General features: G+C 56.3%; 52 protein-coding genes and 9 pseudogenes (2 of these 61 running past the window's edge). 20 read left to right on the top strand and 41 right to left on the bottom strand.

From position 1 onward, the window contains the following. The 16 genes from ACMTA2_RS13510 to ACMTA2_RS13435 form a co-directional block, all read right to left on the bottom strand. Window positions 1-74, bottom strand: the 5' portion of a protein-coding gene (locus ACMTA2_RS13510) for an enolase C-terminal domain-like protein (RefSeq protein ID WP_058545220.1). Its footprint begins 1051 nt before the window's first position; only the first 74 of its 1125 coding nucleotides appear in the window; the start codon lies at window positions 72-74; the stop codon falls past the left edge of the window. Beyond that, window positions 71-283: a hypothetical protein gene (locus ACMTA2_RS13505; RefSeq protein ID WP_058545219.1), complete on the bottom strand. Its 213-nt coding sequence runs from the start codon at window positions 281-283 to the stop codon at window positions 71-73. Before ACMTA2_RS13505 ends, ACMTA2_RS13510 begins: the two co-directional genes overlap by 4 nt. 568 nt (window positions 284-851) lie before the next feature. After that, window positions 852-1499, bottom strand: a complete 648-nt coding sequence (locus tag ACMTA2_RS13500) for a cytochrome c oxidase subunit 3 (RefSeq protein ID WP_058545217.1) — start codon at window positions 1497-1499, stop codon at window positions 852-854. Then, on the bottom strand, window positions 1486-3114 hold the full coding sequence (locus ACMTA2_RS13495; RefSeq protein ID WP_058545216.1) for a cytochrome c oxidase subunit I: 1629 nt from the start codon (window positions 3112-3114) through the stop codon (window positions 1486-1488). The genes ACMTA2_RS13500 and ACMTA2_RS13495 overlap by 14 nt, the downstream gene beginning before the upstream one ends. Then, window positions 3111-4079 carry a cytochrome c oxidase subunit II gene (gene coxB / locus ACMTA2_RS13490; RefSeq protein WP_058545215.1) on the bottom strand — a complete coding sequence of 323 codons (969 nt, stop codon included), beginning with the start codon at window positions 4077-4079 and terminating at the stop codon, window positions 3111-3113. Before coxB ends, ACMTA2_RS13495 begins: the two co-directional genes overlap by 4 nt. Beyond that, complete coding sequence (locus ACMTA2_RS13485) at window positions 4076-4903, bottom strand: SCO family protein (protein ID WP_231139221.1); 828 nt, start codon at window positions 4901-4903, stop codon at window positions 4076-4078. Before ACMTA2_RS13485 ends, coxB begins: the two co-directional genes overlap by 4 nt. Beyond that, a complete protein-coding gene (locus ACMTA2_RS13480) occupies window positions 4900-5340 on the bottom strand; it encodes a hypothetical protein (RefSeq protein ID WP_058545214.1) in 441 nt (146 codons plus the stop codon). The genes ACMTA2_RS13485 and ACMTA2_RS13480 overlap by 4 nt, the downstream gene beginning before the upstream one ends. Continuing rightward, window positions 5330-6184 carry a hypothetical protein gene (locus ACMTA2_RS13475; protein ID WP_413795205.1) on the bottom strand — a complete coding sequence of 285 codons (855 nt, stop codon included), beginning with the start codon at window positions 6182-6184 and terminating at the stop codon, window positions 5330-5332. The genes ACMTA2_RS13480 and ACMTA2_RS13475 overlap by 11 nt, the downstream gene beginning before the upstream one ends. A gap of 149 nt (window positions 6185-6333) precedes the next feature. After that, entirely contained in the window at window positions 6334-6807 is a 474-nt protein-coding gene (locus ACMTA2_RS13470; protein WP_058545212.1) for a c-type cytochrome, read from the bottom strand. Window positions 6808-6869: 62 nt separating this feature from the next. Continuing rightward, on the bottom strand, window positions 6870-7400 hold the full coding sequence (locus ACMTA2_RS13465; protein WP_058545211.1) for a DUF3341 domain-containing protein: 531 nt from the start codon (window positions 7398-7400) through the stop codon (window positions 6870-6872). Beyond that, window positions 7393-8748 carry an NrfD/PsrC family molybdoenzyme membrane anchor subunit gene (nrfD, locus tag ACMTA2_RS13460; protein ID WP_058545210.1) on the bottom strand — a complete coding sequence of 452 codons (1356 nt, stop codon included), beginning with the start codon at window positions 8746-8748 and terminating at the stop codon, window positions 7393-7395. The genes ACMTA2_RS13465 and nrfD overlap by 8 nt, the downstream gene beginning before the upstream one ends. A 52-nt stretch (window positions 8749-8800) precedes the next feature. Next, window positions 8801-11767, bottom strand: coding sequence for a TAT-variant-translocated molybdopterin oxidoreductase (locus ACMTA2_RS13455; RefSeq protein ID WP_413795204.1), 2967 nt, complete (start codon window positions 11765-11767; stop codon window positions 8801-8803). Beyond that, a complete protein-coding gene (locus ACMTA2_RS13450; RefSeq protein WP_058545208.1) occupies window positions 11724-12380 on the bottom strand; it encodes a cytochrome c3 family protein in 657 nt (218 codons plus the stop codon). Before ACMTA2_RS13450 ends, ACMTA2_RS13455 begins: the two co-directional genes overlap by 44 nt. Before the next feature lie 70 nt (window positions 12381-12450). Then, window positions 12451-12933 (bottom strand): helical membrane plugin domain-containing protein, encoded by a 483-nt coding sequence (locus ACMTA2_RS13445; protein ID WP_058545207.1) that lies wholly within the window; start codon window positions 12931-12933, stop codon window positions 12451-12453. Further along, window positions 12933-15965, bottom strand: a complete 3033-nt coding sequence (gene fdhF / locus ACMTA2_RS13440; RefSeq protein WP_231139220.1) for a formate dehydrogenase subunit alpha — start codon at window positions 15963-15965, stop codon at window positions 12933-12935. Before fdhF ends, ACMTA2_RS13445 begins: the two co-directional genes overlap by 1 nt. Before the next feature lie 459 nt (window positions 15966-16424). Next, the gene (locus ACMTA2_RS13435) at window positions 16425-17666 is read right to left on the bottom strand and encodes a cation:proton antiporter (RefSeq protein WP_413795203.1); all 1242 of its coding nucleotides are present in this window, start codon (window positions 17664-17666) and stop codon (window positions 16425-16427) included. 1016 nt (window positions 17667-18682) lie between these two features. Here ACMTA2_RS13435 and ACMTA2_RS13430 point away from each other — a divergent pair. After that, window positions 18683-22825, top strand: coding sequence for a CheR family methyltransferase (locus ACMTA2_RS13430; protein ID WP_058545205.1), 4143 nt, complete (start codon window positions 18683-18685; stop codon window positions 22823-22825). Window positions 22826-23510: 685 nt separating this feature from the next. Next, a complete protein-coding gene (locus ACMTA2_RS13425; RefSeq protein WP_064106790.1) occupies window positions 23511-23813 on the top strand; it encodes a hypothetical protein in 303 nt (100 codons plus the stop codon). A 1494-nt stretch (window positions 23814-25307) separates the two neighbouring features. Here ACMTA2_RS13425 and ACMTA2_RS13420 read toward each other — a convergent pair. The 3 genes from ACMTA2_RS13420 to ACMTA2_RS13410 all read right to left on the bottom strand — a co-directional run bounded on the left by ACMTA2_RS13420 (window position 25308) and on the right by ACMTA2_RS13410 (window position 27191). Continuing rightward, complete coding sequence (locus ACMTA2_RS13420) at window positions 25308-25817, bottom strand: ferritin-like domain-containing protein (protein WP_058545203.1); 510 nt, start codon at window positions 25815-25817, stop codon at window positions 25308-25310. A gap of 79 nt (window positions 25818-25896) precedes the next feature. Further along, window positions 25897-26781, bottom strand: coding sequence for a manganese catalase family protein (locus ACMTA2_RS13415; protein ID WP_413795202.1), 885 nt, complete (start codon window positions 26779-26781; stop codon window positions 25897-25899). 221 nt (window positions 26782-27002) lie between these two features. Continuing rightward, on the bottom strand, window positions 27003-27191 hold the full coding sequence (locus ACMTA2_RS13410) for a hypothetical protein (protein WP_155742060.1): 189 nt from the start codon (window positions 27189-27191) through the stop codon (window positions 27003-27005). Window positions 27192-27347: 156 nt separating this feature from the next. On the opposite strand from ACMTA2_RS13410, the gene ACMTA2_RS13405 reads away from it, so the two are divergent. Then, entirely contained in the window at window positions 27348-27602 is a 255-nt protein-coding gene (locus ACMTA2_RS13405) for a hypothetical protein (protein ID WP_058545201.1), read from the top strand. Between the two features lie 523 nt (window positions 27603-28125). Here ACMTA2_RS13405 and ACMTA2_RS13400 read toward each other — a convergent pair. Next, complete coding sequence (locus ACMTA2_RS13400; RefSeq protein ID WP_155742059.1) at window positions 28126-28296, bottom strand: general stress protein; 171 nt, start codon at window positions 28294-28296, stop codon at window positions 28126-28128. Window positions 28297-28651: 355 nt separating this feature from the next. On the opposite strand from ACMTA2_RS13400, the pseudogene ACMTA2_RS13395 reads away from it, so the two are divergent. The 8 genes and pseudogenes from ACMTA2_RS13395 to ACMTA2_RS13360 all read left to right on the top strand — a co-directional run. Further along, window positions 28652-28819, top strand: a pseudogene (locus tag ACMTA2_RS13395) (con-10 family general stress protein); the annotation flags it as partial. A gap of 261 nt (window positions 28820-29080) precedes the next feature. Beyond that, entirely contained in the window at window positions 29081-29434 is a 354-nt protein-coding gene (locus ACMTA2_RS13390; protein WP_058545200.1) for a con-10 family general stress protein, read from the top strand. Window positions 29435-29581: 147 nt separating this feature from the next. Further along, the gene (locus tag ACMTA2_RS13385) at window positions 29582-29842 is read left to right on the top strand and encodes a metallothionein (protein ID WP_081264393.1); all 261 of its coding nucleotides are present in this window, start codon (window positions 29582-29584) and stop codon (window positions 29840-29842) included. A gap of 97 nt (window positions 29843-29939) precedes the next feature. Beyond that, window positions 29940-31283 (top strand): SDR family oxidoreductase, encoded by a 1344-nt coding sequence (locus ACMTA2_RS13380; protein ID WP_058545235.1) that lies wholly within the window; start codon window positions 29940-29942, stop codon window positions 31281-31283. 32 nt (window positions 31284-31315) lie between these two features. Then, on the top strand, window positions 31316-32617 hold the full coding sequence (locus ACMTA2_RS13375) for an erythromycin esterase family protein (protein WP_058545199.1): 1302 nt from the start codon (window positions 31316-31318) through the stop codon (window positions 32615-32617). 225 nt (window positions 32618-32842) lie between these two features. Next, window positions 32843-33067, top strand: a complete 225-nt coding sequence (locus ACMTA2_RS13370; RefSeq protein ID WP_058545198.1) for a hypothetical protein — start codon at window positions 32843-32845, stop codon at window positions 33065-33067. Between the two features lie 471 nt (window positions 33068-33538). Further along, the gene (locus ACMTA2_RS13365; RefSeq protein WP_155742058.1) at window positions 33539-33802 is read left to right on the top strand and encodes a hypothetical protein; all 264 of its coding nucleotides are present in this window, start codon (window positions 33539-33541) and stop codon (window positions 33800-33802) included. A gap of 93 nt (window positions 33803-33895) precedes the next feature. Beyond that, complete coding sequence (locus tag ACMTA2_RS13360) at window positions 33896-34447, top strand: ATP-dependent Clp protease proteolytic subunit (RefSeq protein WP_413795201.1); 552 nt, start codon at window positions 33896-33898, stop codon at window positions 34445-34447. Window positions 34448-34785: 338 nt separating this feature from the next. Here the strand turns inward: ACMTA2_RS13360 and ACMTA2_RS13355 are convergent, their stop codons facing one another. Together ACMTA2_RS13355 and ACMTA2_RS13350 are read right to left on the bottom strand one after the other, a co-directional pair. After that, entirely contained in the window at window positions 34786-35217 is a 432-nt protein-coding gene (locus tag ACMTA2_RS13355) for an HhH-GDP family DNA glycosylase (protein WP_413795200.1), read from the bottom strand. A gap of 3 nt (window positions 35218-35220) precedes the next feature. After that, window positions 35221-36393, bottom strand: coding sequence for a zinc-dependent alcohol dehydrogenase (locus tag ACMTA2_RS13350; protein ID WP_413795199.1), 1173 nt, complete (start codon window positions 36391-36393; stop codon window positions 35221-35223). A gap of 534 nt (window positions 36394-36927) precedes the next feature. Here ACMTA2_RS13350 and ACMTA2_RS13345 point away from each other — a divergent pair. After that, window positions 36928-37173, top strand: a complete 246-nt coding sequence (locus tag ACMTA2_RS13345) for a hypothetical protein (protein ID WP_413795198.1) — start codon at window positions 36928-36930, stop codon at window positions 37171-37173. 550 nt (window positions 37174-37723) lie between these two features. After that, window positions 37724-37864 carry a hypothetical protein gene (locus ACMTA2_RS13340; protein WP_155742057.1) on the top strand — a complete coding sequence of 47 codons (141 nt, stop codon included), beginning with the start codon at window positions 37724-37726 and terminating at the stop codon, window positions 37862-37864. A 37-nt stretch (window positions 37865-37901) separates the two neighbouring features. Here the strand turns inward: ACMTA2_RS13340 and ACMTA2_RS13335 are convergent, their stop codons facing one another. Genes ACMTA2_RS13335 through ACMTA2_RS13325 form a run of 3 tightly spaced genes read right to left on the bottom strand, consistent with a single transcriptional unit; the run spans window position 37902 to window position 40776 of the window. Further along, window positions 37902-38048 carry a hypothetical protein gene (locus tag ACMTA2_RS13335; protein WP_196764440.1) on the bottom strand — a complete coding sequence of 49 codons (147 nt, stop codon included), beginning with the start codon at window positions 38046-38048 and terminating at the stop codon, window positions 37902-37904. Window positions 38049-38107: 59 nt separating this feature from the next. Continuing rightward, window positions 38108-39901 carry a thiamine pyrophosphate-requiring protein gene (locus tag ACMTA2_RS13330; protein WP_413795197.1) on the bottom strand — a complete coding sequence of 598 codons (1794 nt, stop codon included), beginning with the start codon at window positions 39899-39901 and terminating at the stop codon, window positions 38108-38110. Window positions 39902-39918: 17 nt separating this feature from the next. Further along, on the bottom strand, window positions 39919-40776 hold the full coding sequence (locus ACMTA2_RS13325; protein WP_058545192.1) for an SDR family oxidoreductase: 858 nt from the start codon (window positions 40774-40776) through the stop codon (window positions 39919-39921). 180 nt (window positions 40777-40956) lie between these two features. Here ACMTA2_RS13325 and ACMTA2_RS13320 point away from each other — a divergent pair. After that, window positions 40957-41511: pseudogene (locus ACMTA2_RS13320) on the top strand (CheR family methyltransferase); the annotation flags it as partial. A gap of 182 nt (window positions 41512-41693) precedes the next feature. Here the strand turns inward: ACMTA2_RS13320 and ACMTA2_RS13315 are convergent. From ACMTA2_RS13315 to ACMTA2_RS13305, 3 genes and pseudogenes are all read right to left on the bottom strand, one after another. Continuing rightward, window positions 41694-42138, bottom strand: a pseudogene (locus tag ACMTA2_RS13315) (DUF421 domain-containing protein). A gap of 8 nt (window positions 42139-42146) precedes the next feature. After that, window positions 42147-42656: a hypothetical protein gene (locus tag ACMTA2_RS13310; protein WP_058545191.1), complete on the bottom strand. Its 510-nt coding sequence runs from the start codon at window positions 42654-42656 to the stop codon at window positions 42147-42149. Window positions 42657-42670: 14 nt separating this feature from the next. Beyond that, window positions 42671-42871, bottom strand: a pseudogene (locus tag ACMTA2_RS13305) (PLDc N-terminal domain-containing protein). Window positions 42872-43173: 302 nt separating this feature from the next. Between ACMTA2_RS13305 and ACMTA2_RS13300 the strand changes: the two are divergent. Both ACMTA2_RS13300 and ACMTA2_RS13295 read left to right on the top strand, forming a co-directional pair. After that, window positions 43174-43349: pseudogene (locus ACMTA2_RS13300) on the top strand (con-10 family general stress protein). Window positions 43350-43430: 81 nt separating this feature from the next. Continuing rightward, window positions 43431-43643 (top strand): hypothetical protein, encoded by a 213-nt coding sequence (locus ACMTA2_RS13295; RefSeq protein ID WP_058545190.1) that lies wholly within the window; start codon window positions 43431-43433, stop codon window positions 43641-43643. Between the two features lie 134 nt (window positions 43644-43777). On the opposite strand, the gene ACMTA2_RS13290 is transcribed toward ACMTA2_RS13295, so the two are convergent. From ACMTA2_RS13290 to ACMTA2_RS13260, 7 genes and pseudogenes are all read right to left on the bottom strand, one after another. Further along, window positions 43778-44026, bottom strand: coding sequence for a hypothetical protein (locus tag ACMTA2_RS13290; protein ID WP_058545189.1), 249 nt, complete (start codon window positions 44024-44026; stop codon window positions 43778-43780). A gap of 247 nt (window positions 44027-44273) precedes the next feature. Next, window positions 44274-44981: an RES family NAD+ phosphorylase gene (locus ACMTA2_RS13285; RefSeq protein WP_413795196.1), complete on the bottom strand. Its 708-nt coding sequence runs from the start codon at window positions 44979-44981 to the stop codon at window positions 44274-44276. Further along, window positions 44974-45645, bottom strand: a complete 672-nt coding sequence (locus ACMTA2_RS13280) for a hypothetical protein (RefSeq protein ID WP_413795195.1) — start codon at window positions 45643-45645, stop codon at window positions 44974-44976. Before ACMTA2_RS13280 ends, ACMTA2_RS13285 begins: the two co-directional genes overlap by 8 nt. A gap of 379 nt (window positions 45646-46024) precedes the next feature. Beyond that, window positions 46025-46387: a response regulator gene (locus ACMTA2_RS13275; protein WP_413795194.1), complete on the bottom strand. Its 363-nt coding sequence runs from the start codon at window positions 46385-46387 to the stop codon at window positions 46025-46027. A 21-nt stretch (window positions 46388-46408) separates the two neighbouring features. Continuing rightward, window positions 46409-47851 (bottom strand): ATPase domain-containing protein, encoded by a 1443-nt coding sequence (locus ACMTA2_RS13270; RefSeq protein ID WP_413795646.1) that lies wholly within the window; start codon window positions 47849-47851, stop codon window positions 46409-46411. 901 nt (window positions 47852-48752) lie between these two features. Beyond that, a complete protein-coding gene (locus ACMTA2_RS13265; protein ID WP_413795193.1) occupies window positions 48753-49190 on the bottom strand; it encodes a hypothetical protein in 438 nt (145 codons plus the stop codon). Window positions 49191-49584: 394 nt separating this feature from the next. Further along, a pseudogene (locus ACMTA2_RS13260) lies at window positions 49585-49989 on the bottom strand (transposase); the annotation flags it as partial. A 239-nt stretch (window positions 49990-50228) separates the two neighbouring features. Between ACMTA2_RS13260 and ACMTA2_RS13255 the strand changes: the two are divergent. Next, window positions 50229-50417: pseudogene (locus tag ACMTA2_RS13255) on the top strand (transposase); the annotation flags it as partial. Between the two features lie 146 nt (window positions 50418-50563). Here ACMTA2_RS13255 and istB read toward each other — a convergent pair. From istB to tnpA, 5 genes and pseudogenes are all read right to left on the bottom strand, one after another. Then, complete coding sequence (gene istB, locus ACMTA2_RS13250) at window positions 50564-51319, bottom strand: IS21-like element ISPsy14 family helper ATPase IstB (RefSeq protein ID WP_413795192.1); 756 nt, start codon at window positions 51317-51319, stop codon at window positions 50564-50566. 19 nt (window positions 51320-51338) lie between these two features. Further along, window positions 51339-52853 (bottom strand): IS21 family transposase, encoded by a 1515-nt coding sequence (gene istA / locus ACMTA2_RS13245; protein ID WP_413795191.1) that lies wholly within the window; start codon window positions 52851-52853, stop codon window positions 51339-51341. 203 nt (window positions 52854-53056) lie between these two features. Further along, window positions 53057-53834: pseudogene (tnpC, locus tag ACMTA2_RS13240) on the bottom strand (IS66 family transposase); the annotation flags it as partial. A 60-nt stretch (window positions 53835-53894) separates the two neighbouring features. Continuing rightward, complete coding sequence (gene tnpB, locus ACMTA2_RS13235; RefSeq protein ID WP_413795645.1) at window positions 53895-54110, bottom strand: IS66 family insertion sequence element accessory protein TnpB; 216 nt, start codon at window positions 54108-54110, stop codon at window positions 53895-53897. Window positions 54111-54226: 116 nt separating this feature from the next. Further along, a complete protein-coding gene (tnpA, locus tag ACMTA2_RS13230) occupies window positions 54227-54556 on the bottom strand; it encodes an IS66-like element accessory protein TnpA (protein ID WP_413795190.1) in 330 nt (109 codons plus the stop codon). Between the two features lie 317 nt (window positions 54557-54873). On the opposite strand from tnpA, the gene ACMTA2_RS13225 reads away from it, so the two are divergent. The 3 genes and pseudogenes from ACMTA2_RS13225 to ACMTA2_RS13215 all read left to right on the top strand — a co-directional run bounded on the left by ACMTA2_RS13225 (window position 54874) and on the right by ACMTA2_RS13215 (window position 56319). Beyond that, complete coding sequence (locus ACMTA2_RS13225) at window positions 54874-55275, top strand: helix-turn-helix domain-containing protein (protein ID WP_413795189.1); 402 nt, start codon at window positions 54874-54876, stop codon at window positions 55273-55275. A 396-nt stretch (window positions 55276-55671) separates the two neighbouring features. Then, complete coding sequence (locus ACMTA2_RS13220) at window positions 55672-55962, top strand: type II toxin-antitoxin system ParD family antitoxin (protein WP_413795188.1); 291 nt, start codon at window positions 55672-55674, stop codon at window positions 55960-55962. 2 nt (window positions 55963-55964) lie between these two features. Next, a pseudogene (locus ACMTA2_RS13215) lies at window positions 55965-56319 on the top strand (type II toxin-antitoxin system RelE/ParE family toxin). A gap of 208 nt (window positions 56320-56527) precedes the next feature. On the opposite strand, the gene ACMTA2_RS13210 reads toward ACMTA2_RS13215, so the two are convergent. Next, window positions 56528-56606, bottom strand: partial view of an Arm DNA-binding domain-containing protein gene (locus tag ACMTA2_RS13210; RefSeq protein ID WP_413795187.1) — the 3' end only. It continues 221 nt past the right edge of the window; only the last 79 of its 300 coding nucleotides appear in the window; the start codon falls outside the window, past its right edge — the gene reads right to left on this strand; the stop codon is at window positions 56528-56530.

The following is a 56606-nucleotide window of genomic DNA, read 5'->3' as shown; positions in this document are numbered from 1 at the left end:
TCGTCAGTGGGGATTCTATAAGCCTTGGCAAGGACCGAAGTGATCGGTAGCGTTGGCGAAGCCTGAATACTCATGCGTCTTTCCCCAGGCCGGGCAGGAGTCTGCCGACGACCTGCCTGGCAGTCTGTTTGAGGATAGCTGCCTCGTCCGGATCGCCTTCGATCAGGATGCTGGCAAACTTTTTCGCCTGAACCCCGTTGATATCGTCCCAGGGGTAGCCAAAGATACGTGTCACGCTCCATTGACTGAGTCGCTCGATAAGAAAATCACTCACCGTCGCCATACGCTTTCTCCTTTGCGCCAAGCGTTTGAAAACGAAATTTCGCGAATGAAATTACGACTCGGCATCCGAAGAGGCGTTCAGAGAAATTCCATGAAACATTCAATGGAAAGCAACGAAGGGCTTGGCTCGGTCCCGGCCAGATAGCAGGTTTCGCTCAGGCATTTCGAGCACTGATCGCTGCGAAGCCATGCGCAAGAAAGGAGTGACTTACTGGGCGACTATTCGTCCCGCCATCACCTTTCATCGGGGTTCGAACCGGGTCCCGATCGACCGTAGGGTGGGAGCATCAAAGGGACCACCCTGCGTAAGCTGGCCTAACGAGTCATTATGTCAATGACGGGGCCGGCGAAAAGCAGCAATAGCCAGAACCCGCCCCCCAGCGCAAAAAGACGAACAAGAGCACTTTGGCTCTTGAGCTCGACGAAATACATCAGTATCAGGCACGCCTCGCCCAAGGCACATGTCAAGACGAGAGCGCCCCGATATGGAAAAGACGTCAGGGAACCGAGGATCGCAATGCCTAGCAAGACCAGTGCGCCCAGATAAACAGCGAACAATCGAGACGCAGTCATACGGGCCTCCCGATGAGATAGAGCGAAGGGTATAAAAAGATCCAGATGACATCCACGGTATGCCAGTAGAACGCAAACGTCTCGATTACAGTCACCCGCCCGGGCATCGGCAGGCGTCCCAGGCAAAGCCGCAGCCAAATGCCCAATCCCAGGACACTCGCGACCAGGATATGCAGCGCATGCAGCGCGGTGCTGATCAGATAAAGCCCCATGAACAAGCGTGCCGGCGGCTCTTCGAGGGGAGCCTGGGACGTGAGGACCGGCAATAGGCCTTCTGTGTATTCCCAGTGGTATTCGTAGCCCTTGAGCGCCAGGAAACCAATCGCCAATCCTACCGATACCAACAGCATCACTTTCAGGCGTGCCATTCTCGCCTCACGCGCCGCCAGGATGGCCAGGCTCATGGTAAAACTACTGGTCAGTAACAACGCGCTATTGACCCCACCCAACCCGTAATGCAAATGTTCGACCGCCTGACTGATCTGCGCCTCATAGGCGAAGCGGTAGTATCCGATGATGAACAGCAGGCCGCCGAACATCATGATCTCAGTACTCAGAAACAACCACATCCCCAGATACGCCCCCTCCCGCCGTTGCGCAGCGGTCTGGAACTGGTCGGTGATGGGGCTTCTAAGTCCGGCCATGGGTTGCCTCGGGGGGATAGTCATAGGCCTCGAAATCCACGACCGGAGTTTCCACGAAGTTATGCTTGGGCGGCGGTGAAGGCACGCTCCATTCGAGGCCTGCGGCAAGCCATGGATTGGCAACTGCCCGGGGGCCTTTGAACAGCGACCAGGTCAAATAGATGAACGGCAGCGTATACGCAACGCCGAGTACCGCCGCGCCGGCAGAAGACATGTCATTGAGAAATTGGTATTCGGGGCTGTAGCTATGATAACGGCGCGGCATACCCAGATAACCGAGAATGAACTGTGGAAAGAACGTCAGGTTAAAACCCGCGAACATCATGACCGCCGCCACGCGCGCCCAGAGTTCGGGATACAGCTTGCCAGTGATCTTGGGCCACCAGAAATGCAGCCCGCCGAAGTAGGCCGAGACCGCCGCCCCCACCATGATGTAATGAAAATGCGCCACGACGAAATAGGTGTCATGGACATGGACATCCGCAGCCAATAACGCGACGAACAATCCCGAAGTCCCGCCGAACAGGAACAGCGTCATGAATGTAAGGGTGTAGAGGAATATCGCGTTAATGGTCAGGCGGCTTTTGAAGTAAGTAGCCGTCCAGTTGTATGACTTGATCGCGGACGGGATGGCGATCAGAAAGCTCAACAGTGAGAACAGCATGCTGGCATACATCGACTGGCCCGCGACGAACATATGGTGCCCCCAGACCATGAAACCGAGGATCGCAATTGCCACGCTGGAAAATGCGACGAAGCTATAGCCGAAAATCCGCTTATGCGCCGAAGCGGTGACCAGTTCACTGATCACACCCATGCCCGGCAACAACATGATGTAAACCGCCGGATGGCTGTAGAACCAGAATAAGTGCTGAAACAGCAACGGATCCCCCCCCAGACGGGGGTCGAACACGCCGATGCCGAAAAAGCGCTCAGCAGCCAGCAGCACCAATGTGATTGCCAGCACCGGTGTAGCCAATACCAGGATCACCGAGGTGGCATAGAGAGACCACACGAACAATGGCAAGCGGAACCAGGTCATGCCGGGGGCCCGCAAGGTGTGGACCGTCACGATGATGTTGATGCCGGTGAATATCGACGAAAAACCGGTCACGAAGATGCCTATGATCACAGCAACCACATGACCGTGACTGAACATCGTCGACAATGGGGTATAGAAGGTCCAACCGGTGTCCACCCCGCCAGCAATCAGGGAACTCATGGTGAACAGACCTCCGCCGACCAGCAAATACCAGCTCGCGAGGTTCATGCGGGGCAAAGCCATGTCCTTGGCGCCAATCATCAAGGGGATCAGGAAGTTACCAAGCACCGACGGAATAGACGGAATCAGGAAAAACCAGACCATGATCACCCCGTGCAGCGTGAAGCTGCGGTTGTAGCCATCCGGCGTGAGGAAGTCGCCGGACGGCGTGATCAATTCGATGCGGATAGCGCCCGCCGCCAGGCTGCCCACGAAGAAGAAAAAGGTCACTGCGATCATGAAAAGAACCGCAATACGCTTGTGGTCGGTGGTCAAGAACCATGATTTCAGACCGTGTTCGATGTCCAGGTAACTTGGCTCGGTACTGGACACGTGGCGGATTCGAGAAATCATTGCGCGTCTCCGTTTTGCTGCGGCGTCGCCAGCGACTTGATATAGGCCACCAGGCGAAGCACAGCCTCTTCGTCCAGGACATTGGAAAAGGTCGGCATGATCGGCTCGTACCCGGCGGTGATCTGTTTTTGCGGCAACAGGATGGAGTCCCGAATGTAGCCGCTGTCCGCAATCACTTTGCCACCGTCGGCCAGCGCCACGGCGCGCCCATAAAGCCCCGACAGGGGGGGCGCGTGCACCAGGGCACCGTCGGGACGGTCAACGTGGCAACCGCTGCAACCAAACTGACGAAACAGCCCTTCCCCCTGTCGCGCCAGGCTTTTCGAAGTACCGGACTCCTCCAGCCAGCGCTCGTACTCCTCAGGTTTGAGCACCACCAGTTTGACCCGCATTGTCGAATGATCGGTGCCGCAATATTCCGCACATTTGCCCTCGAAGGTGCCGGGCTTATTGGCCTCGAACCACATGTGCGTATAAGTGCCTGGCAATGCGTCCTGTTTGTTGCGCATGACCGGGAAATAGAGGCTGTGGATCGCATCTTGAGAAATCAGGTTGAGTTTCACCGGCCGCCCCACAGGCACGTGCAGCGCATTGATTTCACGCTGGCCACCCGGGTGTTGGAACTTCCACATCCATTGCTTGGCCACCACATGGATTTCCATCGCGTCCGCCGGTGGTGTACGAGAGACGTAGTAAAGCCGGGAAGACAGAACGAAAAGCACCATGGCCCCCAGGAACGGCAGAGCTATCCAAGTGATCTCGATCTTATGGTTGCCGATGGAGCGATGGTCCCGGGGAACTTTTGTACCCTGGCGGTAGCGAAAGGAAAAGACCAGCAAACAGACAAATACAGGCAACACGAATAACAACATCATCCCGGTAAACGTTGCCACCAGCCAATCCACTTGCCCGGCGTAATGGGAGGCCTGTTCGGGCCAGAACTTGATGAACGTATTCTCGTTCATGGCGTTCTCCCCTTGCGTAGCCAATCGCGACGCAGCGCCCAGCCAATAAAACCGATCAGTAGCAATACCGTCATGACGCCTGCGATTTTCAGCGCGAGCATCACCACGCTGTCATATCCTCCGACTCGGGGGTTGTAGTGGTAGCAAAGCAAAAGCAATTGATCGCCCAACGACCCGACATTGCCCTGGCCCGCCTCGGTGATCGCCAGTCGCATGTCATTGGGTTGATAACCGAGGCCATAGAGCCAGCGAGCCAAGCGCCCTTGCGCCGTCAGCACGGCGATGGCCGACACATGAGCATACTGTTGCACCTTGGGATCGTAGCGATACCGGAAGCCGACCGCGTCGGACAGCGCTTTGGTCGCGACATCATCACCCACCAGGAAATACACACCCTTGGCATCAACCTGTTGTGGCCAACGCTGGCGCAGTTTGTTCATCTCTTTTTGCGCGTCAGCCACTGTTTCAGTTGGGTTGAAGCTATAGGCAATCAGATCGAAATCCTGGCCGACACGGTAATCCAGCGCCTCAAGAACGTTGAACAGACTCGCCAGTTGCGCTCCGCAGACATTCGCACAGGTGTAATACACCGGGGCCAGCACGACCGGCCGCTTGCCCAGCAGATCGCCCAACCGAACGGAACGTCCTCGTTGATCCGTCAATCGCGTCGCCAAAGGAACCGAGGCGCCTGGCTTTTGATCGATGCCGGCCGATCCAAAGGGGTCGAACAGCTCTGCCGCCTGGACATTCAGGCACCCGATGAACAGCACCGCACAGCCAAGCCACCATCGCGCCAGCCGTTTTGTAACGTTTGAGTCGATCACGGTGCACGCTCCTGCTGGCCCTGGCGCAACAGCGGGTAGCGCCGCTCCCCTGGCCGCCATTGCGCCCGGGTCGTCCAGCCTGTTCGCACCAACTCAGCCTTGGCCTGGGCAATCGGAATATGCGCGATGCCACGACGCGGATCGACCCAACCGCTGCCGGCCAGGCGCTCCCGGGCTTGCTGGATAATCCGCGCGCCGTGACTGGATGGATCGGATTCCAAATGGGGTTCAGGCACTGGCTCGCGCTGTGTTTCCAGAGGGGTCAGGGGCGGTTGACGGACCGACGCCCCATAAACGAAAAGGGTCAGCTTGACCACCGTCACACAGAGTGCCAATGCCACCACTAAGCCAATGCCTGTATAAACAATGGCTGCTACGTGAACGTCCCGTTGCTCGAAGCCCTTTTCTTTCGACAATTGTTCGGTATCAATGTCCATCGACCCTCCTTGGAGCCAGAATCGTCCCCACCAGGCCGCCAAACCCCAACCAAGCGGCCAACGCGAACACAAGCGCAATGACCGGGACCAAGCCTTCCAGCGCAGGCAACACCAGCCAAGCGCTTTCAAGCAGGCCCAAGGCCAGCGTGATAAGGCTCAGCGTGGCCAAGACGCCAGGCCGCTCACTCCACGGAAACAACAACGCTAGCGCGACTAACGCACCTTGCCCGAGGGCTATCACCCAAAGCATGTATGCCCAAACGCCAACCGCACGGACCTCATACCAATTGATTTCACGGGGCAAGTCGGCCGACCAGATCAACAGATATTGCATGAAGTGCAGGTACAACCAGGCGTGAACGGCGGCTGCCAACAAACCGCGCAGCACGCCAGGACGTGGTGCGTGCCGTGACAAGGCAAACAGAATCGCCAGCGCAATGCCCGAGAGCATGGACCGTCCAAGGTACAAGAGGCCAAAGATCGAAGAATGGAAATGCCGATCAAGTGTCATGATCCAGTCAATTCCGGCAGCCGAAACGGTCAGGACCATCAGGATGGCACCCACTGCTGCCAGTTCCGGCCGCAGGCGGACAAGAGGCAAGATCCACCGGGCCAGGGCAATCCAGGCCGATGCATACAGGACAGCCCTGAAAATGAAGGACCCAGGGGATAGCCAGGCACCTCGGAACCCTTCGAATTGCTCATGGCTCCAGGCAAAAAGTTGATCGAGCCCCACGAGCATCGGCAGCAACATCACAACGATCATCGGCACGGTTCGCGCGATCGCGGCGGCTCCCGGCCAGAGCATGTCTCGCCAACTGCCCGAGACGAGGGCCAGGAGCATGGCCAACGTCAGGCCGCCTAGGGGTAAGGCCGCCACGCCGACCAATCCCACCAGGCAGCCGGCCAGGACTTCGCGATCAGCGAAAAAACTCCCCACAAGCAGGAGGAGTCCGCCCAATAGCACGGCTGAAACAGCCCAACGGCGGACTGTCATGGATGAGCCTGCGTGGCATGCCGCTGGTGAACCGTCAAACGATCCGCCTCGGCATGTCGGCTCAATTGAAGCGCACGAATATAGGCGACGATTGCCCAACGATCAGCCGGCTCCACCCGTGCCGCATAGCTGTACATCTGTCCGTAACCGTAGGTCATTACGTCGACCAAATGCCGGTCTGGCGCCTCGCGCAGCCGCTGCTCGGTAAAGTCCGGCGGTTTGGGAAACCCTCGGGCCACCACGGTCCCATTGCCATCACCCGCCAATCCGTGGCAAGGCGAACAGTAGATATCGAAGCGCTCCTGGCCTCGATCCAGCAACGCCTGGCTCATCGGTGGCCGTTTTTGCAGCACAGCCGCCCGTTCAAGGGCTCCACGGGCAATGGTTCCGGCCGGTGGGCTCTGGTTGACTTTACCGTCGGAAAAAAATTCGCTGCCCCCCTGGTCTTTGGCCTTGCGTTGGCGAGACATATCATCGCAGCCCCCCAGTGCCAGAAGCGCTGCGGCGAGCACCAAGCAACGCCACCTCGGGATCACATCGCCACCCGCGTCACGGAGACTGCGCGGTCGGCAAGCCAAAGTGCCGTCTCGACCCCATCGAAGCGGGGGTCATCGCTGCGTATGCAGAGGAGGAATCGATCATCCATCGCCCGTCTGAACACGTCGGCTTCAAACAGTGGATGGTGCAACCGTGGTAGTCGGCACAGCCAGTACAAACCGAACACCGAAAAAATCGCCCCGAACAGCACCGCCATCAGGAAGGTCACGATCATGAACGCCGGCAGGGCAATCAAGGGGCGCCCGCCGATGTCGATCGGGTAATCCAGACTGGCGTAGACCTGCAGGCCGAAGCCACACAGAGCCCCCAGCAAGGCGCCACCGATGCCGAACCACAGCACGCGACGGTCCTCGAGCCGAAACGGTTTTTCCAGCGCTGCGATGGGGAATGGGCTGTACGCCTCGAGCCGGGAATACCCCGCCGAACGCGCCGCCCTGGAGGCATCGACCAATGCCTGGGGTGTGGCAAAATCGGCCAGCAAGCCGTAGAGGCGTGTCTCATTCATGCTTGTCTCCTCGCGCGTGGAACAACGCTTCCTTTACTTCGAAACAAGACACCATTGGCACGAACCGGATGAACAGCGCGAACGGCATGAGAAACAAGCCAAAGGTCCCGATGAACAACGCCCATTCCCAAAAAGTCGGCCCGTAGGCATTGCTCCACATCGACGGCATGAAATCCCGCGTGACCGGGGTAATGACCAGCATGAATCGTTCAGCCCACATGCCGACCAGCACCGCCATGCTGGTAATGACCAGCAATGACGGACTGCAGCGCACCCGACGCCACCACAGAGCTTGCAGCATGACGACGTTGCAGAAGATCGCCAGCCAAAAGCTCCAGGCGTTCGGCCCGCAGAGTCGGGTCATGGTCACGTGCAGCTCCTGTGGCTCGCCGCTATAGAACGCCGTGAACAGATCGGCTATGTAACCGTACGAAGTGAGCCAGCCGGTTGCCAGAATCAGCCGGCCCAACTGGTCCAGATGCCGCAGGGTGATCAGACGCTCATACCCCAGGAACCTACGCAAGCCACAGGCAATCACTGCCACCAGGGCGAAACCGGAGAACACCGCCCCGGCCACGAAATACGGTGGAAAAACCGTCGAGTGCCAGCCCGGTTCAAGCGCCAGATCCAGCAAAAAGGAGTAACCGCTGGAAACCGAAAACACCAGGGGCACCGCGAGCAACGCGATGAGCCGATAAGCCCGGCGCCAATGCGCCCAATGCGACGCAGCTCCGCGCCAACCAAGCGCCAGGACGCCATAGAACAACTGCTGGCGGCGTGTCCTGGCCCGATCCCGGGCCGTGGCGAAATCCGGTACCGCACCGATATAGACGAACAACAAGGACACCACCAGGTAGGTGACTACTGCAAAAAAGTCCCAGGCGGTAGGGCTTTTGAACTGCGGCCACAGGCCCAGTGTGCTTGGGTACGGCGCGGTGTAGAAAAACAACCAGGGACGCCCCAGGTGCAAGATGGGATAGATGCCGGCACAGACAACTGCCATGACGGTCATCAGTTCCGCCAGCCGGTTCAACGAATTGCGCCAGGGACGGTCCAGCAACAACAGCAGCGCGGAGATGAACGTGCCGGCGTGGCCGATCCCCAGCCACCACATATAGTTGAGGATCGCGAAGGCCCAACTCACCGGAATATTGTTGCCCCATACCCCAACACCTTTGTAGAACAGAACGATGACCGAGACGCCGAACAACAAGAGCAAAGCCATACCGGCACCGAACAAAACCCACCATTGCTGCCGGTGACCAAACACCAGCGGCGTATCGATTATCTGCTCGGACACCCTGCCATAGGCCAGGTTCTTGGGCAGAAAATGCGGAGTGGCGGCCATCAGTGGCGCTCCATGGCCAAACGGCCAGCACGCTCGGTTCCAGGCAAAGATGTCATGTCTGCTCCTCGATATCGCTGTCCCGGATCGCGGCGAGGTAAGTGGTTTTGGGGCCGGTGTTGAGTTCTTGCAGCAACGCGTAGTGGCGAATGCTGTCTCGCGCCTTGTTGACGGCACTGTTCTGTTGGCTCAGGTCACCGAACAGGATGGCTTGCGTCGGACAGGTTTGCTGGCAGGCCGTGAGTACTTCTCCGTCGGCGATTTCACGGTGTTGTTTCTTGGCCTCGATACGTGCCTCGCTGATACGCTGTACGCAGTACGTGCATTTTTCCATGACCCCGCGCGCGCGCACCGTCACGTTGGGGTTGCGTTGGGCCTGGATGGAAGGTTCGTCCTCGGCTGTCCAGTCGTACCAATTGAAACGCCGTACCTTATAAGGGCAGTACGAGGCGCAGGTACGCGTTCCAATGCAGCGGTTGTAGATCATTTCGTTGAGTCCGTCGGGGCCATGGACAGTGGCATTGACCGGACAGCCGACCTCGCAGGGCGCCCGTTCACAATGCATGCAAGGCACCGGTAAGAAGGTCGATTTGGGCGACAGTGGCGAGCCTTCGTAATAATGGTCGACCCTGAGCCAATGCATGATGCGCCCTTTGGCTACCTGTTCCTTGCCAACGACCGCCACATTGTTTTCCGCTTGGCAGGCCACGACACAGGCGTTACAACCAATGCATTGATCGGTGTCTATCAACATGCCCCAGGAAGGATTATGGGTGGCATGTGGCGGATAAAGCGTAGGCTGCGCCTCCTGAAAAACCGCAGGGCCGATAGCCTCCGCGCGCGGCAGGTGCCGGATCAACTCGTGCCCGATCTGGTTGTGCTGCATTTGTGTAAAGGCCAGGTTGGCTTTTTCACCGGTCGGAGCCAGGCTTGCTCCGGTCAGCAGCCACGGTGAATCCCCCCGGCGCAGGGCAGCGTAGTCATAACCCAGGCCGGTGCCGACCCGCCCGTCGCGCTCACGCCCGTAGCCGGCAAACAACGTGATTACCGTCTGCGCCTGGCCCGGCATGACATAGGCCGGTCCTTCCACCCAGCGGTCATTGGCGGTCACCCGGACGATGTCGCCATTGCTCAGCCCTTGCTGCTCGGCGACAAATAATGGCACACCTATGACATTGTCCCAGGTCAGCTTAGTGATCGGCTTGGGCAGTTCCTGCAGCCAACCCAGATTGGAAAAACGTCCGTCCCAGACACAGGGATCCGGTCGAAACTGAACCTCCAGTCCCGTCTGGCCAGAAACCTGCCGGCTCGGTTCGTCAAACCAAACCGGACCGGCCTTTACCTGGACGCAAGGCAGCGCGCTGCCGTCGATGAAGCCCAGGGAAACCGCCTCGCGCCATTGCTGCGTTGATATCATTGACCAGGTTTCCCGGACTTGGCCTTGCGCATCAAGCACAGGATGGGCGGTGAGCATCGCCACAATCTCGCCAGACGAGCGAGTGCTGTAGAACGGCTGTACCAGAGGTTGTGCAATACAGACACTGCCGTCAGCAGCCCGGGCATCACTCCAATTGTCGAGGCGGTGGCTTAAAGGCAAATGCCAATGACTTCGAGCGCCGGTTTCGTCATAGTACAAACCGGCATGAATGCGCAGCGGAACACCTTCCATGGCCTCGCGAAAAGAGAGATCGCCTGGCGCGCTATAGGCTGGGTTGGCATCCAGCACAAGCAATGTCCTGACCTCGCCGGACTGCATCGCCCGGGTCAATGTACGAACGTCCCCCAGCGATTGCTCGCCAACGTCTGTCAGTAAAATTGGATCGGTGTACATCACGGTTCGTCCGACATTACCCAACCGTTCGTTCAGGCGATGCACCGCCGCCTGCAAATCCATGGGCAACTGCGCGCCGGCCATGATCAGGCAATCGCCTCGACGCGCTTGCAGGGCCTGAGCGAGCGAATCGATCCAGCGCTGCTCTTGCTCTGGCAAAGGCAGGGCACTGCCCTCACCCAGCGCGGCGGCCAGCGCTCGGACATATCCACGTAACTGCGAGGGCGCGATGGGGCGGGTTTGCGTGGCTTTGGCGCCGGTCAACGTGGGAGACGCCTGCACCATGACCAGACGAGACTCACCCTCACCCTTGGCTGCGGCCGATCGGCGCCCGGCCCAAGATAGGGCGTGAGCCGTCTGCTTGGGACCGGCCCCGAGGAAATCGTCTTCAAAGCTGAGGATCAACTGCGCCTTATCGAGCACATAGTGGGTCTCCACCGCGCGACCAAACGCACGTTGAGCGGCGCCGTAGCGCTGCCCTTCGAATGGCTCGAATTGATAAAACGCCGTATCGGGCCAGCGCCGTTGCATGAGCTTTAATTGCCGATGCAGCGTGGGCGAGCTGTTGGCACCCATCAGCACATGCATGCCCTTGCCCTTGGAGCGGTCAAGCTGCGGCTGCAGCTCGCTGACCATCCGCTCCACGGCGCTCCAGGTGCTGTTGCTCCCTTTGAAGCGAGGTCCTTTTGAGCGGTCCGGATCGCAGAGTTGCAAAATGGCAGCCTGGGTAAAAGCATCGCAACGCCCGCCGCTGGCCGGGTGTTGAGGGTTGCCCTCCAGCTTGGTCGGTCGTCCCACGTGGGTACGCCCCAGCACGGGTTGAGCGTACCCGGCGAACTCGACGGCCGTGGCGTAGTACAGCGACTTGCCAGGCACGATGATCTCCGGTTGCGCAACGTACGGCACAGCCGTTCCCGGTGTCGGCCCGCAAGCCGCTAATCCGCCCAGTGCCAACGAGGCGCCCATCAGTTGCAGAAAGCGACGCCGGTCCATCGGCTCCGCGCCGGCGGGAAATTCCGCGTCAAGCAAGGCCTGGAAGGTTGGGTCATTAGTCAGTTCTTCCAGGCTGTGCCAGTAATGCGCTCCCCGTTGTTCCTTGAGGTGACGGCGAATGGCGACATAATCGAGCGTTGGACGATCCATTGGCTCACCTATGGCAAATGTAGCAAGAGGTGAGGTCTGAAACGCCAATGTGCTGCTCTCGCATCAGGCGCTCCCCCAACTCTCGACGATTCAACGTTGTGGTCCAGGTCATGTCGGTGACGAACTGTCGGGGCCGCAATCGAGGCGCCGGATCGCGGTGACACTCCAGGCACCATCTCATCTGGAAAGGCTTGTCGCGGCGCATCAAAGCCATGGTTTGCACGGGGCCGTGGCACTCAACGCATCCGACTCCCGCCTGGACGTGGATGTCATGATGGAAATAAACGTAGTCCGGCAAACTGGCAACACGGTTCCACCGGATCGGCGAACGGTTGAGCAGACTCTGGCGGATAGGCTCCAGCACTTGGGCATCGGTCCATATCTGCGAATGGCACGTCATGCAGGTATGGGTAGGCGGAATCGATGCCAGGGCGCTGGTTTCGACTGAGTCGTGACAATAACGGCAATCGATCTTCAATCCGCCCACATGATGTTCGTGAGAGAAGGGGACGGGCTGATTGACTGTCCAGTTAACGCCCGTGACGTAATCGGAGCGCGCCAGCGCAAAGCATACGGCTACCAGCATTGTCGAGCCGCCAAAGATCGCCAGCAACGCCAGGCGAAACCAGGTATCAGCTGATCGCGGGAATATCTGGGGCATCGTAGGGTCGCCCTGGTGACTTTGACTTCACCTTTCGTCCTCATGGCCATTGATGATGACGACACAAGCGTCAGGCATTGCTTGGCTTGCCGCTGAACTCGGAGATGGGCTTGTCCACCTTCTTCCCCAAACCGTCTGCAAACACCTTGAGGACCTCGATCACAGGCATGACTGCCTGCCATAACGCTTCGTCATGAAGCATCTTGTAGGCGCCACTGAGGCCCGGGGCGTCGTTGCTGTCAGGCTGCGGCTCGTAGGCCCCGGCATGAACAAGCGCATCCTTCAAGGCGAACGCTACCTTGTAGAAATGCTCCGGTGGGATACGCGACAAGGCCATCGTAAGTATCGAAAGGTTTTGCAGCGTATTTAAAGTACCTTCCTTATTCAGCCCATCCACAAGCACCTTGGTGACAGGTATGTTGGCGGCGATCAAGTCGTTGGCGAAACGCAAGACTCCGTGTGCGTGCATCGTCTGGAGCAGGCGCTCCAATTCCTCATGGGCATCAGGACCGATCTTGGGTGGCTTGACCTCGTGCTGGATGCGTTCTGCCATTAGAATTTCTCCGGGTTAGGGGCTTGTTCGAGAGGCGGAACATAATCCTCCCTCGCCCACTTGACCTGAACGATCTGAGCGGGCACGCCGTCGATCGGGGTGCGCTTGCCGTGGCGGAAATTGCCGGGCGGTATCGGCTGGTAAAACGGTTCTCTGGACAATACTTCCAGCTTGACCGCCGTCTCCTTGTAAGCCGGTGTGTTGACATCCGGGTCGTGGTGTTCTCCGGTTAGCTTATTGAGACCCGGTTTACCTTGGTGAATAGGCATGAACAACACGTGGCCTTGCACCCGGTCGGTGATCACTACTGGAACCTCCAGCGAGCCACGGCGTGAAGAAAGACGTACCCACGTACCCTCCTCCAGCCCTCTTCGAGCGGCCAGCTCAGGGCTGACCTCAACGAACCCGTTCGGCGAAAGCGAGGTCGTGCGCTTGCCCTTGTCTGTCTGGTTCATGCTTTGGAAATGTTCGAGCATGCGGCCGTTGTCGAGCATCAGATCGAATTCTTCGTCGGTCTCTTCGACAGGCGTTTTCCAGGTCAACGGATACAACACGGCGTTGCCGTCGGGTGTGTGAAATCCATTGGTATAGAGCAAAGGCGTATCGGTGCCATCAGGGTTCATCGGCCAATGCAACGACTGCCACCCTTGCAGCCGCTCATAGCTGACGCCATTGAAGATCGTCGCGATGCTTGCCACTTCATCCATGATCTGTCCGGGATGGGTATACCCCCAGTCATGACCCATCCGGGCGGCAAGATCCGTCAGGATACGCCAGTCTGGACGGCTGTCCCCCAAGGGCGGCATCACCTCATAAAAGCGCTGGATGCGCCGTTCGGTATTGACGAAGGTGCCCTCTTTTTCAACGCTTGGGCATCCAGGCAAAACAACATCGGCAAACTCTGCCGTGCGGCTAAAAAAAATATCCTGGACTACCAGGAAATCCAGCTTGGTAAAGGCCTCATGAACGTTCTTTGAATCGGCATCTGAAAATGCTGTCTCCTCCCCAATGACATACATTGACTTGATCTTGCCCTCGTCGGCTTCCTTGACCATCAGGAAATTGTCCTGTCCAACTTTGTCGCTGAGATGCTGCGGCGGCACCCCCCATGCGTTGGCCCACTTGGCGCGGACCTGCAAGTCCGTCACTTTTTCGTAACCTGGATACATATTCTTCAAGCAACCGAAATCGCTGGCCCCCTGCACATTGTTATGACCACGCATGGGATAACCACCGGTTCCTGGCTTGCCATAGTTACCGGTCACCAGCAATAAATTGGAGAGTGCGGTACTCGTGTCGGCGCCATGGCTGTGCTGGGTAATGCCCATGGCCCAGCAAATGCTGACGGAGTTGGCATCGGCAATCATGTGCGCCGCCTCGACCAACTGCGCCTGGGCAATGCCCGTCATTTGCTCGGCAAACGCCAAGGTAAATGGCTCGAGTGAAAGACGATATTGCTCAACCTGGTTGACCTGACTGGCTAGGAAGGCATCGTCAACACGACCTTGCTCGAACAGGTAGCGAGCTATGGCAGAGGCCCAGATCAGATCGGTTCCAGGCTTTATTCTCAAAAACAGATCGGCGCGCTGGGCCATCTCATGGCATCGTGGATCGACCACCATCAATTTTTGCCCATGGTGTTTTTGAGCGGCTTTGAGCCTGGAAGCGATGACGGGGTGATTCTCAGCCATATTGCTGCCCACGAGGATCACCAGTTCGGCTTTTTGCAGGTCTTCAATGGTCCCTGAATCCCCACCATACCCTACCGTTCGGAACAAACCCTTGGTGGCCGGGTTCTGGCAATAACGAGAAGAGTTATCCACGTTGTTGGTACCGATAATGAGCCGGGCAATTTTCTGCGTCAGGTAGGCCTCTTCATTGCTGGCCTTACTGGAGCCGATAAATCCAATGCTGTCGGGACCATGAGTATCGCGAATGGCCAAAAGTCGACGGGCAATCAAATCCATGGCCTCGTCCCAACCGGCTTCACGGAAGCGTCCGTCTTCGCGGATAAGCGGCATCGTCAGCCGCTGGGGATCATTGACGAAATCCCAAGCGAACTTACCTTTAACGCATGTGGAGATACCGTTGACCGGTGCGTCGACCATCGGCTGGACCTTGAGAATCTGACGGTCACGTGTCCACATCTCAAAAGCACACCCTACCCCGCAATAAGTGCAGACCGTCTTGGTGCGCTTGATTTCTGGTTGGCGCCACTGAATATCCATGACTGAAATAGCGGAGATAGGCGTCGCGCCGATTGTATTCTCCAGGGTTTTGACGGCATTGATCAGGGGCCGCTTAAGCCCTTGCGCCATAGAAGTGAAGGGCCCGGCGTCCGGTTGCATGGTTTTTTCCAGCAGCGCGTTGCATGGACAAACCGTGACGCAATGCCCACAACTCACACAACTGGAACCCGAGATTACCTGCGCGCCATCCCACAGCACCCGCGGATGTTCAGCAGAAAAGTCAATGGACAACGTTTCGTTGACTTCAACGTTCTGACACGCTTCCACACAACGTCCACACAAGATGCACTGGTCCGGATCGTAGGTGTAAAACGGATTGGAGTGATCCTTAGCAAAAGGCTTGGGTCTATATTCATAGCGCTGGATGGGCAGATGCATGTCCACTACGGTGTTGTGCAACGTGCAATCGCCAGTATTGTGCTCGCACACCGTGCAATACAGTTCATGCTTGGCAAGGATGCGATCCACCCCCTCATGCCGCGCCTTGCGCGCCTGGCCCTGGCTGGTCAAGTTCATCGCGTCGGCGGTGCGCAGCGTACATCCACGCACCAGTTGGCCATTGTTTTCAACCCAGCATACGTCACACGTTTGCAAGGCGCCCAAGGAGGGGTGATAGCAGATATGGGGCAGTTGAATGCCATGCGCGGCGAGAAATTCAATCAGTGGGATATCAGCGCTGCCTGACAGTGACTGACCATCAAAGATAATTGTGCATTTGTTCACATGACTCATCAGCAATACCCCGTCATTGAAACGGTAGGACCCCGCCTGGCCTTCGACCATCGCTCTCCATGAGCAAATCCCCGGCCGCAACTTCGGGCACATAACCCGGTAGCGATTGTCAGGGCGCTACCCCCAGGCTGCCGTTATAGTTTTTTTACTGACGTACATCCCCAGCCAATCGTTCCAACAAATTCGCATTGGCTGACTAAAGGCATTCACCTGGCAGCTCAATACAAGCAGGTCGCAGTATTCCAGGCAGTTTCTCTACCTAGGGTTGAGGTAGGAGTTTCGGGCACTTGAGGCCATCCTGCACTCATGTTGGAGGAGTCCGATCTTATGTTCATCGGCTTGCTGGAACTCTGAGAACTCCGTTAAGCAGTGACCAGTTGGCTGGCCATAGCGGGCAAGATTTTGAGCCCGCCTTACCTGGTCCTACGCAGGGGATGAAGCATACGAGCTTAATCATCAGCCAAAGCGCCCCGAGAGAGCCGCCCCAAGGAACGACGGACGGTCGTTTGCTCATCTCCGCGAGCACGGTATTACTCGCTTTACCAAGTTTCCGATCGACATTCCTTGGATGAGGATAGAGAAAATCACGATCATATAAGTGAGTGAAACAACGACATCACGCGCATCACCCGCAGGTAACGACAATGCCAAAGCTACTGATATCCCGCCTCGAAGGCCTCCCCAGGTCAGAACAGCCCACGATCCACTTGGCAAACGAAAGCGTTTTCCAAGTACGGCAACCGGAACCCCGACAGTTAAGGATCGCGACAGCAAAGTCAAAACGATAACAACGAGCCCTGAGACAACCAGAATGCTCGAAAATTCGATCAAGATGACCTCCAGTCCGATAAGCACGAATAATACGGCATTGAGAATCTCGTCTATCAACTCCCAAAACATATTTATTTTTTTCTCCGTTCGCTCAGACATCGCGTACGAGCGACCTTGATTACCTACAATTAACCCCATAACCACCATGGCTAACGGACCGGATATATGCGCATGTATCGCAAGTGCATAGCCGCCAAGCACGGCCGCCAAAGTAATCAATACCTCCTCTTGGTAACTGTCGATGCTTTTTAGCATGAGATATATGAAGCCGCCGACAGCTGCTCCGAGAGCTATCCCTCCTCCTGCCTCTATGAGAAGAAGCTTTGACGCTTCCATGAAGGAAGGTGTTTCACCACTCGCTATCATCGCCAGAATCAAGGAAAACAAGACGACACTCACACCGTCATTGAAAAGTGACTCGCCGGAGATCACCAATTCAACGCTTCGAGGCGCTCCTGCTGAGTTGAGGATACCCATCACGGCAATAGGGTCAGTTGGGGAAATCAACGCCCCAAATACCAAACAGTATGCCAGTGGTAGCTTTAGGGATGTCAAAGACAGAAGAGCCCACAATCCATAGCCAATAATCAACGTCGACGCTGTCGTTCCAATCACGGCTAGAGATGCTACCTGCCATCGGTAAGTTCGAAGCTCAAATAAATTGACATGCAAAGCGCCTGCAAATAACAGCAGAGACAGCATCCCCTGCATAAGCAATTCGGAAAAATCGATGGACTCGATCAACGATTGCTCAAGCGTATGCAGGGCATGTAGCCCCATTGCATCAAGCGCCATATTGAACAAAGACATGGTCAACGCGATTCCCATCACGCCTATAGCGGACGGCAACCCTACGAACTTGCGGTTGAGAAAAGCGAGAACTGCTGTGATACAAAGAAATACGGCAACAATATCGAGCATCAACCGAGTCACTCCAGCTGGGGGCATCTGATCTCTGGCAATGGGTCGCAACAGGCAGAAGGTGATCATGCTGCAAGACGGATGATCAGGCTGCAGCCGTTTCTTCATCGACTTACAAAAAGCTTAAAAGGTGCCAAATTTTTTTCGTGACGGGTAAATGGATGTTCGAATCACCACCTAAAAATCGGGTCTCAGTAGCAAAGCCTAGCTTGGCCATCACCTTAAGTGAGCCATCAGAAGGTATGTTGCCCCGGATGCTTAGTGCGCCAATTAAAGCTGGCGCAGGATAGTCGATGAGAGTTCGATACAGTAAGAAATGGCGAATCAACCAGCCCCGGAGTCATGCATGTTGCACCGTGAGGTGCAGGATGAGGCGTTGACAGGGCAAACCGATGGGCTAGCCATTGAGCCGCGAAATCAGAAATCCGGAATGCCGACGCTGTTAAGCGAAGCAGAAGGCATTACCGAGCATGGCGTTATACGCCTGTCATGCTCTGATCCCGCGCGGTCGGAGATCCGAGCCCTGCGGAGACGGTGGAGGAAAGGGGCGTAGCCAAGGGAAACACCGCTCCCCCCGGTACCCCGGACACTGAGCCGGGTCAGTTGCATGTCGATCGGACTTGAAGCTGCACGTGAAGCAGCCCAAAGAAACAAGGGTTCGCTGTTCACCGCTCTGCTATACCACATCACACCGCAGTTTTGGCGCAGAGTTCTATGCCCTGCGCCGCAGTGCCGCAGTGCCGCAGTGCCGCAGTGGGGCATAGACGGCATCATGTGGTGGAGAGAATATGACGAAGATCGAATGTTCAACCACTCGTCAAATCGAACAAACCTTAGCGGGGTTTCACGTCTCAACTGAAAGTGTACAGGTTCGCTGGATTTAGCCGGGTGGTATCGAAACATTCTGCCCCAAACACCTTTTCAGCTATATTTCGTCGTTCCGTCATTCTTTTTTCCTCATCTTCGCTCGCAATCGTGCTTCATTCCTCTTGAGAAGTTAACCAAGGTTAGTGTTTATGAAATCTGCACCTCAGCGGTCCCCCAATGTTCCGCAACGCAAAGATCTGATCCCCAGCCACCTCGCTTTTCCGGTGGTCGGCATTGGTGCATCAGCGGGCGGGCTGCAGGCGGTGAGGTCGTTTTTCGAACACACGCCCCAAGACAGCGGCATGGCTTTTGTGGTGATACTGCACCTGTCGCCCGATCACGAGAGCGTGGCGGACAAGATCATCCAGCAGTCGACTCGCATGCCGGTGCTCCAGGTCAACGCCACCACGTCCATCGAAAAGAATCGGGTCTATGTAATCTCACCCGCCCAGCACTTGACGATGAATGATGGCTATCTGTCCGTCTCACCCTCCGTACGCCAAGGCGGCTCGCATATCGCCATTGATCTATTTTTCCGGGACCTGGCGGACACCCACAAAGATCGCGCGTTCTGCCTAATTTTATCTGGTACAGGCACCGACGGTGCGGTAGGGCTGTCGCGCATCAAGGAGCAAGGCGGCATCACTCTGGTACAAACGCCGGAAGATGCCGAGTTCGATGGCATGCCGCTCGCTGCGATCGAAACTCAGATGGTCGATCTGGTGCTGCCGGTGGTGGAGATGCCACAGAAGCTTTTAGATCTGTGGCGCAACGCTCAGTCGATTATCCTGCCCACGGCTAATGACCCCGAAATCAAAACCCTTTCCCCCGCCACCGAACGCGATGCGGCCGTGGCGGAACAACTACTGCTTGATATTCTGACCCAACTGCGTGCCACTACTGGGCACGACTTCAAGCATTACAAACGCGCCACCGTATTACGCCGCATTGAGCGACGCCTGCAAGTCACCGCCCAGCCGGACCTCACGGCCTACTACAATTACCTTCAAGACCACCCGGAAGAAACCAAGGCCTTGCTCGGCGATATGCTGATCGGGGTGACTAACTTCTTCCGCGACCGAGAGGCCTTCGAAGCGCTTGAGCGTGACGTTATTCCAAACTTGATAAAGTCACTGGAAGACGCAGTTCCACATCGCGAAGAGGTACGCGTATGGTCGGCTGGTTGCTCCACCGGTGAGGAGGCCTATAGCCTCGCAATGCTGGTGACGGATCAATTGGCACAGGATGCCAGCAGCGCAAAGATGCAGGTGTTTGCCACTGACATCGATGAACGCGCGATCTCCCACGGCCGCAACGGCGTATATCCTGAAGCGATCATCACAGACGTGCCACCGACTCGCTTGCGTCAGTACTTCGCTAAGGAAAAAAATCAACACTATCGGGTGCGCAAGGAGATTCGCGAAAAAGTTCTGTTCGCTAAACACAGTTTGTTGGCCGACCCGCCATTCTCGCAAATCGATCTGATCGTGTGCCGGAACCTGTTGATCTATCTGGATCGCGACGTGCAGCGCGATATCCTGCAGATGTTCCATTTTGCGTTGCGACCTGGTGGCTATTTGTTTCTGGGGTCATCGGAATCAGCGGACGGCTGCCTGGATTTATTTGTGCCGGTGGACAAGCGCAACCGCATTTTTCGTGTACGGGCCGGTTCGAGTGCCATGCGCCGAGCGCCCTCCATGCCCCGTAGCGGCTACGTTCGATCTAACGCCCTAACCGTTGCAGCTGAAACCAAGACACCAAACAAGATTTCGTTCGCGGATATTCATCTTCGTGCCTTGGAAAAAGCCGCGCCGCCCAGCGTGATTGTCGATGGCCATGGTGACATTTTGCACATAAGCGAAGGCGCGGGCTTCTTCCTGCGCTATGCGGCAGGGGAAATGACTCGAAGCTTGTTGGCCCTGGCGCACCCCGACTTGCGCCTCGATATCCGCACCACACTATTTCAGGCCCAGCAGTCGGGGGCTGCCGTGACGTCGCGAAAAGTGCGCATCACGCGCGAAGAAAGCCATTACCTGGTTGATATCACGGCCCTTCCTTACCACGATGAAGCGACCGAAAGCGACTATGCACTGATCATCTTCAAAGAGCGGCATATCGACCCGCAACCGCTTGATGACGAAAACACCAGCCATGCCGAAGTCCAAATAATGAGCCATCTGGAGCGCGAACTGCACCGCACCAAGCAGCACCTCCAGGAAACCATCGAGCAATCGGAACTCTCCAGCGAAGAACTCAAAGCCTCGAACGAGGAAATGCAAGCGGTCAACGAAGAGCTTCGCTCCGCTACTGAAGAGCTAGAGACCAGCAAGGAAGAGTTGCAGTCAATCAACGAAGAACTGCTGACAGTCAATTTCGAACTCAAAACCAAGGTTGAAGAGACCGACCAGATCAACGACTATCTGACTAACCTGATAGCCTCCACCGACATCGCCACCGTATTCGTCGATCGCAATATGCGCATTCGCTGGTTTACCCCGCGCGCCACGGACATCTTCAGCATGTTGCCGGTTGATACCGGGCGCTCGCTGATGGACATCACGCACCGTCTCAATTACTTGGAAATGGCCGAAGACGCCACGACGGTATTTGAATCGCTCAGCATGATCGAACGTGAAATCAGCAGTAAGGATGATCGCTGGTACATCGCACGCTTGCTGCCCTATCGCTCGAGCGAAGACCACATTGACGGCACCGTGCTGACATTTATCGACATCACCAAGCGACGCCAAGCCGAAGAAGAGTTGCGCCTGGGTGAAGAACGCATGCGTCTGGTCGCCGAGAGCACCCATGACTTTGCGATTATTATCCTAGATGAGCATGGTGTAATCACCGATTGGAACACCGGGGCCGAACTGATATTTGGCTACACCAAGCAAGAAGTGCTCGGCGCTTACTACGATTTGATTTTCTCTCCGGAAGACCGCGCCGGTGGGGTTCCTGAAAACGAGTTGCGCGCAGCCCGTGAGCATGGACGTGGCGAGGACGAACGTTGGCACGTACGCAAGGATGGAAGCCAGTTTTACTGCAGTGGTGAAGTCACCCAACTCAAGAGCAATAGTTTGCAAGGCTACGTCAAGATTGCCCGCGACCTCACTGGCCATAAGCGCACCCAGGATGAGCAGAACCAGCGGCTGATGGAAACCCAAACCAACAGCCATCTCAAGGATGAGTTTTTCGCGGTGATGTCGCACGAACTCAAACACCCGTTGAACCTGATCCAACTGAACGCTGAATTGCTGCGTCGCTTGCCAGCAACCAAGGCTACAGTCCCAGCGATCAAGGCCGTGAATACCATCTGCGACGCGGTTTCCAGCCAGGCGCGTATCATTGACGACCTGCTCGATGTGGCGCGTATGCGTACCGGCAAGCTCAAGCTGAAAAAACAGCCAGTCGACCTGACCAGCGCACTGCAGGAGATTTACAACGTTGTGCTTACAGCCGGTCACCATTGTCAGGTGACGCTGGAAATTCCAAAGCGCGTGCCGGTCATGGTGGATGCCGACCCCACACGCTTGGAACAGGTAATCTGGAACCTCGTTAACAACGCGCTAAAATTCACCCCTGCCGGAGGGTGCGTGCAATTGGTTGTCAGCCGTGTGGACGGGTATGCCCAATTTGACGTAATCGACAGCGGCACGGGCCTGACTGAAGAAAACATGGAGAAAATTTTCGATCTGTTCGGGCAGGCCGAAAACCAGCACCAGCCCCATCAACGTGAAGGCTTAGGTATCGGATTGTCCCTAGTTCGCCAGTTGGTGGAGGCGCACGGTGGTTCGGTCAGTGTCCGCTCCAAGGGCTTGGGTTATGGATGTACGTTTTCGGTGTTGCTGCCGCTCTGTGAATCCCAAAAACAAAATGAGACCGACAACTCGACAACGACCGCAGATGAGCGCTTGAACGGACTGAAGTTATTACTGGTGGATGACTCCAAAGATGTGCTTGAAGTGTTGCACATGCTGCTGGAGATGGAGGGCGCCGAGGTGAACGCCTTCGGCGATCCACGAGAAGCGCTCAATGCCGCCCGTACTAATGCCTATAACCTGATCATCTCGGACATAGGCATGCCCATTATGAATGGCCATCAATTGATGAAAAAAATTCGTGAGATGGATCATTTACAACAAACCCCGGCCATTGCGCTGACGGGTTATGGGGCCGAAAATCATCGTAATGAAACGGCCGAGTCAGGTTTCAATCACCATGTAAGCAAGCCCGTTTCTCATGATGCCCTGATTGAACTGATTGAGCGGCTATGCCGCTCGAGCGCATGACGCATTGGTGAAAATTCTAGGACGCCGAAAATCAGAATAATCGTCGACGCATTCGAGGTTTGAGACATGATCGATTCGTTCGTCGATCAAGGATCTCAGCGGCAAGGATAGGACGTTCGCTGTGACGCAAATTGCTTTGATAGGTGGACGCCTGCTCAAGCACACGTGCCCTTGGCGCCAGGGGATACGGCGGGCCTCCGCGACAATTTGGTGAGCAGACCGTCCAAGGCCATACCATCGAAGGGAAGAGTCTGAACCTTGCTTTGCAAAGCCGCATCCTCATGCACTGGCTGAACACGATTGTGCGCGTCACTATACTTTAGCTCTGCATATCCATTGTCCTTCCTCCTTGGCTATGTTCCGGCGATAACGGGCCTTGGGCTACACCGCGCGGGCCGTCGCCATTTACATATTGCCAGACTGACAAACGGCAAAAAGCCAACCAGTAGTTTTTTTGAAAGCTGAAACGACTCACCACTTCATGTCCGAGCGCCCATCTAAGAAAGAGATAATTTGCAGCCCTCGCGCTTCGAAAATTATCGATATTTCAAAGATAACAAGTTTGATACCCGTGCCGAGAGTAAGAGTCCCACCTTTATCGGGCTCGTTCCCGTTGCTGGTATCAGGTACAGCTCCCCTGCTGCCCTTGTTAATCCAAAGGAGCTACTCGATAAGGAAGGCCGTGATGCAATTCAAAAACACAGCTGAAAAATTGATGGCCTGCCGTCGCTTGGCGCTTGAGCAGAATGAAAGACTTTTTGATGAGGCGAACGCATACAGCCGACGCGCGTTCGATCTCTTGGAGCATCCCGACTTTGACTGCGAAATGTTTGAAGAGTACCTGCACATACGTCACAAGGCCGAGTCACTGTTTCGTGACGCAATTGAGCATCTCAGCGCCCTCAATGAACATTTCCCCCCACCTTCCTCGCGTTCCGCAACTGGGGTATCGAATAGCACAACAGTTGATAAGGAGATGGCGTGGTGACTAATTCACAGCGAGCCTGGGAACTGGCGATGGTTCTTGTCGCCAGCGGAAAAATCCCTTTCGATCCTGCGAACATAAGCGGCTCAATAAAAATCCTGGAGAGGCATCTAGAGGCCCTTGAAGAGGCGCTTCAGAGTGAGCCAAATCTATCCGAGCACGCGCAGCGCATCAGTAGCTTGCAGCGCCCTAGCAAGCCTCCCGAAGTTGCATAGACCTAATCGTTTTGTGGTCTGGTAGCGCCCGGCCCAAGCACGCAGTCCTTCCCGTTTGTTTTTCTAAGCTTTACTACCGGATGCGCAGGTCGCACCGAATTATTGGAGATCGATTCGCCACGTTCATAGTCACTTCTAGCATGGTCGCACTACTGGGCATGGCGGCTGGGCAAGCCTATGCTAAATCACCTTAATCAGCTGTCGAACATTGTCCATCCAGGTCGCCGACATCCGCTCGACTGAATGACACATTTCCCGCTTAGCGCCAAACTTCGCGGAGATCGAGGGCACCTTGAGTGCCTTCGATCATCTACAACAAATAATGTCGGCACCATTTGCAGGCCTGGCAATGCAGATTGTTCCGCAGGCGGCCCCTTACATACTGGCGCCTGATTCAGTACAGCCGTGTCGGCGAGGACAGTTCTACGGCATCGACCTACCGAATCCTCACCGATGCCTTCAAAGAGGACGGCATCTCTCCAAGGTCCGCAACGTTAGTTCCCGCAGAAGCAAAGCCCCAGCGTACACAACTCATAAATGAGCACCTAGATCTTGTTAAGCTGACGTGGCTGAAAGCTGCCATTTTGTCCCATAGGGCCTCGGCATGGTCTTTGAGTTTCTCGTAGTCCAAGCAGTCATCAGGATTTAGACAGCTGTATGGAGAAGCTAAAGATGACAGCCTCCCACAAATGTGCGGTGCTCCACCGCATGGCCTTGTCAGTGAGCGAACTGCGCGCCATATTTTGTCCGGGCGGAACCGGCCGCTGGACGTCATCCGCCGTTAGCCTTGCAGGAATGGTTGACGCTGAGTCTTATCTTGACCTCAATCCCATCCGACGTGCGAAGTCCATTTGCTTCCTGTGGAAACCCTCCGCGACTGGCACGACAGTAATGTTCAGGTGACGACCGTCGAGATGTCCCATTGCGTGCCGAGCCCCGGTCACGTGTTCATCGAATCGACCCTGCCCTCCGCCAGAATGAGCAACACCTGGTGGACGAAGGCATCGAACGCGGAGCACTCCGGGGCACCTTTCACAAATCATGAAGTCTCACAGGCCGGCCGATTGTTGCGTCGGCGCAAGTCCTTCGATCAAGGACGTTCACAGCGAAGCAGCAGCGCTTTGTCACGGTCGGTTGGCGCTTGCGCGAGATCTAAAACGCTATCATCTTGACCAGTTCAGCCGTTTGCAACCGGTGGCCACTGATCGCAAACAGCTTGATAAGACCCGCGCTTGAGAAAAAGTAGCGTCCGATCACTTGGCGAACGGACGCGCATTGATAGTTATTTCTTGGCTTCTTTGTCTGGGTCTGCCGAACGTGCAAGAAACGCTTCGGTGAGCTGCGGCAAGTGCTTGAGCAGCCAGTCGGCCATGGCGACTTCTTGCGGCAGGATCTTTTCGCAGGCCTGTCGGGTCTGCGTGTCACCGGCCGCTTCCGCCGCCGCGATCAGCACGGTGTAGCTGGCGATTTCCATGTTCTCGAACACATAACCTGCCATCGCGCCTTTGATCACCTCGTCACTCATCAATGACCCGCCGACGGCTTGACCGAACGCCATGAGCTTGCCGCCCAGATCTTTGAGGGTCGACGAATCGCCGCCCAGACGTCGCACACACTCATCGATAAGCTTCTGCTGGCCCAATGTCTCTTCAATGTGCTGATCGATGCGCGCTTTGAGCTGCGGATAATGCTCCAGGCGCTTGGATTGTGCCTTGAGCATCTGCTCGGCCTGTTGCTCCATGGCGTGGGCGTCACGCAGCCAGTCGAGCAGATTTTCCTGTGGAGTAGCCATTGTCGAATCCTCTTCTTGATGATTTCCAGTGATGGGCAAGGCGCGCCGACTACGCGTCGGCGCGTGCGGCTGTGCTTCGTCACGGACCAAGCTTGGCTTGCGCACCGGAGCCAAGGTCGGCACCGGTGACTGGCTCGCTGTTGGGGTCTGACATTGTGCGCATTTTCATGTTTTCCAGCCGCGCTTCGTCGGCGTTGTCCAGTTGCACCGTGGCCAGCCCATCGCCACCGTCGACGGCCGGCGATGGGCTTTCAACGAACTCCCAGTCGTCGCCCTGGTTCCAGGACCCGCGCATGCTTTCCGTGCCCTGCGACATGTTGAAGTAGACGTTGGTGAATTCAGGCATGCCGGGCAGCTTGCCTTGTGGAAAGTTTGGCTGAATCGCGTGCAGGGCTTTTTCGAAGGACAATTGGTGGGCGATTTCACGGGTCATCAGGAAGCCCAACGCTTCTTTTACGCCAGGATCATCTGTCACGTTCATGAGACGTTCGTAAACGATCTTCGCCCGCGCTTCTGCAGCGATGTTCGAGCGCATGTCGGCCGTGGGCTCACCGATGGTGTCGATGTACGCCGCAGTCCAGGGTACACCTGCCGAATTGGTCAGCGGCGAGCCAGCGCCATACAACAAGCTGGTGATGTGCGAATCATTGCCCGCGCCATTCAGCGAGCGGTAAAGCTCACCTTCCTGCTCGACGCCTTCGGCCATCTGTCCCTTTGCGCCTTTATTGAGCATGACGATGATCGAACCGACGATTTCCAGATGGCTGAGTTCTTCGGTGGCGATGTCCATCAACAAATCTTTGCGACCTGGATCGTCCTCGGAAAGAGCCTGAGTGAAGTAGCGCGACGCCGCCGCCAGCTCGCCTTGCGCACCGCCGAATTGCTCCAGTAAAAGGTTGGCTAGACCAGGGTTAGGTTGGGCAACACGCACGGTATATTGAAGTCGCTTGTTATGTAGAAACATCACCAATCTCCTCAGTCTCGATAAGCGCGGCGGCGTTCACGGGTTAAACACTGCCTACTCTTTTGGGAAAGACCGGCGGTGCAGAAATTTCAAAAAAAAATCGACTTTCAGGACAAATGGTTAAAATCGTTAAACAAGCGAAACGGCCAACAAATATTGGCGTGGAGGCTGACTTGCAAAGGCCCGCTTCGCCGACTCGATATTACGGCTTCAGATCCGGATCACGGTTCAAATGTCTCTGATCTATGGCGTCGATATCGGTCGACCGATTCGCCGCTTTCCAGCGGATGCTGCCAATCGGTCGTCGCGTTCGAGGCTTCGTCACGGCCGGCAGTGCGGGACATGGAACTGCCATCATTCGGCCCCAGATCGTTTTCGAGCAATTCGTCCGGGCAGGATGGCTTATTCATGGCTGGCCCAATTAGCGCAAATCGAACTTTTGGAATGGTGCTGAATTCCCGTGTGCGACGATAGAGCGAACGGCGTGCACATCATCTCGTCACTTCGTTTGAACCGCTTTCGACATACACGGCTCCCAGTGAAAACATACGTGGAAGCCAGATGCCATGGATGCTTTCAAGAACCTGCTGACCGTTGCAGAAGAAACCAGACTGCGCGCGCTCGATGTCTGGCACCAAACCTTCGAAAATCAGACGCTTCGCATGGAATGCCCCGACCGTTATCACGAAGAGCTGCTGCGCCAGTGCGATGAGATGGATCGCCGAGGGATCATCACTTGGAACGAATGGCGCGACTTGCGCATCAAGGCCGATCAGGCCTACCTGAACGCCGTAGCCGGCCACGATTATCACCGACACTGACTCCGTCAGCCTGCCTTGCGGGTCCAGTTATGACCCATCCTATGTGGGGTGGCGCGAACTGTGGATCCATGGGTCATAGCCAGGCGGCGTGCGACGAACCATCCATGGGCATGCCGCCGCTGTTCGTTGGCCGACTCGTAAGGATGAACACATCGCTTTGCTTATGCGCATCGTCGCGAACAGCCACGCTGCCGATGCTGGCGGGGCGTCCGGCTGTGGTGCGTTATCCGACTGGAGTTGCGCACGCCCGACGTCTGCCCGCGCATCAAGATGAGCTGACCTTGGCGGCGTGGTTCTGCGTCCTCGTTGCATACGCTCAATAACAATGACTGGCGCACACCGAGCAGCGCCGGCGAAACGGATCACAAGCTGCACATGCCAAAGGTGCTTGCGCGCGCCCGAAAATAATAACCAGCGGTCCCCGCGCCGACCGGCCAGCCTATAACCAAGCGCTGAACCAAAACCAGCGCACCTATTCGGGCTTCGTCTCTGGTGGCGTATATGTCGCTGCCGCAAACCCGCTTCAGCCCTCCTTGCCGGTGCGGGTTCCGCCATGACTGTGCTGTCCTCCCACCCGCGCCTTTTCCGCTCGATCGAGTTTGACGTCGACGGCATTACTGCCCTTCTTACCCGCACCCTTGATTTTCTGTGGATCGTCGGCAAAGGAATGCTCGCTTCGATGTTTCCCGGTCATAGTTCTACTCTCCACTATTGTGAGGTTTATCTTAATAGAGATGCCCAATAAGCTGCAGACACTCCTGAATAAACACTAGCAGTTAAAGTTCTACACACACTTCCCTGGGTGACAAAAGGGCAACTAAGCGAAGCGATTCGCGCGGCTATGGCAATCCAATTCGCCATCATAAACTTATACGAAGCGGCGCTCAATCCGGCCACTTGTATAACTTTTCGGGGGGTCGATGCCGTTCATCGGGTACGCAAAAAATTCTCCAAGCATTTTCCAACTGCGCGATATCGGAGTAAGTGTCCGTGGTGAAAATGGGCAACTAACGAAACTTAAAATGAATTGGAGACCTATCATGACTACAGGTAGTAAAAACCCGGGTAATTTTTCCAACGATCGCGAGAAAGCATCCGAGGCCGGACGAAAAGGTGGGCAGGCATCGGGTGGAAACTTTGCCAACGACCGCGAAAAAGCCTCGGAAGCAGGACGCAAAGGAGGCCAAAACAGCCATGGTGGCGGGCGTAAATCCTAACGATCACTAAGGCAGCCCTGCGGCTCTAAGTATTCGCCAGAGGCAATAGGCGGGATGCGATCATTGAAGGCCTACACCGATGATCCATGAAAGCGTCTCGCAGTTGCAAAACGGCGAGTGTTACTTGGCTGACAAGTGAACAGTAGGTGAAGAAGCAAATCGATACTAGATGAATTCATAGCTATTGCGAGGCTTGAGCATATTCAATATACGAATATGTTTGCCTGCGTGATCGCCTGTGTAAACACGAGGTAAATTGAAATGGCACAAGACAAACAAGGCGGCATGTCTGTAAACGAGGCGGGTAAAAAAGGTGGTGAAGCCACATCGGCTTCCCATGACAAAGAGTTCTATCAAGAGATTGGCAGCAAAGGTGGCCAAAACAGTAGTGGCAACTTTAAAAACGATCCCGAACGTGCAGCAGAGGCCGGAAGCAAGGGCGGCCAGAACAGCGGTGGCAACTTCAAAAACGATCCGCAAAGAGCCGCTGACGCCGGTAGCAAAGGTGGCCAGAACAGTGGCGGTAACTTTGCCAACGATCGGGAAAAGGCCTCTGAGGCTGGTCGCAAGGGTGGCGAAAGCAGCCACGGTGGTGGGCGTGATAGCAACAGCTGATGCGCCAGAGGCAGGGGAGCCTTGCTCCCCTGCCGTTTGTGCACCCGCGGCGACAAACTCTTTTTAACCTGACGTTTGTTTAACGCGATCTGATCACCCCTTAGAAACGACGCTTCCGAATGGAGGACGTCTTTTCCGGAGACATCCATGACGAACGCCAAACCGAACTTCCCGTGCGCATGCCCGGATTGCACCTGCAGTTTAGCCGCCGACAAGGAGGTCGAGCGCGACGGCAAACAGTATTGCAGCGACGCTTGCGCAGACCTTCACCCGAACGGAACACCCTGCCCTTCCTCCGATTGTCACTGCGAACGCAGCATGACGCTGGGAGACCGAAGCGTCAGTGATTCGAAACTGGACGAAGCGGTCGAAGAGACGTTCCCCGCCAGCGATCCGATATCACCCTGAGCGCCGCTTCGACAGGGGCATGCTGTCGTCTTTCTTCAGATGGAAACCCGGTATGCGCGCTGTTTTCTACCCAGAACCAACCGCGGAGGACTTCACCATGATCAACCCAGCAACCGGCATGAAACCGGGTGAGCGCTACGTCATTGAAAGCGTCGAGCGAGCCCCGCAGTTCCTTGGCTTTTTTCTGGATGGTAAATATTACCTGGGCCCCGAATTGCAGACTGCTGTGGGCTGGCTCGAGGAGCAAGATTTCATTTACGACCAGCTCGACCCGTCTGGCGAACCGACTTACCCCAATCGACGTGTCGGCAAAATTGAAAACCTGAAATTGATCCTCGACGACGGCTTGCGCCTCGAACTGACCGAGGTGCCCTTCTTGCCTGATAACGCCACGCCCAAGTCAATGGCCAGCGAGGCGAACTCAACGTCCTCCTCATCCGCCTCTTCATTCGCGCAGCGTCAGACGCGGTCATCGATAGCCGGCAAACTCGTTGTGATTACCGGTGCCTCCAGCGGCATCGGTCGGGCGACAGCACAAGCGTTCGCCAGTGAGGGTGCGCGGCTAGTGCTGGCTGCGCGCGATGACGTTGCGCTGGCCGAGGTCGTCGACGAATGCACTGATCGCGGTGCGGCTGCCGTGGCGGTGCGCACCGACGTCACCGACAGTGAGCAGATGCAAGCGCTGGCCGAGCAGGCCGCCAGCTTCGGTAACGGACGCATCGACGTCTGGATCAATAATGCCGGCGTCGGCGCAGTAGGCAGTTTTGAAGACACACCGCTCGAGATCCATGAGCAAGTGCTGCAAACGGATTTGCTCGGTTACCTGCGCGGCGCCTATGTCGTATGGCCATACTTTAAGGCGCAACGCAGTGGTATTTTGATTAATACACTGTCCCTCGGCAGTTGGGTGGCACAGCCCTATGCCGCAGCTTATTCGGCGAGCAAATATGGTTTACGCGGTTTGACCGAAGCACTGCGCGGCGAACTCGCAGGGTCGCCGAATATTCATGTCTGCGATATTTACCCGGCCGTCATCGACACCCCCGGGTTTCGCGACGGCGCCAATTTCACCGGGCACGCGCTTAAGCCACCGGCCCCCACGTATGATCCGCGCCGTGTTGCCAAGGCTATGGTCGCGTGCGCCATCAATCCCAAACCGACCACGAGCGTGGGGAGTGCCGCTACTGTCGCACGTGTGGCGCATTTTCTCATACCTGGTTTCCCGCAATTGTCTGGCTGGTTGACGCGTTTGGCACTCAAGCGCAGCCCCACGGCGCCAACATCCAGCGGCAATCTGTTCGCGCCACCCGATGGCGAGCGCCTGGTTGAAGGTGGCTGGCGCAAACCTGGGCCGAAATTCCCCGCATTGCTAGTGGCCGGCGCTGCGTTGCTGGTAGGTGGTTGCTTGCTAGCCGTCAATCGCTCGCGGGGAAGCCACTGATCGGCGCCCGAAGTTCGCCAGGAGAAACGACAATGGACAGGTTGATCGAGATTTTGAAGGAACATGCCGAGGCGTTTTCTGACCTCGACAGCACCGGATTTGCCACTCTGTTTGACCGCTATGGCGATGCGCAGGTCGTGTTGATCGGCGAGGCCAGCCACGGAACTCACGAGTTCTATCAGGCGCGTGCAGCGATCACGCGGCAACTGATCGCCCATCACGGTTTTACCGTGGTTGCGGTCGAGGCGGACTGGCCGGACGCCGACCAGATCGACCGTTGCGTCCGCGGGCGCGACAAAGGTCATTGGCATGAGGCTGCGTTCTCCCGGTTTCCGACTTGGATGTGGCGCAACACCGACGTACAGGCGTTCGCGCGCTGGCTGTTGGACTTCAACCAAACCCGGGCAGCCAATCAGCGTGTGGAGTTTCGCGGCCTCGACGTGTACAGCCTGCGTAATTCGATCCGCGAGGTGCTCGGCTATTTACAAGACACCGATCCGGCGATGGCCCGAGAAGCGCGTGAACGGTATGCCTGCCTGATGCCCTGGCACGATGAGCCGGCGCTGTACGGACATTTCACCGAAGTCGGCGGCATGACCACCTGTGAAAGTGCTGTGCTTGAGCAACTGCAGGCCATGCTCAACCGACGCCTGGGCCTCATAGAAAATGACGGTGAGGCATTGTTCAATGCTACCCAGAATGCGCGGGTGGTGCATGCCGCCGAGCAGTATTACCGAGCGATGTATCGCGGCAATCGCGAATCCTGGAACCTGCGCGACCAGCACATGTTCGAAACGCTGCAAGCGCTGCGCTCGCGACAGGAGCGCAACGCGAAAGTGATCGTCTGGGCGCACAACTCTCACGTCGGCGATGCCCGCGCGACCGAGATGGGTGACAGCGGTCAATTGACGCTGGGCCAGTTATGCCGCGAGGCGTTCGGTTCAGACGCGGTACTGATCGGCATGGGGACCGACCACGGCACGGTCGCGGCGGCCGACGGCTGGGATCAACCAATGCGCATCAAAGACGTCACCCCGGCGCTGCCACGCAGTTGGGAGCGCGCCTTTATCGAAGCAGGTATCCCGTGCACCTTTTATGACTGGCGTGATGCCAAGCGCGTCGTGCTGCGTGAGGCGCTGTCCCAGCGCCTGCAGGAGCGCGCCATCGGCGTCATTTACCAACCGCAGACCGAGCGCCAAAGTCATTACTTCGCCGCTACCCTGGGCGAACAATTTGACGCGTGGCTTTGGTTCGCCAATACCCATGCCATCACGGCGCTGAGCACGGTGCCGTCGACCAGCCACGAGGAAGACACCTTCCCCTTCGGCCTGTGACGACGCTGACGGGAAGCCCATCGCTGAACCGCATAACTGATCTTTCCTACAGTCTTGGAGGCACCTGCTGGTTGACATCAAGCTGTTTGTGATCACCACGCCTGTCGCGGTTTCAGCTGAAAATCCGGTGGCGCTCGGACTCATGGGCAATGATGCATTAAGCCGTCTGCCACAGGTCACCAGCCGTTTGCCCAATGGCAGCATCCGTTTCACATAAGGAGTTCCATGTCCACTGAACACCGCTACATCGTCAGTTTCATCGTAAACAATCAGCCGCAGAGCCGCACGCTCCTGCATGACCGGGAGACGCTGGAAACGGCGCTTGCGGCAACCCTGGTCAAGACGACATTTCCTGAACTCAACGATGCCGAGCTCAGCGATATCCAGGTGCAAAAACGCACCAAACCCGAGGAGGAAGACAACATTCCGGGACACTATCAGCAGCCGTGAACCGTCCTAACTGCGCATGGAGGTGCCGACCGAGAGCCGAGCGGCTCAGCCAGTCAAGACTCGGACGGGGCGACTGCCGACAGCGCCCCGTCGCCACTTTGTAGTTTTCGCTTCAGTTGAGCGCTGCCGCATCGCAACGAAAACCGGTGCCAGACCGCCTATCGGGCGACTGTCAAACAATCAAAACGATGTAAGTTTTTAGATTATCCGAGTAAGCGTCTGCTGTGTTTAAGGGTATCAGTGAACCTTTATTAAGTGGTGGAGAGTTCTCATGACTAACAGTAATAAAATCACGGGACCTGATAAGGGTTCGTCTAGCGGGCCGCGGCCATGGCAGCGATTTCGCTAATGACCGCGAGAACGTTTGGAAGCCGGTCGCAACGGCGGGCAGTCAGGCCCTAGCGGTGGACGCAAATCTGAGATCCCTAGAGGGCGGCATCGCGGCCCTTCTCCAGGCGCCAGAGGTCGAACATGAAAAACATTGTGGAACACCAGTGCTGCGCGATGCACCCGGAAAAAGCTGAAGAACCAGCCCACGAAACCGAGTCGACGTCCCTACCAGGTGCTGCACTCAACGAGCGCCCAGTCGAGCACAGCATTCGTGCCCCCGAGCTGGGCCGCCACGAGTCCGTCGCCACCTCCAGCCGTTGCTACGAACACCGACAAGGCGTCGCTCAGACGGAGCGCAGTTCAGGAGCGTCGCATACTCGCCCGGTCTGTGAGCGTGGCGGATGACGAATTCGCGCCCCTCTTACATTCAGCTAGCCTTACCAAATCGCAACTCCATTCCATCCTAAGTGAGGCCCCATCCAATTTACGAGGTGACCCATGCCTATCCACGTCATCAATTTCACCGCCCCGATCACGTCGGCTACCTGCGCTCAACTAATCGAAAAAGCGTCGACTGCAGTGCAACAAGGTGCCAGCAGATTGATCGTCAATATCGCGACCATGGGTGGTGAATGCAGTTACGGTTTTACCATGTACAACTTTCTACTGTCCCTGCCTATTCCGGTGCACACCCATAATCTAGGTACTGTCGAATCGATGGGCAATATCGTGTTCTTAGCCGGCGAGCATCGCTCGGCCTGCATTCACAGCAAGTTCCTTTTCCATCCGTTTCACTGGCACGTACAAGGTTCGGTCGATCATTCGCGCATGTCGGAATACGCCATGAGCCTGGATTACGATCTCATCCTATACGCGCGCATCGTCGCCGAACGCACGGTGGATGCTAGGGAAACACTGGAAACGGAAAAATATCTGACCGCCGCCTCGCGCATTCTCAACCCCCAACAAGCACTTGAGTGCGGGCTGATACAGGCCGTCAAACCGCCGCGAATCGATGCGCAGTCAGTGAGCTCGATCATTCATTCATGAATGGGCCTTCAAGTCATCAGCAGAGCCTCGCTCATTTCTATCGATGGGATTTGCCACCCCCATGCGCTGGATTTCCAGCCAATGACGGGTTCTGTTGATGTCAAAAATCTCACCTTCATAGACAATATCAACTCATCTGAGATCCGACAGCGCCCGCAGTCTGGGCAGTCGCGCTCCTCCCATGGCCCGGAGCATTGAATACGCTGCGCCGCGCGCACACAAATCAGACAATTCATTGCGATCTCTCTGTTCTTGTAATAAGCCTCGACCGCTTTGCACGGCCACTTTGTGTTCATCATACCGATGGTGACACTGCCAATTGGCCCTCGCACAGCCTGTTAAAAAAGGACGGCCGCGGCTTCGCGCATGAAGATTTCCACAGTCTTTGGCCCAATTCCATCAAACGTCTCAAGGCGCGTTTCGAACTCAGTACGATCATTGCTTGCCCGCGCGATGTTGCCGACCTTTCCCGCGTATTCGCCATTTAGCTTGCGCGCCAGAGCAAAAAGGCGTTCGGCGGTCGATTCGTCATAACGCACGTAATGCGCCTCGCCAAGCATGGCGACCAGTTCACGATGGCTGCATTGTGCAAGTTTGACTGGCGTATCGCACCCGTGTTTATCGACGATTACCCGATAGGCATTTGCAGCAATGTCGGCCTGGATGCGTTTGCCCATCAGGTAACTGGCGAGCAACCATTTGAACAACGCAGCGTCATCGCCGAGGCCGAGCTCGATTCGCAGGTCTCGCGCGGTGATGGTTCTGGCCATTGTTCAATTTCCCGAGCGCGCAGTGGCCGAGCCGCTGGCGCCCGGTTCAAGCTTAACCTTGATCCAGCCTGCCTGATGTTTGTCGAACGCCTTGAACGCTGAAATGGCATCGATCAGCGTTTCTTGCTGAGTCAGGACTCGCGACGGATCGACTCGCCCGGCGAGCGTCATTTCGATCAGCTTGGGTATGTATTTGCGATGGTGACAGTTGCCCATGTTGAGACGAATGTTCTTGTTCATCGCGGCGCCAATTGGAAAGCTGTCAAAGCCGGCCGGATAGACGCCAATAATGGAAATCGTGCCGGCCTTGGCGACGCACTCGACCGCCCATCGCAAAGCTTGCGAAGGCTCATCACCGGGTTGCCATTGCGCGCGCTCATGCCCACCGTGATGCACATGGTCGGCATCGATACCGACCGCATCGATTGCGCAGTCGGTGCCGATGTCTGACGTCAACCGGGCGATCGTTTCGACCGGGTCTTCCTTCTCGAAGTTTATACATTCGGCGCCCAGCTCTCGCGCCCGGGCGAGCCGGTCTTCGAGGCTATCGATGGCAAAGACTCTGCCGGCACCCATCAATCGAGCGCTGTAAATTGCGAACAGCCCGACCGGGCCGCAACCGAATACCGCCACCGTGTCTCCATCTTTGATCTGCGCCATTTCGGCGCCGAACCACGCGGTTGGGAAAATATCCGACATGGCGATGGCCTGGTCGTCGGTGATTTCCTGCGGCAGTTTGATCAGGCCGATGTGAGCAAAAGGGATGCGCGCTTTCTCAGCCTGCAAACCATCGAAGGGGCCGGTGGATTTCGGCCCGCCAAAAAAAGAAGTGCCAGCGGTTTTACCGTTGGGATTGGCAACGTCGCACTGAGCGAAATAACCCGCACGGCAGTATGAGCAATTGCCGCAGGCGATGGTCGATGGTATCAGCACGCGGTCACCAATCTGCAAATTGCGCACGTCCTCGCCAAGCGCTTCGACAATGCCTACGGCCTCATGGCCTAAAATCGTCCCAGGCAGCATGTCTGGCGCACTGCCACGGATGAAGTGCAGGTCTGTTCCACAAATTGCCGACGCGGTCACCCGCACGATTGCATCGGTCGGTGCCTGCAAGATCGGGTCCGGCACTTCGTCCAAGCGGATATCGCCAACGCCGTGAAATACGACTGCTTTCATGGTTCACCTCTGCGCATTGAGTCAAGGGCTCTAACAGAGTTGAAAAGTGAGTGCGGCCCAAGGTTTCATCGAAGACTGTCACGCCGGACAAATGGTCAAACTCAACCGAAGTGTGGGGACTATGCGCTCAGCGACCATCTAACCACTCGTGAAATGCTTTGGTTCTTTCTTAGTACCTTGCCCCCGTATCTATTCGGTACGAAGGCCCCGACGAACAACGTCAGATACGAACCTTGTCTCCGGCCGGAGGCGATTCTCCCTAAGCGTGCTGCAATATCAGATTCCTGCGCGGTGCCCAGCGACACGGTGAGCGCTTATAATGCCAGCCACGGCATCTCGCCCTTTGACTCTCATCTCCAACGGGCTGGATTCGTACCCAACAAGCGCCAACAACTTCTAAGAAGAAGTGCCAATGTAGCACCGACCTTCTTGTATCCACCCGGCCTGTTCCCTAGCATTAATTAGCCACCATTGGCACCGCACAAGATTGTTCTAGTCTTACCCCCTTTCAGCGAGGAGAAGGAGCAACGGGCCATGGATACGATGAGTAAAAGTGAACTCGAAGCAGCACTTTCGAGCCGCCTACCTCAGTGCTCTATCATTTGCTCGATAAACGCTGATAGTAGCTTATCGGTCGAAGTGACCGGTCCGGACGAGCAACAATTCATGATTGCTAACATCGACCGAACCCAATACCACGGTGAATCCGGGACTAACCGACTAGTGCGCGAGATTTTGGAGGAGATGGTTATGTCTCGCCAGTCGTCGAACTTGACCTGAAGGTATGTGACTAGGCCTAGTTCCGTAAGCGTCCATTTGCAAAATTTTTGCCCGTGAAAAGGTCAGGATCTTGGGTCAGCGTATGACGCTATGTACGTTGTCCAAGGTACTCTACCGCTTGCCTGTAGTTCACTGTGGCTTTTTCTATCATCCCTTTGCGATCTTCCCGAGTTATAAACCCCTCTTCGAAGTACTCCTCAGCAAGGCGCAGCAATTCATCATACTGCTCGGGAGCGCTCATTCCGCTCGCTGGATGCTCAAGAAAGCGGTGCCAAGTTGTGATTGCATGCACTTTCCTATCTTCGTACACGACAACAATCTCCACAAAGTTAGAATAATAGAGGCGTCGTTAAGCGTGTGTGTTCAAGCATTGCGACGAGTGGAGCCCACGACGCATCTATGAAAGCAGCTATCAGGAATTTTATCTGGAGCGACCCTCAGCTAAGGGTCGTCGATCCAACTGGTCGATGCAACTCGCCGCCGCGGCCTCGCTAGAATTGGCACGCCTCAGATACTGTAGATCCTGACAGATCAGCAAACGACTCCCTCCATGAATTTTGAACAAGCCAAAGCGCCTAGAATCCAGCAATGGCGCGATACGCTGGACGATCACGACTACCGAATTCAAAACGCCGGAGGCGTATGGATCCTGTCTGCTTTCGGCAAGAGCCAGGCCGGCAGTCAATCTTGAGTTTGCCTGCATGGTGGGCATAGCTGAAGGTCAGCGGCTACTCGACCTCCCAGTTACGCCCGGTGCTGTAGTCGGTGTTGTCTAGGGTCAACGCCACAAGCAAGCCTCCCGAGAGGCCCACGATCAGCAGCAACAGTCCCACGTGCAGCCAAGTATCGGCCGAGCGCCTGAAAATCTGCGTCATCGCCGGATTCTCATATCCATGTCCTTACAGCTTTGGCTACGCGGTTGCGCAGGTGTTCGTTATTTTTTTGTGCCTCCCGGCAGTACGTTGGCCAGCACCTGCTTGGCGGTCTGCACAATCACCCCGGCCTCATCCGGGTCGCCCTTGAGCAAGGTGGAGGCGAATTTCTTGGCCTGTTCCAGCTTGATATGCGGTGGTAATGGCGGCACGTTGGGGTCGGTCTTGAACTCGAGCAGCACCGGCACATCCGACGCCAACGCTTGCTCCCAGGCCGCAGCGACATCCTCCTCGCGCTCGACGAAAATCCCCTTGAGCCCCAGCGAAATCGCAAACAGGTGATACGGCACGTCAGGAATGGTTTGCGACGCCTCAAACTTGGGATCGCCTTCCATCACGCGCTGTTCCCAGGTGACCTGGTTCAGGTCTTCGTTGTTGAACACCGCGCAAATCCATTTAGGGCTTTGCCACTGTCGCCAGTATTTGGCGACAGTAATCAGCTCAGCCATGTTGTTCATTTGCATCGCACCGTCGCCCACCAGCGCGATCACCGTGTTCTGCGGATGGGCGAACTTGGCGCCAATCGCATAGGGGACAGCCGCCCCCATGGAAGCCAGACCGCCGGATAATGAACACTGCATACCACGGCGAATCTTCAAGTCGCGGGCATACCAATTGGCACAGGAGCCAGAACCACTGGTAATGATGGCGCTGTCGGGCAAGCGTGGCGACAGCTCGTACACCACCCGCTGTGGGTTGATCGGCTTGGCCTTGGCCAGGGCGCGTTTCTCCAGAGTTTTCTCCCAAGTCGCGCGCCAACCTTCAACCTGCTTGCGCCACTTACGTTGCGTTTTGTGGGTCAGCAACGGCATGAGCGCCGACAGCGTTTCGGCAGCATCGCCCACCAGGTTCACCTCCATGGGATAACGCAGGCTCAACATGTCAGGTTGCAGGTCGATCTGCACGCCACGGGCATCGCCCTCCTTGGGCAGGAACTCGGAATAGGGAAACCCCGAACCGATCATCAACAAGGTGTCGCATTCAGTCATCAGCTTGTAGCTGGGCTCGGTGCCCAATAGGCCAATGCTGCCGGTGACCCAGGGCAAATCGTCGGGGACTGCGGCCTTGCCGAGTAACGCCTTGGCAACACCAGCGCCCAACGCGTCGGCGACAGCGATGACTTCATCGGTGGCCGCCAACGCCCCTGCGCCGACGAGAATCGCGACTTTCTCACCCGCATTCAACACAACTGCGGCGCGCTGTAGATCAGCCGCATAAGGCACCACCCGAGGCTTCGAATAACCAACCCCTGAATGGACAGTGCCATGCGCTCTGGCCGGCGGCTCATAGGCCGCCTCCTGCAAGTCGTTGGGCAGGATGATCGCCGTCACTCGGCGCTCACCCACCGCCGTGCGTACGGCCCTATCCACCAGGTGACGCACCTGGGACGGCACCGAAGCCTCTTGCACGAATACCCCCGCCACATCCTTGAACATCGAGACCAGGTCCAGCTCCTGCTGATAATGGCCACCGAGTGCCGCCCGCGCTTGCTGCCCGACAATCGCCAGCACCGGCATATGGTCCATGCGTGCGTCATACAGCCCAGTGATCAGGTGCGAGGCCCCGGGCCCTGAAGTAGCGATGCACACACCCAGCCCGCCAGTGAATTTGGCATGCGCCGAGGCCATGAACGCGGCCATTTCTTCATGACGGGCCTGGATGAATTCGATCTTGCCCTGCGCCCGGCTCAACGCGCCGAATACGCCGTTGATACCGTCGCCCGGGTAACCAAAGATTCGGGTCACGCCCCATTGGCTGAGCCGCTCAACCAGAAAGTCGCCTACTGTCATCGTCATCAGACTCCTCCCTTAATTCAGAGAATGGGTTTGCCACCCGTCACGCCGTAGCGTTCACCGGAGATATAGCTGCCCTCCTCCGATGCCAGCAGCACATAGATCGGCGCCACTTCAACCGGCTGGCCGGGGCGCCCCAGCGGCGTATTACCACCGAAATCTTTCACCGAGTCCTCGGTCATCGTCGAGACGATCAACGGCGTCCAGATTGGCCCTGGGGCAACGCTGTTGACACGAATACCGCGCTTGCCGAGCATCTGCGCCAGGCCCGCGGTGAAGTTGGCTATCGCGCCTTTGGTCGCCGCATATGGCAACAAGGTGGGGTTGGGCGCGTCGGAATTGACCGAACTGGTATTGATGATTGAACTGCCTTCAACCATGTGCGGCAACGCGGCCTTGCAGATGCGGAACATCGCGGTCACATTGACGTTGAAGGTCTTCAGCCAGTCCTCGTCAGGGATGTCGTCCAGCGTTTCGTAGGTCATCTGGAACGCCGCGTTATTGACCAGCACATCGATGCGTCCAAACTTCTCCACGGTGTCGTTGACGATCGTAGTGCACTGATCCGCGCTGCCCAGGTCGCCGGGCAACAAGAGGCATTGACGACCCGCCGCCTCGACCCACCGTGCGGTTTCCTTGGCGTCTTCATGCTCATCCAGATAGGAGACCGCCACATCCGCGCCTTCACGGGCGAAGGCTATGGCCACCGCACGGCCAATACCGCTGTCGGCGCCGGTGACTAAGGCTATTTTATTGGCGAGGCGGCCCGACCCCTTATAAGTCTGCTCACCACAATCGGGCAGCGGGTCCATCTTGCGCTGTTCACCGGGCACGGGCTGCTGTTGTGTCTTGAAGGGTGGTTTCGGATAACTGTTCATCGGATTTCCTCCTTGCTGTGATTACTTTTGCGAGGCTTGGCGGAGAGGGTAAGTTCAGACGGATTGTGAAAAATCGGATAACCCTCCCGACACAGCGTTTCCATTCGTCAGCCTGAATAAACCCTCTGTATAATGCGCACCTCAACCGAGGTAGAACTTCGCAGAACTAGCGAGGGGACACTGATGTTGGATGGCAGCAGCGCGAAGGCGCAGGTGTTCGCCACCGATCAATGAGCGCGCCATTACCCATGGCCGCAACGGCGTGTATCCGGAAGCGATCATCACTGACGCGCCGCCGTCATCCTTGCGCCAGTACTTCGCCGAAGGAGAAAAACCAGCACTACCGGGTACGTAAGCAGATTCGCGAAAATGTGTAGTCCGCTAAATACAGGTTTGATACCTGATCCGCCGTTTCACAGCTGGACCTGATCGTGTGCCGAAACTTGTTGATCTACCTGGACCGTGAGGTGCAGCGCGATATCTTTTGCAACTGTTGCGTTGCGCCCCGGTGGCTATCTGTTTCTCGGATCTTCAGCATCAGTCGACGGCTGCCTGAAGCTGTTGCGCCGCTGGACAAGCGCAACCGGATCTTTCGCGTGCGAGCCGGCTCCTCCGCGGTGCGCCGTCCGCCCACAACATGCCGCGAAGTGGGTTACGCCCGAACACCACGATCATGACCCTCGCTACGCCTGCCTCAACAAGGCTTCGTTCGTCGATATCCATCTGTGCGCCTTGGCGCAAGATCTGCTATCCGCAGCAGGTTCCGGCCAACGCCCTGCCCGGATACGGCACCAGCAACGATCAGAAAAAAGACCGCCGAGTCGGGCTTTGACACCCATGTCAGTGAGCCCGTGGCCCATGATTTGTTGATCAACCTAATCGAAATAAACTGTGCCGCTCACAGCGTTAGGCTGGGCTTATTCATAGGGGATAACCGAGATTTTTCCGTTGCGCTCAAGGATCGCGAACTTGATCTGATGGATCTCCAAGATGCCTTGAGCAGAGCGGGCCGCTTCGAGAATATCGCTCTCATCCAGCCGCGCATGCTTGACGCGCTCAGCGAGTATTTTGCCGTCTTCGACCACAATCGTCGGCCCGCCATCCAACACCCGGGAAAACCAGTGTGAGCGCTGCTTGACCAATGAAAAACCAATGTCGATGGCGATCAACGTGACAATGACTAAGATGGCGTTGATCAATGAAAAATCATCGCCCAGCAACGCCTGCTGAGTGGCCTCGCCGATCACCATCAATAGCACCAGATCGAAAGGTAGTGAGCTCCGCCAGGGAGCGCCTCCCGGCGATCTTGAACAGAATCATCAACACCAGATAAATGGCGACTGCGCGCAATACCGAGTCCATGAGCGCCCCTACGGATAAATAAATTGTGAGAAGCGCACGGACGCGCCGGTGGCGAGTGCCACCTGGGTGTCGAAGCGGCCCACACCGTCGCTGCGCAAAGTCAGATACAGCACCGCCTGACCGTTCTTGTCGCTGAGCAGCCAAAGCTTCACACCCTCGCCGGCGGTGCTGGCCATAAGAGGTTGCGGCTGCAGCATTTCAACATTGAAGCCGCGCAACAACTCGCCATTGAGGGTTACCTCCAGGGGCTCGCGCGCTTTGCCCTGCAGACGGATGACCAGCACATCAGAAGATCCATTGCGCAGGAAACGCTGGTGTTCAATGCGCAATAGCCCATCTGCGCTGCGTACTTCTGCAGTGCTGAACGGCCCCTTGGAGAACAGTCCGGCCAATGTCAGCGCAATTAACACACCCAACCCATACCAGCCCCATCGCTCGAAGCGCCAGACCTTGCGCTGCAGGGCCATGTCTTCGTTGACCGGGTAGCGTCGGCTGTGCAGGTCGCCATGGGGTTTCATACGGTGCCTCGGGCTCAGCCTTTGCTATGTTCGGGCGAGGACGGGCCTTTGGTTAGGCCGCGCGGCCCCGTAATACTCTAGATAGCCAGCCCTATAAACGGCAGCAATACGACCAAAGCCGTCCAACCCGCTTTACTGCCCGATGAATTGTCGCTTCGCCAGACACTGTTGATGACCCACAGGTCGAGCAATAACAAGATGAATGCCAGGAAAATTCAGAAATAAGTGAATTGCATGGTGCACCTCCGTTGATATACATTTGATTTTGTAAGGGGGCCGGGGGTTCATTATTTTTTCGATATTTTCAGACAAACGTGTTAACTAAGCGAAGCGGAGAAGTGCTTTCATTCCAACCTCATCAGCCTTATAAACTTAGACGAAGCGGCAGAATTTTGCGCGATATTTAATCGCCCTTTTGCAAACTGTTAAAACGTCTTCGAGACATAGGAGTAAATGCTCGCGGACTCATGGGTAACTAGCTAAACGACAGCCAACTATCCAGGTATGGAAAGAGACTATGACCACAAGTAATAAGAATCTCGGGAATTACGCCAACGATCCCAAAAAAGCGTCTGAGGCCGGCAAAAAGGCGGTCAAGCGTCGGATGGCAACTCTCCCAATGATAGGGAAAATATCTTCGGGGCTGGACGCAAAGGCGATCAACACAGCCACCGTGGCGGCCGCAAGTCGTAAGTGAGCGAACTGTCGCCCGCGCCTTAGGAAATCCGCCCTCCCTGCTGCTACGCTTTTGACTTCTCAATTGGAGCCAAAACAATGCCCACTGAATATTCACTTTCTGATGTTCTTGAGCGACTGTACCAAAACCAACTCGCATTAGAGGCGGCCGTGATGGAGTTGACCTTGAGGATTGAGCGCCAGGGTGCGACGGACACTGGAGACAATGTCCGCGGTGCGCTTCAAACGATCGGAGAGAACGCCGGACACATCAAACAGGGCTTGGCTAAGCTGAGATCCCACGGCCAATGATTTAACGCCCCAATGCGGCGGCGAGCTTGTCGGCAACCTCCCCCTGCGCAGCACAAAAACTGACATGCCAAAATGGACAGATTGTTCGCATTGCACGGCGACATCGCCAAGATACGGGCGCGCTCAACCTCTTGTTATGAAAGGCGACGCACCTTGATAGTCCTGTCCGAAGCTACCTTATGCTTGGGCTTGGCCACTCGAATAACCTTGTGCTGACCATCCGCCGTTGTTTCAACGAGCATGCCATTCCTGACCTCCATCACACTAAGTCCGGCCGCCAGCATGTTGATATAAGCAGTTTTGATCGCGCCTTTCGCCATGGCTGGAATTTTCTCTTCCAGCCGGCTCACCAGTTCATCACTTAACATCTGGTTGACCTTCATAACGAGCTCCGCATTCTAGGCCATCACGGAACCAGCCATCGTTGTTGCTGCGCTCTCTGGCAGGCACCGCCCCTTCCTTAGGATGTACGCGAGACGTGTCTGGCCGTCGACACATACAAATTTGTACCAAAATTACCATTAATGCCCCCATCAACGCCCGCCGTCTTCAGCAAGATCTCATGACTGAGGAATGGCAATTCCAGACTCAGAGAGCGGATTCCAGGGGCCACTGTTCGGTCATTTTGACTCAGCTTTTTCCCGCGATGATAACGACCCCAAGCCGCTCTGCCAGATTGAGCACCGTGTCGAACACATTCGAGTCGCCGGTCAAGCTGCGTGACGCCCCCTGCGGGTGGAGCGCACCGTCAGGAATCCGGTCACCGAAGAGCACCACCGCACGTGCCGAATCATCTTGTCGCGACACCCAAGACAGTCCTTGGGCATCTGGACACTGACGGTGGATTGCCTCGGCCCATTTGCGCGTCGCAGGATATTGATCTTTCTCAGTGTCGATCAGTTGTTTGCGCGTGATGCCCAGTTTCCGCAGGGGCACGCTGGACAGATCAACCAGGTGCAGCGGTTGGCTAACCTGGACGGCAGAATGCACCTGTCCAGTCAGCTTGCCTTTGTCGAAGCTCTTGAAGCCAGCCGTATGGGGAACGTCGTGAAAGACAGTCTCCATCAAGGCGCACTCAACCGTCGTGCCGCCATACAAGGTAGGAATCGCCCGCCCCTGATCATCCTGGATCGGGCTGAAGCGTGCGTTGCCGTGCACACCGGGATTGAATTGATCAGGCTGATACTTATCCTGATGCACACGATGAAGCACATCGCCTTGGGCGATCACGGTAAAAGTGACGTGCAACGTAGCCGCAGGCGCTGGGGTGACGGACGCCGTCAAATCGGTGACAGGCGTCGCCCTATCCTCACTGGACTCGGTACGCTGCTTAGCCATGGACAATGCCCTGGATTTCATCCTGTGCGGCAGCAATCACCCGATCAGGCGCCGATGCCAGCAAGTCCTGGGGCCTTTTGCCGCCCAGAAAACTGTTATCTGAACGGAACCAGTAAGCCATACCCCAGCCGTCCTTGTGGCCAGCGAACGCCTCAATGACTTTGGCTAATGCCTTGAACGGCCGATAGCCCGCGTCCGGGTCCAAGCCGTAGCCAGGGAAATAGTCGACCCCACCGTGGCTGATGGCAAAGATCTGCCCCTGCTTTTTCCATTTGTTGGGCTGGGCACTCGGGTTTCTAGTACTCAACTGGGCCACCTGGGCGATGTCTGCGGCGGTCAGCCAGTCACCGCTTTCCAACACCGCTTTGCGGGCCTGTACCAGCATTGCCGCTTCCTTGAGCAAGCGAGGCGAAGGCGGCTTACGCGTCACAAACACCTCGGCCAGTCGTTCCAGCGACTTCGGGTCCTGACGCTCCTGCAGCACCTCGTACATCGAAGAAGCCACATTGGCGAAGTTTTCCGCCAACGCTTCAAATACGCTGAGGTTGACCTGATCGAAAGACACGACCAGTACTCGGTCCGCATGCGAGCGGCTTAAGCTCGCCCGAGCCTCCTTAGGCGTACCGACCAAGGTGGAGACGCCCGACTGCTCTGTAATGCTCATGGAAATCTCCTCACCAGTTATCTGCGCTATCTAATCCTAGCATAGTCCTGATAACCCTAGCTCTAGCTTAAGCTCCATTCATCTGGATGCATAGGTAGGTTTGAGTGGAGCACGCCATGCCGTCGATCAGCGCAATGGCGTTGAGGTGAAGAGGCCTAAGGACACGAGCTTGGCATTCAGGTGCTGCGAGCGAACTCGTTCAAGACATGCGTTGAAAAACCGCAAGAGGTCGCTTAGCACAGTGGCGCTGTCAGCAGACCACAATCTCATCGTTGCAAACAATCATCACACCACGAGATTGAAACTGCATGACGTCAACGCCTAAGGCCGCCCCGGAGGTGCTTTGACTCGATACTCATCACGCCCTACCGGGTACGAACTACTCCAAAGCCAAGAGCTTTTTAACTTCTGCGATGATGACATCTATGTCGAATGGCTTTGGCAGCACCACATCAAACAAATCGGATCGCTGCATACCGATGTGTGCCTGAGCACCGCTCATTAAAATGATTGGCAAATGGTTGCCGGAAGGAAGAGCTCGCACAGCCGTGGCGAACTCTTGGCCGTCCATAACCGGCATCATGAAGTCGGTAAGGATCAAGGCCGGCCGTTCCCTTTCGAGCACCTCGAGTCCTTTCCGGCCATTGCTGGCTTTTACGACCATGAAGCCCTCATCCTCCAGCGCGAAGCTGAGAATGTCAGCGATCAAATACTCGTCGTCGACGACCAGAATGGTGGTCATGTTTTCAACCTGCTCAAAGACTTATGAAATTGAACCAGGCAAGGGCTCAGTCGCGACTGAAGGTTCATTTCTCAAAGCCTTTTTCAGGAAAACATCTTGATCACGAACGACCACCTCAAATCGCGAGGGGTCATAAGAACTATCTCGTACTTTAAGAATGGAAAGCGTCCTGCTTAGTTCAGAGCGACTCTCAAAGAAACGCATGAGCATCAGGTTATCGACGATGCTTGATAGGTCAGAGTTTGGTGAACTGACCTCGGAACCGAATAGGTCACGCATTTCCCATGAAGCGAATACCGTAACGCCCCTGGAGCGCAGCTCGTTCATTAGGGCGCTGTAGAAGTCTGTAATCCGTCCCGGATTTGTCGAAACGCGCGTCATGCCGCTCAGACTGTCGATGAACAGGCGCTTGATGCCCTTTTCTTTAACGATGCTCAACAGTCTTGAGCCGAGTCCATCCAACAAACCTTCAGTGGTGGGCTGCCAGACGATGCTCAGTGCACCGCTTTCTTCCATGGCTTCGATGTCGATGCCCAGCGAGAGCCCTTTTAGACGTAGTCGCTGTGGACTTTCATAGAATCCAAAATGTAGGCCTGGGGCATCTGCCGTCGACTTAGCCAAAAACTTGAGACCCAGCGTCGTTTTACCGATCCCGGATGGCCCCATGACCAGAGACACACTAGAGCTGTGTAGGCCCCCGCCCAATATGTCATCCAGCGAATCAATCCCACTGGCGATACGCGTCATGTCTGCACTGTCGGACGACGAAGGACGACTGTACAAGCTTTCCAGGCGCGGGTAGACAACTAAGCCGTCATCATTGATTTCGCACTCGTGGAGGCCGGTCAATGCGCTGCTGCCTCGCGTCTTGCGTAGTTGAATACGACGTACCGAACGAGAACCGAATAGCTCTTCTCCCATTTCGATCACACCATCGACCATCGTGTGCTCTGGACTACCATCGTCAAGCCGCGAACTGGTGAGGAACAATACGGTACAACCAGCGAACGCTGCGTGGCCTTGCAGCTCTAAGATGAATTTCTTGGTATCGATAGGCGAGTCGGCCTTCGAGCGTGCATTGAGCAAACCATCGACGATCATGACGGTAGCCTTCTGCCGACTGATCTCACGCCGAAGCAATTTTACTACTTCATCCAAACCTTCGTTTTCCAGCGTATCAAATGCGCTGACGAACTGGATTTCAGCCCCAACTTTGGATGAGTCGAAAAAGCTCAAAGTAGAGAGAAATTGAAACAGACGATCATGTGACTCGGCCAGCAAGGTGGCGACTAAAACACGACCTCCATTGCGTACGTGATGGAATCCAAGCTGGTTGGCTAGGATAGTCTTGCCTGAACCTGGGCGGCCTTGGACTATGTATGAAGCACCCTCGACCAGCCCTCCATTAAGCAGAGCGTCGAGCCCGTCGATTCCGCTTTGAAGGCGTTTTAGCTTTTCCACAATGTGACCCTGATCTGAAAAACAGGCTTTTTTAGCCGGATGAACGAAATGCTACCGCCATTCCTAATTCGAGGCTATTCAGGTTGAGTAGAAAGTAGACGAGGAAGATCGTTCGCTTTGGGTGCTAAGTAACCACCCAAAAGCGAACGCTTCCGATCCTAAGCTGCCAGTCGATGCAGCTTTTCGCCTAGCCTTCGCTAGGATTGGCTTGTCTCAGACATGGCCGATGAACGGGCGAGTTCTCGGCGGCATAAAATGACGTTAACGAGGCTCCAGCCACCTATAGTGCTAGCTGTATTTCTGACTTATCCTCTGATTCCTACGAACCGAGGCGGTGTCATGGACAGATTAAGTAGAGCCGAAATAGAGGATGCCTTGGGATGCTTACTGCCAGGTTGCACGGTTAAATGTGTCCTTTGCGCCCACGGTACTGCTTCACTTACGGTAACCGGTGAGACCGGGGAGTCATTCGCGGTGGTGGGATTGGTGAGAAGCGACTATCGAGGTGAAGCTGGCTTAAAAATCCTCGCTAAACATATCTTTGGAGATATTCAGCTAGCCCGACAGGGCTTGAAACCCCACAGAGCGCAACCACTGGGCAATGTGAGTAATCAATCCAGCACCACCATCCCACCGCAATACAAAGCCCGCCACTAGGCGGGTGCCTGCTTTTTTTGTTGCTAAATCTTGTCCGATCCATCCTTGATGGAGCGCGCGTAGAACGCTACAGCCTCCTCAGCAAGCCCTCGCCATTCAGCGTTATTGATGATTCCCTGCTGCCTATATATACGTCAGCCATTCATAGGAGAAGGTCGTACGGTCTTTCAGCATTTGCTCGGCTCTCCGACTGAAGAAGAAGTTCTCTCCATACACCTCCCTTGAACGTGACGTGGCACCAACGGTGTCAAAATTTGAAAACCACATTGGCGCTAACCAATTGCTGGTCATTGACCGTGACCTTACAAACTCGACCTGTTTCAGTTTTGTTATCACGAGCAAAGACAGGGTCACACTGTAGAAACACTTTCTTGCCTTCATACTCCCGTTGCACACCCGCTGTCGTCTTGCTCACAGGCTCCTTCATGAATTTCCGGTTCCATGGTCCAAAGTAAATTTCAGGATCACCACCACCGAAGAAACCCGATTCAGAAGTGGCACAGATCGTGCCCTCCATCCTTTCTCCGTCTATGATATTTGCGTCCGTGTAACAGGAAATCAGGCCTTTGCCGGTGATAATTTCTGCAGGCCCTCTATTCAACCACGTCGGAGCGGTCCCGCATCCCGTCAGCGTGACAGAAGCGAGCGTCATGGCTGCAAAAACAGGGCAAAAAGAATAGCTCATCGGTTAAGTATCCTTACTTTATGAATATCCCAACAGCAATACCGCCAATCGCTGACTCTTTCAAGCTCAAGGCCAGTATGCGTAGGCCATGGCCCCCACCGTCACTGCTAGAGCTAGTGAAGCAATTTCTCAGCAAACTTGGAATACCGCCTGGCAAGATGGAATGCCGCTACTATGCTTGTATTTTCCTTTGGGGATGTCGACGCAATGCCTGATGATTACTCCTTATCCACGCCGGCGAGCGCAGCATCGAAATCAATAGACTCGAGGTTCCCGACCGTCATCACGATCTCTGCATCACCTGCCTGGGGCTCGGCGCTTTCCTCCAAATTCATAAATTCCTTTCTCTAGCGCCCCCATCGAGAAGCTTGAGCGGGTGATGCTCGATTCAATTTTCTTCCATTCGCTGCTTCAATTTGGCGCTGGTAAAATTGCGGTCACGATTGCTGACCACCTTGAATTTGCTGCCATCGGTGGCTACCAAATGTTCGCCGAAAAGTCCCAACTGCTGACACAGCACAACGAATTGGCGACAGACGCCTCGGATGGCATTTCTGTTGTCTTTCCGAAAGTTGGCGATGGTCTTGAAATCCGACATCAAACGCCCGGCCAGCCACATCAGTTCGACAGTGCGCTGAGCTTCTCGCTCTAGGCGCCGGCTCGATTGAATGCGGTTGAGATAGCCCTAGATATAGATCTTTAGTAGCATTGCGGGACGGTAACCGGGTCTGCCAGCATCAAAAGGAGTGGCTCTCTCGAAACCCAAATTGACCAGGTCGAGTTCGTCGACGGAAACCTTTGGTTTCCGCCCCGGTCGCGGTAGGGATGGCAGTTACCTGCCGCCCCCCGCACAGATCCGTACGTGCGGAACTACTGCATACGGCTCCTGCCTCAGGTACGTGACGCGAAGCGTTCTTCTGGTTAGGGATGAGCGGTTCTGGGCCGTGGTATATAGAGGTCGGCAAGGCGTAACCGTCCGCCCAGCACCCTCTCCTGACAGCCCTCCAAATTGGCCAAGATAGTGGACGCCATTTTTTAGTGGACACTATCTTGGATACAGTTGCCCCAGCCCGTCGAGCGGGTCGTCGCCCCAACTTCCCGCTCGACTTTAAACGCCGAGTCGTCGAAGCCACCTTCCAGCCCGGCGCCTCCGTGTCGTTGATTGCTCGCGAACATGACGTCAATGCCAACCTGGTATTTCGCTGGCGGCAACAGTATCAGGAGGGATTGTTCGGCCCGGTTAGCCTGCGGATTCCACGACACTTGGACACTCAGCCCACGATCATTTGGACACTCGTTCCACGCTCACTTGGACATCTGATCCACGTCCACTTGGACAGGCAGTCGGAGCGCAGCGACGCAGTTTTGCATTGTTAGTCTGAAGTCCCTGCCGTCGTCAATTTCCTTGCGCGTCTGCGCATCGATTCGCCCTTCAGTTCGATCCGATAAGCGTTATGCCCCAGCCGGTCGAGGATCGCATCGCCCAAGGTCGGATCGCCGATCAGCGCATGCCATTTGTCCACCGGCATCTGGCTGGTCACCACCGTCGAGCGGTTGCCGTATCGGTCGTCCAGCAGTTCGAGCATGTCGCGGCGTTGCACAGCGGTAAACGGTGCCAGTCCCCAATCATCCAGGATCAGCAGGTCAGTCTTGGCGTATCCGGCCATCAGTTTGGCGAAGCGGCCATCGCCGTGGGCCAGGCCCAGCTCTTCCATCAAGCGCGGCAGGAGCAGATAACGCACACTATAACCGTCGCGGCAGGCCTTGTGCGCCAGCGCGCAGGCGAGCCAGGTTTTGCCTACGCCAGTCGGGCCGCCGATGATCAGGTTCAGGCCATCGCGCAGCCACTGGCCGCTACCCAGTTGCAGGATCAGCGCCTTGTCCAGGCCACGAGGGCTGCGGTAGTCGATGTCTTCCAGGCACGCGTTGTGGCGTAGTCGGGCGGCTTTGAGACGCGTCGTCAGGCGGGCGTCTTCGCGCTCGGTCAGCTCGCGGTCGACCATCAGGCCCAAGTGCTCGTCGAAGCTGAGATCGTTGATGTCGGGCGTTGCGTGTTGCTCGCTGAACGCTTTGATCATGCCGTGCAGGCGCAAGGTTTGCAGCTTGTCCAAGGTCGGGTTCGGTAGCATTTTGATCCTCCTTTTCAGGTCAGTGGTAGTAGCCGGGGCCGCGCAGGTTGATGTGCTCGTCAGGCAGCAGCGGCAGGTTTTGCTGGGCCAGCGGCAGGCGTTCCAGCCCTTGGCGCAGGATTGATTCGAGGCTTTTATAGCTACATGCGCCCAGTGCCAGCGCACGCTGGCAAGCGGCTTCCAGCCGCGCTTCGCCGTGCTGTTTGCTCAGGCGCAGGATCCCCAGGCAGGCGCGGAAGCCGTGTTGCGGATGGATTCGGCGTTCGAGGATGTAGGCGATAACGCCAGCCGTGTTCGGCCCGGTTTGCTCTGCCCAGCGGATCAGCCGTTGCGGCGTCCACTCGGCGTGTTCGCGGTGACTTTTGGGCATGTGCTCGGTGTGGGTGGTGTGGCGGCCTTTGTGCGGCGAGCGTAGATGGCTGGCCACGCGCTGGTTGGCGTGGAAGCACTCGACGGTCTGTGCAGTCAGTCGCACTTCGAGTTGGTGCTTCACCAGTTGGTATGGCACCGAGTAGAAGTGACCGTCGATCTCGACGTGGTAGTCGATGTGCACCCGCACCTTTTTCCACTCGGCGTAGATGTAAGGGTGTTCCGGTAGCGGTTGCAACGCCGGTTGGTCGATGGTCTCGAAGGCCGAACGGCGTGAGCCGGGCAGCTTTTTGAAGGGCTTTTGGTTGAGGCGATCCAGCAGCAGTCCGATGGCCGTGTTGAGTTCACCCAGCGAAAAGAACTGCCGATTGCGCAGCACCGCCAGGATCCAGCGCTCGACCACTTGAACACCGACTTCGACCTTGGCTTTGTCCTTGGGTTTTCGTGAGCGAGCAGGCAATACGGCGACGCCGTAGTGCTCGGCCAGATCGCGGTAGCTGGGGTTGATATCGGGCTCGTAACGGTGCGCCTTGGTCACGCCACTGCGCAGATTGTCGGGCACTAGGATCTGTGCGGTGCCGCCGAAAAAAGCAAAACAGCGGGCGTGCGAGCCCAGCCAGTCGGGCAGTTTCTGCGACCAGGTCGCCTCGGCGAAGGTGTAGCTGGAGGCGCCGAGGACGGCGACGAATATCTGCGTCTGGCGGATCTCGCCGGTCTGCCGGTCGATGACCAGCACGGTTTGACCGGCGTAGTCGACGAACATTTTTTCGCCGGCACGGTGTTCCTGGCGCATGACCACGTCGACCTTGGCGGCCCAGAACCGGTAGTGCTCGCAGAACCAGCTGTATTGGAAGCCTTGCGGGTGAGCGAGTCGATATTCCTGCCAGAGCAAGGCCAGAGTGACGCCGGGGCGGCGCAACTCCGCGTGTACCCACGCCCAGTCAGGCATCGGGCGCTGGTCGGTGGGCACCGGCACTGCCAGTGGAAACAGCCGTCGATTCAGCTCCGCATCAGAAATATCGATGGGCCACTGAAGCCCCCTAGCGGCGAACCGGCAAAGGTAATCTCCTGCACTCGAATGGCCGATGGATAAGCTGGCGGCGATCTTGCGCACGGACAGGCCGGCGTCGAACTTTAGGCGTAGTACCTCTCGGATTTTACGCATGGATAAACGCTCCACGACGACCTCTTCGCTTCGATAAAAGAGGCCGACGGAAGTGAATAATCCTGCGTTGCTGCCTGCCTGAAAGTGTCCGGATGGCCGTGGAATCGGTGTCCGGATGCTTGTGGAATGAGTGTCCGGATCAACGTGGAATCAGTGTCCGGATGTTGGTGGAATGGCTGTCCGAATGGTCATGGAATCCCAATTCCCGGCATGAGTATCTGCACCGGTGTTTCATCGGCGTGGATCACCTGCTGTTCAAGCACTACGTCGCGCAGCGCGTCGACCAGCGGCTGCAACTGCACGCCCGTCACGCCCACCCATTGAGCCAGTGTTGAGCGTGGAATTGCTAAGCCCGCTCGACCGAGGATCGACTCCTGACGGTAAAGAGGCAGATGGTCGGCAAACTTGGCGATCATGACGTGGGCCAGCAGCCCGGCGGTCGGGATGCCCTTGTCGATGACCTGCGCCGGAACCGGTGCCTGGATCAGGGTTTAGCAGTCATCGCAGACCCATTTGCCACGGACATGGCGTTCAACGGTGAACACGCCGGGCGTGTAGTCCAGCTTCTCGCTGACATCCTCGCCGATGCGCTTGAGTGCGCAGCCGCATAGGCAGTGGATATCGTCCGGTTCGTGATAATCAAAGTGCGTGGGAACTCTGGCGGCAAGGCAGTGCGCTTGGGCTTCTGCTTTGCTCGGTCACCGCTGGTGCTATCTGCAAGGCTTGAAGCTCGGCCTCAATCGCCGCAATGTCGGTATCGATTAGGTCATCAAGCAGGCTGGCCTGCTCAGGATTCATCTGCTCGCTGCGCTTGGCAAACTTCAAACGCTTGAGTTGTGCGATCTCGTGGGTCAGCTTCTCGATCACCGTTTGATCGCGGTTGATCTTCTTGCCCATGGTGTCGACTTGCGACAACAACTGCGCTGCCAAAGCACGCAGTTGGTCGGGGGACATTTGATCGAGATTGGGCGAAGAAGTCATGCCCCGGATTTGCCAGAGCAGGCGGCGTGCGGCGATAGACCGATAGACTAATGGCAGCCGTTAAAGCAGTGTGATCGCAGCGCCGGAGCCCGCGCGTTGCCAAGGCAGCCCCACTACCAGGGCTCGGAGTTGTTCGCAATCCAACTGCATTTCAGAGCCATGGCGAATAACTGGCCAGTGGAACTTTCCCTGGTTCAGGCTACGAGCAGCCAGCCAGACCCCGAAGCCGTCATGCACCAGAACTTTTATGCGAGTAGCGCGGCGATTGGCGAACAGATAAGCTTAGTGCGGCTGCGCCGCACCGAACACCGCGATCACTCTGGCTAACGCCGTTTCGGTACCCGCGCGCATATCCATCGGCTCCGTGGCGAGCCAGATGGAATCGATGCGGATCATCGCAGTAAGTCTCGAAGAAAGGTTGCGCAGGCAGCAGCATTTTCAGTTGGCCAGTCCACTTTGACGGTGCCACGCGGGTGCTGGATTTCAACACAGATATTCGTCGACGTAGCTTGCGAATTTGCTCCGGTCAGCGGTATGGGGAGCGGAATAAATGCAGGTTGCAGCGCCGTGCTTTTCTGCGATTGCAGCCGAATCCATTTGTGGACGAGGTTTGCGTTGAGACCATGACTGAGCGCGATGGCAATCGAAGCGCCGGGTTGGGCACACTCTTGAATGACCTGGGCCTTGAAGGACTTGGAATAGGAACGGCGTGTTGGCTGCATGAAATACCCGCTTAAAAGGCTAGAACTGGTGCCCACTCAAATTTAAGTGCACACCATGTATTGGCTTTGCGGGGTTGGGTAGGTGACTTGGCCGGACGGTTACTCTTGACCGTCAGGCGCAGTACTTGAAATCCACAGCTTCTGTTGGTACTACAAATATCGTCCTGCGCTGGAGCCTAGCATCACCGGAATGTTCCATACTGAGGATGGAATCGTTCAGAGCGCATGCGATACCGTGATAGGCTTCGGTTCGGCTAGAATGGCTCTCTACAGCGTATCGACGCTCAAAGAGGCAGGCTCGAATCAGGAACGTGTTTATGTCGCTCAAAAATGCTTTTGCTGCTGTGCTTAAAGCGATGCGCGCCGGCAGAGGATTGACTCAGAGAAATCTCGCCGAAGTCAGCAGTCGAACATACGTCTCAAAATTAGAGCGAGCCCAGTCAAGCCCAACGCTAGAGATGATCACGGCTTTGAGTGGCTCACTCAGTGTGAATCCTCTGACTCTGGTGGCTATTACTCTTTGCGCCGAGTCAGGTCAGTCCGTAAACGCTTTGCTGCGTCGTACCCAAGAGGAACTGGCGGATCTAGCCCACCAGGGTGTTCTAGAGAATCTGGCGATTTCGTCGGGGGCTGGGTCACTAATTCCTCGACCCTCTAAGCCCTCAATTCGTCGCTCAGTGATGAAGTCCCAGCAAGTCGAATTCTGCTTCGCTGAATAAACGCTTTTCATTTCCGCGTGATCAGATGGCAGACAGGGTTGCGATTGTGGCACTCATTCGAAAATTAAAAGGTCGAGTAATGCGTAATTTCGATCTTGACCTGAATAGGGCCGCTGTCCCGTCCTGAATAAGGTTTCCACCTAGAAGGGTCGCGAATACGGGCTTCTATAATGTCGCGTTTAAACAACAATAATCCTGTTTCGGATTGTAAGGCTGCGCACTGAGGTTCGGGCGTGGCGCTATTGCGTCCAAAGCCTTCACGCGCTGTTCAGCACGAAGGATGACCCTGTACGACACAGTTCGTCAGATTCAGCTCTCAAGCTATGTGCCCCCGGGCAAAATGGCATAATATGCCAATGATCTAAAGAATCTGTTTATCCTGAGTTGGAGCTAATAATGGCGACGCGAAATGTTGTGCTCACCTCTCACCAGGAACAGGTTATCCAGGACCTGGTGCAGTCCGGCCGCTATCAGAATGCCAGCGAAGTGATGCGAGAAGGTCTGCGTCTATTGGAACAGCGCGTCGCCGAAGACACCGCCAAAATTGAGGCCCTGCGGCAGGCGACCTCGATAGGCATCATGGACCTTGAGCACGGGCGCTTCACTCAGTTGAACGAAGGGGATCTGGAGCATTTCCTTGAGGGATTGAGCCAGGAGGCCACCCTCCCCGCGCGCGAGAAACACTGAACATGCCGCAATATCGGATTTCCAACGCGGCGCGCGCCGACATTGTCGACATCCTCAAACTCTCCCAGACGCAGTTCGGCGATCAAACACGCCAGCGCTACCAGGCACTAATCCTCGCGGCGCTGCAAGCGATTGCCGACACGCCTTATCGCATTGGCAGCCTCGAACGCGATGAGTTTGCACCGGGCCTTCGCAGCTATCACCTCATTTATTCACGCCAGCAGGCCAAACACCCCCATGGGATGGTCAAGCCCACGGCATATCGTGTTCTATCGTGTGGTAAACGACGACGTGATCGAGGTTGTCCGACTCCTTCATGACGCCATGGAGGTCCAGTTGCACCTGCCCAACAACTGATCACCGACCTGGCCCAACGGTTTAACTGGCCATAAACGACGAAGGTAAGGCGTCGTCCTCTACACCTCAACCTGAGCGCCCTCGCTGTCAGCCGATTCGGCGGCCAATTAAAGTGGGAGGTTCTGGGTCCGACCGGCCTGTCGAGACCCACGACCACAAACACGATGTTCAATTTTGTGTACCACTTTCAATGCTGAACAACCGTTTCTTAGGCATTCTCCGTGGCCAGGCGCCTGGCATTACGCTCCAACTGCCGATGGACTCGCGGATCAATGCCCCTGGCGACC

It is taken from the genome of Pseudomonas medicaginis, assembly GCF_965119365.1.
In the GTDB taxonomy this organism is placed as follows: Bacteria; Pseudomonadota; Gammaproteobacteria; order Pseudomonadales; family Pseudomonadaceae; genus Aquipseudomonas.
This window is presented reverse-complemented; position numbering and strand designations above follow the sequence as displayed.

Coding starts and splice junctions, on each gene's coding strand:
- ACMTA2_RS13480 (WP_058545214.1), bottom strand. CDS start 5,340: ATGGACATTGATACCGAACAATTGTCGAAAGAAAAGGGCTTCGAGCAA.
- ACMTA2_RS13225 (WP_413795189.1), top strand. CDS start 54,874: ATGTCGCTCAAAAATGCTTTTGCTGCTGTGCTTAAAGCGATGCGCGCC.
- ACMTA2_RS13450 (WP_058545208.1), bottom strand. CDS start 12,380: ATGCCCCAGATATTCCCGCGATCAGCTGATACCTGGTTTCGCCTGGCG.
- ACMTA2_RS13465 (WP_058545211.1), bottom strand. CDS start 7,400: ATGAATGAGACACGCCTCTACGGCTTGCTGGCCGATTTTGCCACACCC.
- ACMTA2_RS13425 (WP_064106790.1), top strand. CDS start 23,511: ATGCAATTCAAAAACACAGCTGAAAAATTGATGGCCTGCCGTCGCTTG.
- ACMTA2_RS13310 (WP_058545191.1), bottom strand. CDS start 42,656: ATGAAACCCCATGGCGACCTGCACAGCCGACGCTACCCGGTCAACGAA.
- nrfD (WP_058545210.1), bottom strand. CDS start 8,748: ATGGCCGCCACTCCGCATTTTCTGCCCAAGAACCTGGCCTATGGCAGG.
- ACMTA2_RS13360 (WP_413795201.1), top strand. CDS start 33,896: ATGCCTATCCACGTCATCAATTTCACCGCCCCGATCACGTCGGCTACC.
- ACMTA2_RS13370 (WP_058545198.1), top strand. CDS start 32,843: ATGTCCACTGAACACCGCTACATCGTCAGTTTCATCGTAAACAATCAG.
- ACMTA2_RS13350 (WP_413795199.1), bottom strand. CDS start 36,393: ATGAAAGCAGTCGTATTTCACGGCGTTGGCGATATCCGCTTGGACGAA.
- ACMTA2_RS13405 (WP_058545201.1), top strand. CDS start 27,348: ATGGATGCTTTCAAGAACCTGCTGACCGTTGCAGAAGAAACCAGACTG.
- ACMTA2_RS13400 (WP_155742059.1), bottom strand. CDS start 28,296: ATGACCGGGAAACATCGAAGCGAGCATTCCTTTGCCGACGATCCACAG.
- ACMTA2_RS13500 (WP_058545217.1), bottom strand. CDS start 1,499: ATGGCCGGACTTAGAAGCCCCATCACCGACCAGTTCCAGACCGCTGCG.
- ACMTA2_RS13380 (WP_058545235.1), top strand. CDS start 29,940: ATGATCAACCCAGCAACCGGCATGAAACCGGGTGAGCGCTACGTCATT.
- ACMTA2_RS13505 (WP_058545219.1), bottom strand. CDS start 283: ATGGCGACGGTGAGTGATTTTCTTATCGAGCGACTCAGTCAATGGAGC.
- ACMTA2_RS13295 (WP_058545190.1), top strand. CDS start 43,431: ATGCCCACTGAATATTCACTTTCTGATGTTCTTGAGCGACTGTACCAA.
- ACMTA2_RS13470 (WP_058545212.1), bottom strand. CDS start 6,807: ATGTCTCGCCAACGCAAGGCCAAAGACCAGGGGGGCAGCGAATTTTTT.
- istB (WP_413795192.1), bottom strand. CDS start 51,319: ATGCTACCGAACCCGACCTTGGACAAGCTGCAAACCTTGCGCCTGCAC.
- ACMTA2_RS13220 (WP_413795188.1), top strand. CDS start 55,672: ATGGCGACGCGAAATGTTGTGCTCACCTCTCACCAGGAACAGGTTATC.
- ACMTA2_RS13375 (WP_058545199.1), top strand. CDS start 31,316: ATGGACAGGTTGATCGAGATTTTGAAGGAACATGCCGAGGCGTTTTCT.
- ACMTA2_RS13495 (WP_058545216.1), bottom strand. CDS start 3,114: ATGATTTCTCGAATCCGCCACGTGTCCAGTACCGAGCCAAGTTACCTG.
- ACMTA2_RS13290 (WP_058545189.1), bottom strand. CDS start 44,026: ATGAAGGTCAACCAGATGTTAAGTGATGAACTGGTGAGCCGGCTGGAA.
- ACMTA2_RS13420 (WP_058545203.1), bottom strand. CDS start 25,817: ATGGCTACTCCACAGGAAAATCTGCTCGACTGGCTGCGTGACGCCCAC.
- ACMTA2_RS13475 (WP_413795205.1), bottom strand. CDS start 6,184: ATGCTCCTGGCCCTCGTCTCGGGCAGTTGGCGAGACATGCTCTGGCCG.
- ACMTA2_RS13275 (WP_413795194.1), bottom strand. CDS start 46,387: ATGACCACCATTCTGGTCGTCGACGACGAGTATTTGATCGCTGACATT.
- ACMTA2_RS13265 (WP_413795193.1), bottom strand. CDS start 49,190: ATGAGCTATTCTTTTTGCCCTGTTTTTGCAGCCATGACGCTCGCTTCT.
- ACMTA2_RS13415 (WP_413795202.1), bottom strand. CDS start 26,781: ATGTTTCTACATAACAAGCGACTTCAATATACCGTGCGTGTTGCCCAA.
- istA (WP_413795191.1), bottom strand. CDS start 52,853: ATGCGTAAAATCCGAGAGGTACTACGCCTAAAGTTCGACGCCGGCCTG.
- ACMTA2_RS13340 (WP_155742057.1), top strand. CDS start 37,724: ATGAATTTTGAACAAGCCAAAGCGCCTAGAATCCAGCAATGGCGCGAT.
- ACMTA2_RS13355 (WP_413795200.1), bottom strand. CDS start 35,217: ATGGCCAGAACCATCACCGCGCGAGACCTGCGAATCGAGCTCGGCCTC.
- ACMTA2_RS13390 (WP_058545200.1), top strand. CDS start 29,081: ATGGCACAAGACAAACAAGGCGGCATGTCTGTAAACGAGGCGGGTAAA.
- fdhF (WP_231139220.1), bottom strand. CDS start 15,965: ATGGTCGAAGGCCAGGCGGGGTCCTACCGTTTCAATGACGGGGTATTG.
- tnpA (WP_413795190.1), bottom strand. CDS start 54,556: ATGCAGCCAACACGCCGTTCCTATTCCAAGTCCTTCAAGGCCCAGGTC.
- ACMTA2_RS13385 (WP_081264393.1), top strand. CDS start 29,582: ATGACGAACGCCAAACCGAACTTCCCGTGCGCATGCCCGGATTGCACC.
- coxB (WP_058545215.1), bottom strand. CDS start 4,079: ATGAACGAGAATACGTTCATCAAGTTCTGGCCCGAACAGGCCTCCCAT.
- ACMTA2_RS13365 (WP_155742058.1), top strand. CDS start 33,539: ATGAAAAACATTGTGGAACACCAGTGCTGCGCGATGCACCCGGAAAAA.
- ACMTA2_RS13280 (WP_413795195.1), bottom strand. CDS start 45,645: ATGAGCATTACAGAGCAGTCGGGCGTCTCCACCTTGGTCGGTACGCCT.
- ACMTA2_RS13330 (WP_413795197.1), bottom strand. CDS start 39,901: ATGACGATGACAGTAGGCGACTTTCTGGTTGAGCGGCTCAGCCAATGG.
- ACMTA2_RS13335 (WP_196764440.1), bottom strand. CDS start 38,048: ATGACGCAGATTTTCAGGCGCTCGGCCGATACTTGGCTGCACGTGGGA.
- ACMTA2_RS13435 (WP_413795203.1), bottom strand. CDS start 17,666: ATGCTCGATATTGTTGCCGTATTTCTTTGTATCACAGCAGTTCTCGCT.
- ACMTA2_RS13285 (WP_413795196.1), bottom strand. CDS start 44,981: ATGGCTAAGCAGCGTACCGAGTCCAGTGAGGATAGGGCGACGCCTGTC.
- ACMTA2_RS13445 (WP_058545207.1), bottom strand. CDS start 12,933: ATGGCAGAACGCATCCAGCACGAGGTCAAGCCACCCAAGATCGGTCCT.
- ACMTA2_RS13325 (WP_058545192.1), bottom strand. CDS start 40,776: ATGAACAGTTATCCGAAACCACCCTTCAAGACACAACAGCAGCCCGTG.
- ACMTA2_RS13410 (WP_155742060.1), bottom strand. CDS start 27,191: ATGAATAAGCCATCCTGCCCGGACGAATTGCTCGAAAACGATCTGGGG.
- ACMTA2_RS13430 (WP_058545205.1), top strand. CDS start 18,683: ATGAAATCTGCACCTCAGCGGTCCCCCAATGTTCCGCAACGCAAAGAT.
- ACMTA2_RS13345 (WP_413795198.1), top strand. CDS start 36,928: ATGGATACGATGAGTAAAAGTGAACTCGAAGCAGCACTTTCGAGCCGC.